Source organism: Rhizobium sophorae, from assembly GCF_013087515.1.
GTDB classification, from domain to species: Bacteria; Pseudomonadota; Alphaproteobacteria; order Rhizobiales; family Rhizobiaceae; genus Rhizobium; species Rhizobium sophorae.
On the sequence record NZ_JABFCN010000030.1, the window covers coordinates 285149 to 341899 of the forward strand.

Consider the following 56751-nt stretch of genomic DNA (forward strand, 5'->3'; position numbering starts at 1 on the left):
TTCATAGGCGAAGGCGTAACCACCGAGCGACATGACGCCTGCGACACTGCCGCCCAGAACCTTGAAAAATCCACGGCGCGTGATCACTCAGTTGTCCTCCTGGAACAGCCGGAACTGCGCAGCCTCCATATCCTTGGGCGGTTGCATTCCCAGATGTTTCCACGCGATTGCGGTCAGAACACGGCCGCGTGGCGTGCGCTGAATGAAACCCTGCTGGATCATGTAGGGTTCGATAATGTCCTCGATCGCGTCGCGCGGCTCGGAAAGGCCGGCGGCAATGGTTTCGATGCCGACCGGGCCGCCGCCGAAATTGACGGCGATCATGTTGAGGTAACGTTTGTCGAGCTGGTCGAAGCCGACATTGTCGACCAGCAGCCGGGTCAGCGCCTCGTCGGCGATCTCGCGGGTGACAGCTTCCGCCCTTGCCACCTCGGCGAAGTCGCGCACGCGCCGAAGCAGCCGGCCGGCGATCCGTGGAGTGCCACGGGCGCGTCTTGCGATCTCGCGGGCGCCCTCCTCGGTGATCGGCAGGTTCATCAGCCGCGCGCCACGACGCACGATCAGTTCCAGCTCCTCGACGGTGTAGAAGCTCAGGCGCACAGGAATGCCAAAGCGGTCGCGCAGCGGCGTCGTCAACAGACCGAGGCGGGTGGTGGCCGCCACCAGCGTGAATTTCGACAGGTCGATCTTCACCGAGCGAGCGGCAGGGCCCTCGCCGATGATGAGGTCGAGCTGGAAATCTTCCATGGCCGGATAGAGGATTTCCTCGACGGCGGGATTGAGCCGATGGATTTCGTCGATGAAGAGCACGTCGCGCTCCTCGAGATTGGTGAGCAGAGCAGCGAGATCGCCGGCCTTGGCGATCACAGGGCCCGACGTCGAGCGAAAGTTGACGCCGAGTTCTTTGGCCATGATCTGCGCCAGCGTCGTCTTGCCGAGGCCGGGCGGCCCGACGAAGAGCACATGGTCCAGCGCTTCGCCGCGGTTTTTCGCCGCCTCGATGAAGACCTTGAGATTGGCGCGCGCCTCCGCCTGGCCGGTGAACTCGTCCAGCGATTGCGGGCGCAGCGTGATATCAAGGTCTTCGCCCCGCTTTTCCGGCGATATCAGGCGGGCGGGTTCGCTCATGTCAAAAGTTCCATTCCAGGTATGGTTTTTGCGGTTTGGTCATCGAATGTGCTGGTTGTCACGCAACCCGCATCACGATTACGAAGAGCGATGAAGACATCTGCAAATTCTGCATTCGTCCGCACCATGATTGCGAGCGTCTCCTCGACTATTCTTTCATCTTCGAGGATCAGGTCGGCCGAGTCCAACAAGTCTGAAATCGCCTCCATGATCTGTTCTCTTTTCAGCTTGATCCGTTGTCTCAAGAACCACACGCATTCCATCAGCGTGATGCAATTTATATAGCCCGGTGCCGTCTCGGAAAGGCTGGCAAAAAGCGTCGTGACCTTCTCCGTCTGGACAGCATCGTCCTTCAGAAAGAAGCGCAGTAAGATATTGGTGTCGAGACCAATCATCTTGCTCTATTCACATGATCGGCGATGGCTTCGCCAATTGCCTCGTCCATTTCCCTCAAAGTGGTCGTCGGTCGATTCGGATCGTGAAACTTGCCTGCGAGGTCGATGGCGCGTTTGTTCTTGGCTTTCATGATGATTTCGCCATCGCGGTTGATGTAGCGGATCCTGTCGCCGGACTTCAGATTCAGCAATTCACGAACTTCCGCCGGAATTGTTGTCTGGCCCTTCGATGTCATCGTACCGTAGTAGATATTCATGCGGATCTCCTTACCAATCAAGTTTCGTAAGGAATTGCGATATATTCAAGGAGATCACCGCGCGCCCAGTTCCTTCAATCCCAGCCTGATCAGCTTGGCGCTGTCGGCGCCATCGCCCGCCGTCTTCATTGCCGCGGCAATCGCGTTCGCCGCCTGGTCGCGGGAATAGCCGAGGTTGGTCAGCGCAGATACTGCATCGGCGACGGGTGCTGCGGCGACACCTTCGCCGAGTTCCTGCTTGAGAGCAATATTGATCGCTTCGCCGGCAAAGGCCGGCGCCCGGTTCTTGAGCTCGGTGACAAGACGCATCGCCACTTTGGGACCGACGCCCGGCGCACGCGAGACGGCGGCGCGGTCCTGCAGGGCGATCGCATTGGCAAGTTCGCCTGGCGTCAGCGTTGAGAGCACGGCGAGCGCCACCTTGGCGCCGACGCCCTGAACGCTCTGGAGCAGGTTGAACCATTCCCGCTCCAGAGCGGTCATGAAACCGAAGAGCCTCAGCTGATCCTCGCGCACATAGGTTTCGATGAACAGCACGCAGGCCTCACCGGCCGAGCCGAGCTTTGACAGGGTGCGGGCCGAGCAATGGGCGACGTAGCAGACGCCGTGCACATCGACGAGCACATAGTCTTCGCCGATCTCGTCTATGGTGCCTTTCAGCTTGCCGATCATGGGTCGCGGTCTCTCAGCAGATGGAAACAAGTCAGGTATAGATTAACCGGCCAGCGCCTGTCGCATCCGGTTGCTGCCGCGATTATGCGCATGGCAGATGGCGATCGCCAAGGCGTCGGCGGCGTCGTTGCCCTTGAATTCGACCTTCGGCATCAGGATCTTCAACATCATGTGGATCTGCTGCTTTTCGCCGTGGCCGACGCCGATGACGGCCTTCTTCACGGCGTTCGGGGCATATTCGGAGACCGGCAGGCCGGCGCGCGCCGGCACCAGCATGGCAATGCCGCGGGCCTGGCCAAGCTTCAGGGTCGCCACCGCATCCTTGTTGACGAAGGTCTGTTCGACGGCGGCTTCATCCGGCTTATAGCTGTGGACGATCTCCGCCAGGCCGTCGTGCAATTGGCAAAGGCGGGAGGCAAGGTCCATGTCGCCATCGGAAGTCACGGTTCCAGACGCGACAAACCGCAGGGAATTACCCAGCGTGTCGATGATTCCCCAGCCGGTGCGGCGAAGTCCGGGATCAATACCGACGATGCGAATCGTATTTTGCATGGTTCAACCTATAGCGATCGCGAAATAAGTGCCATCGATATGTGAACAAAACAAAAACACTCCCGGATTTAAGCCCCGCCATTTACCGCGAATTAAAACAGATGCCTGAATTCTAGTCGTCAATACGAAAGGGGCTTCTTTTCGCGAAGATTAAGCCTCCGATGTTCTGTTTACAGGGTCGGTCGATCAGGCATGCGCTGCATGCCCGGCTGGCAAGCGCGTTCAGAAGGGGTTCGTCGTACATGGCACAGAGATTTCAATCCCTGTCCTTCAAGGTCATCGTCACATTCATTTTGCTGACCGTACTGTCGATCGCGGTCATCGACGTGCTGGCCTATTTCGCCAGCAGCCGCATCTCCGACGAGCAGGCGCTGAAGGCCAAGGAAAGCGTGTTGATCTTCCGCGGCGACATGCTGCAGGACCAGCTGGCGCAGCTTGAAAACCAGGCCAACTCGATTGCGCGCATCGAGGCGCTGCAAATGTCGATCACCAGCCTGAAGAGCGGCTGGAAGACCATCGAGAAGACCTCGGGGAATGCCCGCGCCGAGCTGAAGAAGGTGTTCATATCGGACAATCCCAATCCGGCCGACCAGCGTGAGAAGCTCATGAAGCCGGAAGGGCCGAGCGGCTTTTATTATTCGAACCATGAGAAGACGCAGGGCGAAGTCGCCCGCGACCTCGAGGATACCGCCTTCAGCGACCTGCTGATCGCCGATCTCGAGGGCACGGTCCTCTATTCCTATAAGAAGGAGGACGACTTCGCCGAGAACCTGAAGTCGGACGCCTGGAAGGCAACCGGCGCCGGCATCGCTTTCGCCAAGGCGATCGAGAATACTGCCAAGGCGACGGATGACGCCGCGCCGACGAGTTTTTCCGGCCTTCGCGTCGATGCCGGCAGCGGCAAATCGGCGATCTTCTATGCCGTGCCGATCATCAAGCTCGGAGCAGCCAAGGGCATCATTCTTTTCAAGGTGCGCGACGACATCGTCACCGGAATCCTCGCCAAGGGCATCGTCCCGGGCAGCACGGCTCGGGCGGCGATCGTCTCCGGCGATGGTTCCGCGGTCGGTCTCGACGCGAACGGCAGGCTCGCGACGCTCGATGCGACACCCTTCACCTTCATCAAGGATGCGCTTGCCAGTTCGGCGATGACGGTTGCTGGTTTTGACCGGGCGGACGGAGCGGCTCGTGCCTATGTTCGTGGCATCGACTATCGCGGCGACCGCTTCCTGGTGGTCGAGAGTGTGCTTCTGAGCGAGCTCAATGCCGGCTCGATCGAGATCGCCACCCTGCTGACGATGATCGGCATCGGCGTGCTCGTGGTCATGGCGATCGCGACCGGGCTCGTCACCAATTTGCTGTTTTCGCCGCTTGCGCGGCTTGCCGGCGTCACCCGCGATGTCGCCGACGGCAAGCTCGACAGCGAGATCGGCAGCCTGAACCGCAAGGACGAGATCGGCACGATGGCCAACGCGCTCGACCGCTTCCGTCACTCGCTGATCGAAAGCCGCGAGCTCGAAGCCGCCAGTGAAGAGACGCGCCTACAGGCCGAGCACGACCGCCAGCAGAACCTGGCCGAGCGTGAAGCCGAGGCGAAAACGCTGCAGCAGGTGGTCGAGGCGATTGACGAGGGCCTGCATCATCTGGCGAGCGGCGATCTTGCTTATCAGATCGATACCCGTTTCCCGAACGAGCTTGAAAGCCTGCGCGTCAATTTCAACGAGGCGCTGGCGACGCTCAGCGAAACCATGACGGCAATCGGCGGCAACTCGATGGCGGTGCGCGCCGGCTCCGAGGAGATGCGCACGGGCGCCGACGAACTTGCCGGTCGCACCGAGCGCCAGGCCGGCTCGATCACCGAGACGGCGAATGCGATCAGCGCCATCACACAGTCGGTCCGCCGGCAGATCGAGCGAGCCGAGCAGGCCGAGCGCATTGCCCGCGACGCCAAGAAGGAGACGACCGGCTCAGGCCAGATCATGCGCGAGACGATTGCGGCGATGGAGGCAATTCAGGCCTCTTCGCGCCAGATCAACACGATCATTTCAGTCATCGACGACATCGCCTTCCAAACCAACCTTCTGGCGCTCAATGCCGGCGTCGAGGCGGCGCGCGCCGGTGAATCCGGCAAGGGCTTCGCCGTCGTTGCCATGGAAGTGCGCGAGTTGGCCCAGCGTTCGTCGAGTGCGGCCAAGGAGATTTCCAGCCTGCTGCAGAAATCGACGCATGAGGTTGAAAGCGGCGTTACGCTTGTGGAAAAAGCGGGCGTCGCCCTGACGGGCATCGGCGCCCATGTCGAGGCGATCAACGGGCAGATCAACGAGATGATGAGTGCGACCCGCGAGGAGGCCAATACGCTGCGCGAGATCAATAGCGCCGTTGCCGAACTCGACGCGATGACGCAGCAGAACGCCTCGATGGTCGAGGAGACAACGGCGGCGATCCACCGGCTGGCGACAGAAGCCTTGGAAATGGACCGCCAGCTCGGCAATTTCACGCTTCCTCACGGCCACCACCAGCCGAGCGCCGAGGTGCATGTGCTGCGCCGTCATCGGTAAACGATCGCTTCTGACCTTGCACAAGGGTCGCGCTCGCGCGGCCTTTTTTGTTTGTGCGCATGGTTTGGAATGGTGCGGGCGCGAACCTACATAGACGGCATCGTTCAACTGCCCGGCAGGTTTCCCATGGTTCCCTTCTCCATACTCGACCTTTCCCCCGTTGCCGAAGGCAGCACCGTGCGCCAGTCCCTCGAAAGTTCGGCGCGGATGGCTGTGAAGGCCGAGGAATTCGGTTACAAGCGCTTCTGGCTTGCCGAACATCACGGCATGCCGGGGATCGCCAGTGCTGCCACTGCCGTCGTCATCGGCCATGTCGGGGCTGCGACAAAGCGCATCCGCATCGGCTCCGGCGGCATCATGCTGCCCAATCATTCACCGCTGGTCATCGCCGAGCAGTTCGGCACGCTGGAGGCGCTCTTCCCCGGCCGCATCGATCTCGGCCTCGGGCGCGCACCGGGAACGGACATGCGCACGGCACAAGCGCTGCGGCGCAATCTCGAGGCCGGCGCAAACAGCTTCCCCAGCGACGTGGTGGAACTGCAGCAACTCCTGGGCACACCGGTCGAGAACCAGGCAATTCTTGCCGTGCCGGGCAACAGTTCGCACATCCCGATCTGGCTGCTTGGCTCCAGCCTCTACAGTGCCCAGCTCGCCGGCATGCTCGGCCTTCCCTATGCCTTCGCCTCGCATTTCGCGCCCGACATGCTGCTCGATGCGATCGCGATCTACCGCGACCGCTTCCAGCCTTCGGCGACGCTGGACAAGCCCTACGTGATGGTCGGCGTCATGGGCGCGGTAGCGGCGACTGACGAGGAGGCGCGGTACCGTTTCACCTCCGCTGAGCAGCAGTTCGTCAATCTGCGCCGCAATGTCCGCGGCCCGTTCCCGCGTCCAGTGGCTGACATGGACGCTTTCTGGTCGCCGATGGAAAAGATGAATGTCGAACACACGCTGCGTTATGCTGTAGTGGGATCACCGAAGACGGCGGAGGCGAAACTGACGGGGTTTCTACAGGAAACGCAGGCCGACGAGGTGATCATCTCGATGCCGATCCACGACATCGAGGCGCGGCTGACATCGGTGGAACTATTTGCAGGGCTGGGGAGCTTTATGCGAGCCGCCGCCTAGTCTAGGATTTACACAGGGATCTTCCCGGCAAGAAAAAACCCGGCGTTGCAGCCGGGTTTTTATTTGACACCTGCCTGGGGAGATCAGGCCGAGAGCTTCGCCAGGACTTCTTCCGAGACTTCGAAGTTGGAATAGACGTTCTGCACGTCGTCATCGTCTTCCAGGCTGTCGATAAGTTTCAGCAGCGACTGGGCTTTTTCCTCGTCTACCGGCACGTTGTTCTGGGCGCGCCAGACGGCCTTGACGGTTTCGGCTTCGCCGAGGCTCGATTCCAGCGCTTTTGCCACTTCGCCGAGGGCTTCGAAGGCGCAGGTGATGTAGTGGCCGTCTTCGTCGGTCTCGACGTCATCGGCGCCGGCTTCGATCGCGGCTTCCATCACCTTGTCGGCATCGCCGACGGAAAGCTTGTAGGTGATTTCGCCGACATGGTCGAAGGAGAAGGAGACGGAGCCGGTTTCGCCGAGAGCGCCGCCGGCCTTGGTGAAGCTCGAGCGGACGTTGGAGGCGGTGCGGTTGCGGTTGTCGGTCAGCGCCTCGACGATGATCGCCGTGCCGCCGGGGCCATAACCTTCATAGCGGACTTCATCATAATTTTCGCCATCGGCGCCGGCTGCCTTCTTGATGGCGCGGTCGATATTGTCCTTCGGCATAGACTGAGCCTTGGCGTTCTGGATCGCCAGGCGAAGACGGGCGTTCATCGTCGGGTCGGGCAGGCCGGCCTTGGCGGCAACGGTGATTTCGCGCGCAAGCTTGGAGAACATTTTCGACCGCACGGCATCCTGACGGCCTTTGCGGTGCATGATGTTTTTAAACTGTGAATGGCCAGCCATGGCACCCCTGTTCACGTCTCATTATTCGGAATGGGCCGCCTTATAAGAGCGAAACGGCACCCGTTCAAGGAAAAAGCAGTTCGGAACAAAGGCGAGGGGATGACGTTTCAACCGAACTCCATCCAACGGAAAGGAACGGTCATGGCAAGTCTCAGCGAGGCGCAGGAACATCCAGCACGTCAGCTCTGGGATCAGGTCAACGGCGTTCATGCCGGCATGCTCGGAATTTCCGGACTCGACATGCACATGCAGCCGATGGCGCCCCATGCCGATCCCACCACCAACACCATCTGGTTTTACACCAAGACCGACGCCGACATCGTGCGCGCCATCAAGCCCGGTAGCCGCGCGCATTTCTGCGTGATCGGCAAGGATCACGACTATCACGCCTGCCTCGCCGGTGTGATCGAGGTGCATCCTGACCCCTCCAAGATCGAGGAATATTGGAGCTCGATCGTCGCGGCCTGGTATGACGGCGGCAAGAAGGACCCCAAGCTCACCATGCTGTCCCTCCATGTCGACGATGCCGAGATCTGGGTTTCCACAGGCAACAAGTTGAAATTCGGCTGGGAGATCGCCAAAGCCAATCTCGACGACGACAAGATGCCGGATGTCGGCATCAAGCGCCATCTTCAGTTCGCCTGATGCGGGAGCAATCCAAAGTGCTACAGCGTCCTTTACCCGTCTGAAAAGACGCGCGGCGCTGTAGAGGGAAAACCGCGGGCCTTACTGCGCACCCTTCAAGACATAGATCAGTGGCTTTTTCGGCAGCGTGCGCATCGAGACGGTGATACTGTCATCGGGCGCATTGGCGACGTCGAAATCCTTGCCGAACATCGAAACGAAGGCTTCGACCGGCGGGCCGCGCCGGTGCATCGGCAGGATCAACGACGAGCGAAGCCGCTTGATGACGCGGCTCATGCTGTCGGCGCCCATGGTCAGTCCGCCATCGACCGGGACCATGACGACGTCGAGGCGGCCGATCTCTGTATAATGGGTATCCGTCAGCTCGTAATGCAGGTGGCCGAGATGGCCGATGCAGAGGCCAGCGATCTCGAAGATGAAGATGGAATTGCCGTTTTCGTGGGAGCCGCCGAGGCCATAGCTGAAGCGGATATCCGTCGTGACGTTGCGGATATAGGCATCGCCGACGACGAGATTGACATTGGCCTTCTCGTCCGGAACATCGCTCCACCCGTGCAGTACGTGCTTGATGCCCGGATCGGGCGCCAAGGTGAAGTGGGTCGAGTGGGCCTTGTTCATGGTCACGACGTCAGGCATCGCCGCCGGCCTGTACCAGCCATTATAGTCTGTCGCGATGACGATTCCGCCCGGGGTCTCGATCGCGAAGGTGGAGTGGCCGAGGAAGGTGAGTTTCACGTCCTCGCCCTCGGAGACGGCAGGCACCAGGGGCGGAGCGCCGGAAAAGCTTGCGAAGGTCACCTTGGGCATGGTTTGCGCGATCGCCTGGCACTGGCTGACCGGTGGCCGCTGCTCTTGCGCTCCGGCAAGTTTCGGCGCGGCGAAGGCCGCAAGGCATGCGATAGCGAGAACAAGATATCGCGGCTTCATGCCACCCCTCCGGCGCTATATCACCTTCAATCCGAGTGGCGGGGAGGATGCGGCATGAGGCCGCAGGGGTCCAGACCGAGGATGCTCACAATTGCGTGTTGGACGGCCGCGCGTCGCCTGTTACCGCCAGAACTCCGGCACCGTTTCGGCCAGCCGCGGCCCGAGCCGGAGCGGCGCGATCTTTTCGGCAAGTCCCGTCGTATCCGAAATCTCCACGCCGACGCCGCAGATCGTCGCGGGGCCGTTCGCTGCCTCCATGCGGCCCTTCGGCATCTTGGAGATGAAGCGGTTGAGCGGCTCCTCCTTGTCCATGCCGAGGGAAGAGTCGTAGTCGCCGCACATGCCGGCATCCGACATATAGGCCGTGCCGCCGTTCAGGATCTGTGCGTCGGCCGTCGGCACATGCGTGTGCGTGCCGACGACGAAACTGGCACGGCCGTCGACGAAATGGCCGAAACACTGCTTCTCGCTGGTCGCCTCCGCATGGAAATCGAAGATGATCGCATCGGCCTGCTCCTTCAGCGGGCAGGCGGCAAGGATGACCTCCGCCGATTTGAAGGGGTCGTCGAGTTCGGGATGCATGAAGACCCGGCCCATGACGTTGGCGACGAGCACGCGCGCACCGTTCCTGGCATAGAAAAGGCCGGAGCCGCGGCCGGGCGTGCCTTGCGGATAGTTGGCCGGCCGCAGGAATTGATCGTGCCGCCCGGCAAAGGCGACGGCTTCCTTCTGATCCCAGACGTGATTGCCCGTCGTTACCACATCGGCGCCGGCATTGATCGTTTCCAGAAAGATGTCCTCGGTGATGCCGAAGCCGCCGGCGGCGTTCTCGCCGTTGACGATGACGAAATCGAGCTTGAGGTCGGAAACCAGGCCGGGGAGGCGGTCCCAGACCGCCGTGCGTCCCGTCTTGCCGACCATGTCACCCAGAAAAAGCAGCCGCATTCCCTATCCAATCCAAGAGGCAAAAAAGCGAAGGCCGCTTTCTGTCAGGATGGCATCCAGGCTTATGTCGTGCGGCTCAGCGGGCACATGTGCCACTTCCTGGCAGTCGAATGCAATGCCGATCAGCTTCGGATGCAGGCCTTTTTGCCTTAGCCGGTTGATGGCGCGGTCGTAGTGGCCGGCGCCGTAGCCGATGCGGTGGCCGCGGGCATCGAAGGCCGAAAGCGGCACCAGCATGATCTCGGGATCAAGAACGGCGGCATCCGCGCTGGGGCCGACCGTGCCGAAACCGGTATCGACGAGGGGCGCACCCTCCGCCAGCTCGCGAAAGACGATGGTCTGCCGATCGAGGATTGCCGGCACGCAGAGCCGCGCACCGCGCACGGCAAAACGCGCCATCAGCGGTCGCAGATCGGCCTCCGAACGGATCGGCAGGAAGCCGGAGACGATCGTATCCAGCGCAAAACCGACAGCCTCGCCGGCATGGTCGGCCATTGCGAGGCTCTTGGAGGCGCGTTTCTCGGCGGGGATGGCGTCTCGCGCGGACAGCCGTTCGTTGCGCAGCTGCGCTTTCAATTCTTTCGCGGTCATTCGATCTGCCGGTTCTGAGAGATTGACCCGAGCATAGACGGCTGGATGTCCGATGCAAATGCCGGATGCGACAGCATCACGCGCGTTTCACGCCTCGCCCGCCGGCAGCAGCGATCGTCAGACGACGATGCTTGTCGGTATTGTCGCCGTGGCGATGGAGAAGCCTGCCATATTGGACCCGGTCTGCCGGTCCTGCTGCCGCAACTCGCGCATCGCCTTTTCGAGCACTTGCTTGAGTTCGCGCACCACCGCCTTGAACTCTTCCATCGTTTCGCGATCATCGGCTGAAATGCCTGAAAATTTCGGGGCATCCTCGGCGACGCTCGCATAGGCGTTGCGGGCGCTGGCGGCGGCGTCCGGTTCATGCGGGCCGGTCTCGCCGGCCGCAGTTTCTCCTGAAGTATCCGTCAGCGCAGCCGCGGCCTCGCTCGTTGCGACGGCCGCAGCGCCCGTGGTTGCATCCACCGGAACAGCCGTTGCCGGGCTGCCGGTCGCGACTGATGATGCGAATTCGGAGGCGGCGGTGCCGACCTTGCGCGCCAGTTCGGCGGCCAGCCGGGCGACCACCTCAGGTGCCATGTTGGAGCAGCGCAGCATCTCCAACTGCTGTTTTGCCTCTTCGAGCTTGCGATGTGCCTTGGCTTTGGCCTCGTCTCCCGAGTTCGCCAAGGTCTGGCGCATCTGCTGCAGCGCCTGGGTGGCGCGCTGCAGCTTCAGCACGCCTTGATCGGTCTCGCCTCCGGCGGCCGGCATGGCTGTCGTCGAAGACGCGCCGCGCAAGATGATGGAGGCAGACGTGGTTGAGACCTGCATGGACTATCCCCCGACTTTTAGTTCGGGCCTCCGATTGCAATTCGGGCGCATTCTGCAACGTCAGACTTGCGTGGACCTGTGTCTTTGGGATTCGGGAAGCGCAGCGGCCAGCCGCTGCATCGTCTCCTCAAACAGACGCGCTCCGCCGGGTGCCCAGCCGAGCGCGCGGATTTTCGCAATGTTCATGAGATTGAGTGCTGCGCTATCAGCAGGGGCCGGCAGCGCGTGCCGACAGCCCGTCTCGCGGCGGATGGATGAAAGGATATCGCGCGTGTCGACTGACATGTCCGAGACGTTGAAGACCTCGCCGGAGATGCGGGTGCTTTCCGTCTCCAGCATGAGCCTCACCGCCCGACCGAGGTCGCGGCCGTGAACTTCCGTTCCCAGGCGGGCAGCAACCGGCCGGCCGGCGAGGTAATCGGCGATGAGGCCGTCCCATTTGTTCGGCGACAGATCGCCATAGACGCCGGTCGCCCTCAGGCTTACGCCAGCAAAGCCCGGCGTGGAGAGGTGGGTAAGCGCGCGTTCGGCATCGAGCTTGACCTGGCCGTAGAGTGTTTCGGGCTTGGCCAGCATCGTCTCCGTCAGTTCGGTTGCCCCGGGATGTTCGCCGTAGGCGGCGCGGCTGGAGAGGAAGACGCAGCGGCGCGTACCGGCTCGTTTGGCGGCTTCGAAAAGCCGGACGGTGCCGTCGAGGTTCAACTTGTGGAAGGTCTTCGGATCATCGCCCTCGCCGCCGCGATATTTGCCCGGGACATGGCTGAAGGCGGCGTGGACGAAGAAATAGGCGTCATCGAAGACATCGATCTGATCCTTGTCGGGATCGAGCGAAAGCGCCGCGAACTCGACCGGGCGGGAGAAGAGGCGGGGCAGCGGCGCTCGGCGCCCGCCGACGATCACCTGATATCCGGCGGCCAGCAGTTCCTCGACGACATACCGGCCGACGAGACCCGTTCCACCCGATACCAGTACCTTCATGCTGTCCCTTCCGGATTGTTCAGCGCCGCGATTTCAGGCACATCGCCGCCATGGTGGAAACGGTGCCATAGATCGATCAAAGGTTGTAATCGCGCTGCCTTGGGATGGTCCTTTTCCCACGGTTTTTCATACTGGTAATGCAGGATCGAAATGCTCTTCCAGTCCCAAAGGTCCGGCATGGTGAACCATACATATTGCAGCATGTTGAAATAAACCGGCAGGCCGTGCCAATCCGGGAAGAACGTCTCGAGAAAGGTCTGATCGGTGCGGCGCCAGAACGTGTCCGGCCTGTCGAGCCTTTCGAGCATGTGCCGGAACGTGTCATGCGAGGGCGTGGCGACGAAGACGCCGGAATTCATGCGCCGGAAGTCGGCGAGGCTTTCGTAGACATTCGGGGCAGCGGAAAATTCCGGATAGCGGAAGAGCCTGTCGACGTTTTTCAACACGAGGGCGTCGGCATCGATGAAGACGCAGCGCTGGTATTCGACGAGCTGCCAGAGCTTGAGCTTACAGAAATTGTCGAGCGGCGAATGGAAATCCGGCTTGCGGCCCTTGGTGAAAGGGGCTGTCGAATGGAGCTGACCGCGGGCGTGGCGCTCGTTGAAGGCCGGAGACAGCGGCAGGTGCTCGACCTCGATCAGGCGGCAGTCGAGCGCTTCGAGTGGTGAGAGGGCGGCTTTGTCGACGCCGCCGGTGTGGAGAATGACGATGTCGGCCCGGGTGCCGGTTCGGCGTAGGGAGCGGGCAAGCGCGGTCGCGCCCATGGCGTAATCGGCATTGGTGACGAGTGTGACGTAGGCGAAGACGGACGAGCGGTTCATCGGACTCCGCTGCCCCGATATGCTCCCTCATTCCTGTGCTTGTCACAGGAATCCAGCCAGGGCGCGTCGGCGCCGTGAATGACTCTCGTTCTCATGGGTAAGATTCTCCCGCGCCCAGGGACTTGGGCCCATTGGATTCCTGTGCCAGGCACAGGAATGAGGGAGTTCCAGTTGTGCCTTCCAATACGAATTCACTCTTGTTCATGAAACCGACTTCAGCCGCTTGCCTTCGGGATCGTGATTGATCGTCGCGGCGATGTCTTTGGTCCAGGCGGAGACGGCCGGTACGCGCGAGCGGTCGACGCGATAGGCGAATTTCTTCGCGACGTCGACGATCTCGCCGAGCAGGCCGGCTTCCAGCGTAATCGGTTCGAGGCCGAGATTGCGGAACTTTTCGTTTCGGACGATCAGATCGTTTTCAGCGGCTTCCTTGCGCGGGTTCGGCAGCCAGGCAATCTTGGCGCCGCTCATCCTGGCGATCATCTCGGCAAGGTCGCGCACCCGGTGGGTTTCGGTCATCTGGTTGAAGATCTCGACGCGGGCGCCGCGAGCCGGCGGATTTTTCAGCGCCAGCTCGATGCAGCGGACCGAGTCCTGGATATGGATGAAGGCGCGGGTCTGGCCGCCGGTGCCGTGCACCGTCAGCGGATAGCCGATCGCCGCCTGGATGAGGAAGCGGTTCAGCACCGTGCCATAATCGCCGTCATAGTCGAAACGATTGATCAGCTGCGCGTGGCGGCGTGTCTGCTCGGTATGCGTGCCCCAGACGATGCCCTGGTGCAGATCGGTGATCCTCAGGCCGTCATTCTTCGCGTAGAACTGGAAGAGAAGCTGATCCAGGCACTTGGTCATGTGATAGATCGAGCCGGGATTGGAGGGATAGAGGATCTCCTGGCTCACTGTCTCGCCGCCTGCGGTTTCGATGCCGACCGGCAGGTAGCCTTCTGGGATCGCCGCGCCGACCGTCGAATAGCCGTAGACGCCCATGGTGCCGAGATGGATGAGATGGGCATCGAGATTGAGTTCCGTCAGCGCGTTCAGCAGGTTGTGCGTGGCGCTGACATTGTTGTTGACGGTGTAGTTCTTGTGGCGGTCGCTCTTCATCGAATAGGGCGCGGCCCGCTGCTCGGCGAAATGGATGACGGCATCCGGGCGGTGTTCGGAAAGCCAGTTCTTCAGGAGTTCGTAATCCTTGGCGAGATCGATCAGATTGAAGTGGATGCGCCGTCCGGTTTCGGCATGCCAGATGCGGGTGCGCTCCTGGATCGAATCCATTGGGGTCAGCGACTGAACGCCAAGTTCGGTGTCGATCCACCGGCGCGAGAGATTGTCGAGGATATGGATGTCGTGCCCGGCATCGGAGAGATGCAGCGACGTTGGCCAACCAATGAAACCGTCTCCGCCCATAACCGCAATCTTCATCGCATCGTCTCCTGATTGGTCGCTCATTATCGGGAATAGTTAGGAATTGTGACAATCATTCAATGCCTGCCGACCGGGCATTCAATGCTTGCCTGTCTGGAAGCGTTGCGCCAAACAGGGCACCTGAGTTTGGAGAAAATTATGACGCAACGCCCTTTTTCCATTTCGGGAGAGCTGACGGAGGCCGGACACCGCCTCGTCCAGCGGGTCTATTATGAAGATACGGACTTTTCCGGCCTGGTCTATCACGCCCGCTACCTGCATTTCCTGGAGCGCGGCCGCACCGATTATCTGCGCTGCCTCGGTGTCGAGCAGCGCGAGCTCGTCAGTGCCGACGAGGAGGGGCTGGTTTTCGTCGTCCACCGCATGGAGATCGACTTCAAGAGCCCGGCGCGCATGGACGATGTGCTGACGATCCTGACGCATACAGAAAAAGCCGGCGGTGCCAAGATGGTGCTCAATCAGCAGATTCGCTCGGGCGAGACGCTGCTGATTGCCGCCAAGGTGATTATCGCCGTCATCAACGCCCGGGGGCGGCCGAGGCGGCTGCCGGAAACGCTGGCGGCGAAATTCCTGGAAGGCAGCCAGCCATTGTAGTCAGAAGCGCTTGAAATTCAGCCCTTGTCATAACTTGAGTTTTATGTGAAGGAATTCCCGCGCCGCAGGATGAGCGCTCTTTCGGCAGCCGGACCTTGCTCCGGTCAAGTAATCCATGGAACGAAATCTTCCAAACACAGGCTTACTGTCACAGTCCGGCACTAACGATCTATTAACCATAATAGTGTCTTACTGGGAAAGTCGGAGTTTGTGCGGTGCACGCCTTCCTTTGACCAAATTTGACGGCAAGAAGGCGGAAGATGAGCTTGGAAGTTTGACCAGGGCTTTGGGCGGCGGCCGCCGGACACTTCTTGCGAGATCAGTTTGTGCCGCCCGGTCCAGCACCGGGCGTTTGGATTCGGGGATTTTGGACCAATGGAACAAGTAGGATTGGCAGCAGCAACGACGGACGTCAGCCTCTGGTCGCTTTTCATGCAGGCCGGCATCGTCGTCAAGCTCGTCATGCTCGGGCTCATCGCGGCCTCGGTGTGGACGTGGGCGATCGTCATCGACAAATACCTGGCCTATGGCCGAGCGCGGCGCCAGTTCGACAAGTTCGAACAGGTGTTCTGGTCGGGCCAGTCGCTGGAAGAACTCTACCGCTCGCTGTCGGAGCGCAACAATACCGGGCTCGCGGCAATCTTCGTGGCCGCCATGCGCGAGTGGAAGAAATCCTTCGAACGCGGCGCCCGCTCACCGATCGGCCTGCAGATGCGTATCGACCGGGCGATGGACGTGACGCTCGCCCGTGAGACCGAATTTCTCGGCGCCCGCCTTGGATCGCTGGCGACCATCGGCTCGGCCGGTCCGTTCATCGGTCTCTTCGGCACGGTCGTCGGCATCATGACTTCGTTCCAGGCGATCGCCGGTTCGAAGTCGACCAACCTTGCGGTCGTCGCGCCCGGTATCGCCGAAGCGCTGCTTGCCACCGCGATCGGTCTCGTCGCGGCTATCCCCGCAGTTATCGCCTACAACAAGTTCTCTGCCGATGCCGGCAAGCTCTCGGGCCGCATGGAAGGTTTCGCGGATGAATTCTCCGCCATACTTTCGCGCCAGATCGACGAGAAACTGCAGCCGCGCGCTGCCGCTCAGTAACCAACGAGGTATTCTGACATGGGTATGACTGTTGGAGGCAATGGCGGCGGGGGCGGCGGACGCCGCCGTCGCGGTGGTCGGAACAGGGCCGTGATTTCCGAAATCAACGTGACGCCGCTGGTCGACGTCATGCTGGTGCTTTTGATCATCTTTATGGTCGCGGCACCGATGATGACTGTCGGCGTGCCGATCGACCTGCCGGAAACGCAGGCCAAGGCGCTCAATTCCGAGACGCAGCCGATCACCATCTCCGTCAAGAACGACGGTGAGGTGTTCCTGCAGGAAACGCCGATCCCGGCCGCGGAGATCGCCGCCAAGCTCGAGGCGATCGCCACCACCGGCTATAACGAACGCATCTTCGTGCGCGGCGACGCGACAGCGCCCTACGGCGTCATCGCCGATGTCATGGCCCGTATTCAGGGCGCGGGCTTCAAGAATATCGGCCTCGTGACGCAGCAGAAGAAGGACCAATAGCGCTCAAAATGAAGGCCAGTGTCATCACATCTGCTGTTTTGCACGGCCTGGTGCTTACCTGGGCGATGGTGTCGCTCGGCGCCCCGGAATCCTTCAAGGTGGAGGATTTCGAGGCGATGCCGGTCGATCTGGTGCCGGTGGAATCCATTACCCAGATGCAGCAAGGCGACAAGAAGGCTCCGAAGAAGGAGACTTCCGCGCCCGTGCCGACGACGCGGCCGCCGATCGCGCAACCGGCCGAGAACGCCGGCGACAACAATGTCGACCTGAAGACGCCGCCGGTGCCGAACGCCAAGCCCAGCAATAGCGAGGCTGCCGCGGCGAATTCGAGCGAAAAGCCGATGCCGAAGACCGATCCCGTCCCGAATGATGTCAAGGACATCGTCAAGGAGGAAACGGAAATCGAGCAGCCGAAGGAGGTCGCCTCCATTCCGCCGCCGAAGCCGGTCGAAGTGACGCCGCCGAAGCCGGAGGAAAAACCGCCGGAAGAGCAGGCCAAGCCTGAGGAACCGCCGAAGCCGGATGCGGAAGCATTGCCGGACAATGTGCCGACGCCCGTCGCCAAGCCGCAGGTGAAGCCGCCGGAACCACAGAAGCCCGCCGAAAAGCCGCCGGAAAAGACAGCCGAGAAGCCGACCGAAAAGAAGAAGGCCGATCAGAAGCAGGAGACGGCGAAGTCTGCCTCATCGATGAAGAGCGATTTCAATGCCGATGAGGTTGCGGCGTTGCTGAACAAGACCGATCCTTCAGCAGGCGGTGCTAAGCGCTCGACGCAGGAGGCATCGCTCGGAGCGAGGAAGAGCAATGGCGGCTCCAAGCTTTCGATGAGCGAGATGGATGCGTTGAAAAGCGCCATCGCCGGCAACTGGTCTGTTATTCCCGGCATGGAAGGCGTGAGCGATGTTCGCATCAAGGTGCATATGAATCTCGATCAGGACGGCAATATCGTCGGCGAACCGGAAGTCGAGGCGGTTGGTGGCGATAACGAATCTACTCGTCGGGCGCTCGCCGGCGGCGCTTATCGCGCCATCATGAAATCGGCTCCTTTCTCGTCGCTTCCAAAAGACAAATACGATGCCTGGAGCGAAGTCGTCGTCAACTTCGATCCAAGCGATCTGGGAATTTAAATGCTGAAGAGCCTGTCTTATTTCGCGAAGTCTTTCGGGATACGCGCGGTGCTGGTGGGGATCGCGATTGGCTTGGCGTTGCCGCTCGAAGCAAATGCGGAGACGGTTGATCGGGGAAATGGCGGTAAGGAAGCATCCGCTGTCAGTTCGGCTACCGCTGTCGCGATGCGAGATGCAATCCAGAGGCAGTTCAATATCGATACCAGTCTGAAAGACATCGGCAACGTGCGTATGACGATTCACGTAAAGCTTGATAGAGATGGCCAGATCGTAGGCGTTCCTGACGTGGAGGCCAGTGGTGGTCGTGAGAGCACGCGAAAAAGCATTACCAATGCCGGCGTTCGCGCAGTTCGTCGCGCAGCTCCTTTTACGATGCTTCCAAAAGATAAATACGATGCCTGGAAGGAAGTTATTTTGAACTTCGACACCAGCGCTCTTACGCAATAAGATGCTGAAAGGCTTGTTTGATATGGTCAAGTGTTCCCTCATCCGCGCGCTCGTCGTCGCCGTCGGCATGGCTGCCGCCGCTCTTGTTGCATCGCCTGCGAACGCACTCGTGGAGATCAACATCAACAAAGGTAACGTTCAGCCACTGCCGATTGCGGTAACTGACTTCCTGCAGGGCGATATGGGCGCGCAGGTCTCGCAAGTGATTGCCGCGGACTTGCAGCGTTCCGGATTGTTTGCGCCCATTAACAAGTCCGCTTTCATCGAGAAGATTTCCAACCCGGACGCTTCGCCGCGATTCGAGGACTGGAAGGTTATTAACGCACAGGCGTTGGTCACCGGCCGGGTTACCAAGGAAGCGGATGGCCGCCTTCGCGCCGAATTCCGCCTATGGGATACTTTTGCCGGACAGCAGATGACCGGTCAGCAGTTCTATACGCAGCCGGAGAACTGGCGCCGTGTGGCTCACATCATCGCCGATGCGATCTACAAGCAGATCACCGGCGAAGAAGGTTATTTCGACACCCGCGTCGTCTTCGTCTCCGAATCCGGCACCAAGCAGCAGCGCAAGCGGCAGCTTGCGATCATGGATCAGGATGGCTTCAACGTGCGGATGCTGACCGATGGCAGCGATCTCGTGCTGACGCCGCGCTTCTCGCCGAGCCGGCAGGAAGTCACTTACATGTCCTTTGCCAACCAGCAGCCGCGGGTCTATCTGCTGCAGCTCGAAACCGGGCAGCGCGAGGTCGTCGGCAACTTCCCCGGCATGACCTTCTCGCCGCGCTTTTCGCCGGACGGTCAGAAGGTGATTATGAGCTTGCAGCAGGAAGGCAATTCCAACATCTATACGATGGACCTGCGCTCGCGCACGACGACGCGGTTGACCTCGACGGCGGCGATCGATACCTCGCCCTCCTATTCGCCTGATGGTGCGCGTGTCAGCTTCGAAAGCGACCGCGGCGGAAAGCCACAGATTTATGTGATGAATGCCGATGGCTCGGGCCAGACCCGTATTTCCTTCGGCGACGGCTCCTATTCAACGCCGGTCTGGTCGCCGCGCGGCGATCTCATCGCCTTCACCAAGCAGGCCGGCGGCAAGTTCTCGATCGGCGTGATGAAGCCAGATGGTTCCGGCGAGCGCATCCTGACGACCGGCTTCCACAATGAAGGCCCGACCTGGGCGCCGAACGGCCGCGTCCTGATGTTCTTCCGCCAGGCGGCAGGATCGGGCGGTCCGCAGCTCTATTCGATCGATCTGACCGGGTACAACGAGCAGCTAGTGAAGACACCGACCTACGGTTCGGACCCGGCCTGGTCGCCGCTTCTGGAGTAGCGGGTGCCACAATGCCTTCATGTCGTCCCAAAGTCATGAAAACCGGGCGACTGCGGGACAAATCAGTAAATTGTTAACCATAGTCATTGAGGGGCGGTTAACCGAGTGCGGTTACTGTCCGGAAACCCTGAAATCGCAAGGAGACCCGGCCATGAGCCGAATTCACACCCCGGCAATGAGCCGCATGAAGAATTTCGCCCGCAACCCCGTCATGATCGCGCTTATCGCCGGTCTCGCCCTCGCGAGCTGCGCCAAGAAGAACGTACCGAACAGCGCCGGCGATCTCGGCCTTGGCGCCGGTGCTGGCGCGGCAACGCCGGGCTCGGCCCAGGACTTCACGGTCAATGTCGGCGATCGCATCTTCTTCGACACCGACTCCTCGTCGATCCGTGCCGATGCTTCGCAGACGCTCGACCGTCAGGCGCAGTGGCTCGCCCGTTACCCGAACTACCAGATCACCGTCGAAGGCCATGCCGACGAACGCGGCACGCGCGAATATAACCTCGCGCTCGGCGCCCGCCGTGCTGCTGCCGCCAAGGACTATCTCGCTTCGCGCGGCGTCCCGGCGCAGCGCCTGAAGACGATCTCCTACGGCAAGGAACGTCCGGTCGCCGTCTGTGACGATATTTCCTGCTGGTCGCAGAATCGTCGCGCGGTCACGGTTCTCGGCGGCGCCGGCATGTAATTGCCGAGCAGCAATTCGCTTTTCGAAAGGCGGTCCCATCAGGGGCCGCCTTTTCTTTTTGACCACACTTTGGCCAGACTCCGTTGCTTTTTGAAAGCAATTGGAAAAGTCTCCTGTTCGTGCCATCGAGGTGCGAAGAATCACTGGGACAGGACGATACATATGAAAAAACTTGTCGTGGCAGGCATGCTGTGCCTCGCGGCTGTGACTGGAAGCGAACGGGCGGCCTATTCAGCCTCGTTCTTCGGGCTACATCTCGGCGGTCGATCCGCGGAAAACCAGGCGGCTCCGCCCGTCGTCAAGGTGCAGAGCGGCGACGCGGAGGTCCGCGTGCAGCAGCTCGAAGAGCAGCTGCGGCAGTTGAACGGCCGAATCGAAGAGATGAGCTTTCAGCTTCTGCAGATGCAGGAGACGATCCGCAAGCAGCAGGAAGACAATGAATTCCGCTTCCAGCAGTTGGAAAAGACGGGTGCTGGCGGTGGCGCCAAAGCCCCTGTCAAGAAGAGCGAGACCGATGCCGCTCCGGCAGCCTCCGGCGGCGACGACATTGCCAAGGTGATCCAAGCACCGCAGGGAGCCGAAACGGCTCCCTCCACCAGCGTGCCGGAGAATAGCGGTCTCGGCCAACCACCGAAGGAACTCGGCTCGATCGATTTCGATCAGAACGGCAACCCGATCGGCGGAAGCGTCGACGAAAATGCCACCATCGGTTCCGGTCCGATTCCCGATGCCAATAGCAAAACACCGCAGCAGACCGCATCGCTCGGCAGCGAGGCAGACCAGTACAAGGCCGCGTATGGCCACGTATTGTCCGGCGACTACAGCACGGCCGAACAGGAATTCACGCAGTACATCACCCGCTACCCGAGCAGCGCGCGGGCGGCGGACGCCAATTTCTGGCTCGGCGAAGCGCTCTATTCGCAGGGCAAATACAACGAGGCGGCCAAGACCTTCCTCAATGCGCATCAGAAATACGGCACATCGGAAAAGGCGCCGGAAATGCTGCTGAAGCTCGGCATGTCGCTTGCGGCCCTCGACAATAACGAGACCGCCTGTGCGACGCTGCGCGAAGTGTCGAAGCGTTATCCGAAGGCTTCGCGTGCCGTCATAAGCAAGGTTGCGAGCGAACAGAAGCGCCTCTCCTGCTAAGGTCTTCCGGAATGTCTCCGGAAGCCGCATCGCCTCAACTGGCGATCCTCCAGTTTCTCACGTCGCTTCAAAGCCCCGCACGCATTCTCGTCGCGATCTCGGGTGGCAGCGATTCGACCGGCCTGCTTCTTCTCCTCGATGAAGCCGTGAAGGCCGCCCCCCATCTCAAGATTTTCCTTTGCGCTGCGACCGTCGATCATGCGTTGCGCGCGAGCTCCACAGACGAGGCGCGTGAAGTCGCAACCCTCTGTGCATCGCTTGGCATTCCCCACACCACCATGATCTGGCAGGGTGACAAGCCGAAGACCGGAATCATGGCTGCGGCCCGAGAGGCGCGTTATGGCTTGCTTGCGACTGCCGCCAATGACTTCAAAGCCGATCTCATCGTCACGGGGCATACGTTCGACGACCAGCGCGAAACACTGCAGATGCGTGGGATGCGAACAGAGCAGGTTTCGACCGGTATTGGAGATGCAGTGCTCTTCGACCGGCGTTTCTGGATTTTACGGCCGCTTCTTTTTTCCACCCGGGCAGATATCCGCGCGTTCCTGGAAGAGCAGGGCGTGCCGTGGATCGACGATCCCAGCAACGAGGATACCAAGTACGAGCGCGTGCGGACGCGCCGGCAGCTTTCGGCCGATGCAGGCATGGAGAAGGATATTGGCGCGGCCTGGGAGGAGCGGCTGGGCCTGTCGTCCAGAGGAGCCGAATGGTTGGATCGTCATTTCCGGCTTCACGGCGGCCTGCTCGGGCAGGTGATGCCTGACGGGTTGCGGCAGGATCGCCTCGTCCTCGATTATGTGCTCGCTCGTCTGGCAGCCGTTTTCGGTGGACAGCCGTTTGTGCCGGGCAGGGCGCGGATGGAGCGGGTTCTCACATTTGCCACCGGCAGCGGGCTTGGACGAATGACCGCCGGCAGGGTGGTGTTTGATCTCAGGCGTGACGGGCTTTATCTGGCGCGCGAGAGCCGGGGGATATTGCCCCTGGTTCTGCGGCCGGGAGAGGCTGGGGTTTGGGATGGAAGGTTTTATGCGTGCAATGGTTTGTCCACATCGATAGTGGTCGAGGCCGCCACTCTATACGCCCCCTCATTCCTGTCCTCGGACTTGATCCGAGGGATGTCACAGGAATCCAGTGCGCCCAAGTCCTTGGGCGCACAAGACACTTCGCGCCTTATTGAGTCAATCACCGCGGAGAAGCGCGATGGCTGGATTCCTGTGACGAGCACAGGAATGAGGGAGCGTATTCAGCAGCTTCCCAAGGGCGCATGGAGGCGCGCTATCGCTTCGGCGCCGGCGCTATCGGCCGAAGGGGCCTCTTTATCAGAGGAATCCGCCCGCATGGTCGAACTAACACCCTATTTCGCACCCTTCGACCGCTTTTTGACACGATTTGACGTCATCTTTGCCAATAGACTTTCGGCGGTTTTCGCGACGGCGCCCTATGCGAGGCTGCCTTTAAGAAGTATTGACGGAAAAACCACCTGACTTAGGGGATCGCCTTGGCAATCGCACGGCGCAACCCTATGTTAGAAACGAATAAGGCGGTCGCCATGAGGCGGCTGTTCCATGCTGGGGAGTTCAATGAACCCTAACTTACGTAATTTCGCCTTGTGGGCGATCATAGCGCTTCTGCTGATCGCCCTTTTCAGTATGTTTCAGACGGCGCCGGCACAGACGGGCTCCCGCGAAATCCCTTATTCGCAGTTTCTGCGTGAGGTCGATGCGGGCCGTGTGAAGGACGTCGTGGTCACGGGCAACCGTCTCTCCGGAAGCTATGTTGAAAATGGCACCACCTTCCAGACCTATTCACCGGTGATCGACGACAGTCTGCTCGATCGCCTGCAGTCGAAGAATGTCCTGGTTTCCGCCCGTCCTGAAACGGACGGCTCTTCGGGTTTCCTCAGCTATCTCGGCACGCTTTTGCCGATGCTTCTGATTCTCGGCGTTTGGCTGTTCTTCATGCGGCAGATGCAGGGCGGTTCGCGCGGGGCCATGGGCTTCGGCAAGTCCAAGGCCAAGCTGCTCACCGAAGCGCATGGCCGCGTGACCTTTGAAGACGTCGCCGGTGTCGACGAGGCCAAGCAGGATCTCGAGGAAATCGTCGAATTCCTGCGTGATCCGCAGAAGTTCCAGCGCCTCGGCGGCAAGATCCCGCGCGGCGTGCTGCTCGTCGGTCCTCCAGGCACCGGCAAGACGCTGCTCGCCCGCTCGGTTGCCGGCGAAGCCAATGTGCCCTTCTTCACCATTTCAGGTTCCGACTTCGTCGAAATGTTCGTCGGCGTCGGTGCAAGCCGTGTGCGCGATATGTTCGAGCAGGCGAAGAAGAATGCGCCCTGCATCATCTTCATCGACGAAATCGATGCCGTCGGCCGCCATCGCGGCGCCGGTCTCGGCGGCGGTAATGACGAACGCGAGCAGACGCTGAACCAGCTGCTGGTCGAAATGGACGGCTTCGAGGCGAATGAAGGCGTGATCCTGATTGCCGCTACCAACCGTCCCGACGTTCTTGACCCGGCGCTGCTGCGTCCCGGCCGTTTCGACCGTCAGGTCGTGGTGCCGAACCCCGACATCGTCGGCCGCGAGCGTATCCTCAAGGTGCATGCGCGCAACGTTCCGCTGGCGCCGAATGTCGATCTCAAGATCCTCGCCCGCGGTACGCCCGGTTTCTCCGGCGCCGACCTGATGAACCTCGTCAACGAAGCCGCCCTCATGGCCGCCCGCCGCAACAAGCGCGTCGTCACCATGCAGGAATTCGAGGACGCCAAGGATAAGATCATGATGGGCGCCGAGCGCCGTTCCTCGGCGATGACCGAGGCGGAAAAGAAGCTCACCGCTTACCATGAGGCCGGACACGCCATCACCGCGCTCAATGTCGCCGTCGCTGATCCGCTGCACAAGGCGACGATCATTCCGCGCGGCCGTGCGCTCGGCATGGTCATGCAGCTTCCCGAGGGCGACCGCTACTCGATGAGCTACAAGTGGATGGTTTCGCGCCTCTGCATCATGATGGGCGGCCGTGTTGCCGAAGAGCTCACCTTCGGCAAGGAGAACATCACTTCGGGTGCTTCCTCCGACATCGAGCAGGCGACCAAGCTTGCCCGCGCCATGGTCACGCAGTGGGGCTTCTCCGATCAGCTCGGTCAGGTCGCCTATGGCGAGAACCAGCAGGAAGTCTTCCTCGGCCACTCGGTTTCGCAGTCGAAGAATGTTTCGGAAGCAACCGCGCAGAAGATCGACAATGAAGTGCGCCGCCTGATCGACGAAGCCTATACCCAGGCCCGCACGATCCTGACGGAAAAGCACGACGAATTCGTCGCCCTTGCCGAAGGTCTGCTCGAATACGAGACGCTGACCGGCGAAGAGATCAAGGCGCTGATCCGCGGCGAAAAGCCTTCCCGCGATCTCGGCGATGATTCGCCGCCGAGCCGCGGCTCGGCTGTACCGAAGGCCGGCGCACGGCCTGCCACCAAGGGCGACGAGCCCGAAGGCGGCCTCGAACCGCAGCCGCATTGAACAACGGCACTTCCTTGACCAAGGCCGGATTTCCGAAGTGGGAGATCCGGCCTTTTCTATTGGTAACGGGATATAATCATTTTTCTTGCTAATTTACGTGCCGTTCGCCGCATTTTGTGGCATTCCGCTGAATTGAGGCAAGCATGAATCACGCTGTTGGATTGACGACAATCCACCGAAGCCGGATTCGCTTGGAACGGTGCGCTGCCTTGAATGGCGCGCGGAAAGCGCAGGAGTGCAGATGAAAAGACGCTATTTCGGTACCGACGGCATTCGCGGCCAATCCAACGTCTTCCCGATGACGCCGGATCTCGCCATGCGGGTCGGCATTGCCGCCGGTACGATCTTCCGCCGCGGCAATCACCGCCACCGCGTCGTCATCGGCAAGGATACGCGCCTTTCCGGCTATATGCTGGAGAACGCCATGGTCGCGGGCTTCACGGCCGCGGGCCTCGACGCCTTTATTCTCGGCCCGATCCCGACACCTGCTGTCGCCATGCTGACGCGCTCGCTGCGCGCCGATATTGGCGTGATGATCTCTGCGTCGCACAATCCTTACGAGGATAACGGCATCAAGCTTTTCGGCCCCGACGGTTACAAGCTTTCAGACGACATTGAGGCCGAGATCGAGGATCTGCTCGAAAAGGACCTGAATGCGCAGCTCGCCAAATCCGACGATATCGGCCGCGCCAAGCGCGTCGACGGCGTGCATGACCGTTATATCGAACATGCCAAGCGCACCCTGCCGCGCGATGTGACGCTGCAGGGTCTTAGGATCGCGATCGACTGCGCCAATGGAGCCGCCTACAAGGTGGCACCCGCCGTGCTCTGGGAGCTCGGCGCCGATGTCGTCACCATCGGCAATGAGCCGAACGGCACCAACATCAATCTCAATTGCGGCTCCACCAGTCCCGTCGCACTGCAGAAGAAGGTCGACGAGGTGCGCGCCGATATCGGCATCGCGCTCGACGGCGATGCGGACCGCGTCATCATCGTCGACGAGAACGGCTCGATCGTCGATGGCGACCAGCTGATGGCCGTCATTGCCGAGAGCTGGGCCGAGAGCCAGCAGCTGCGCGGCAATGGTATCGTTGCGACCGTCATGTCCAATCTCGGCCTCGAGCGGTTCCTCGAGGACAAGGGCCTCGGCCTTGCCCGGACGAAGGTCGGTGACCGTTATGTCGTCGAGCATATGCGCCAGCACAATTACAATGTCGGCGGCGAGCAGTCCGGCCACATCGTGCTTTCGGATTACGGCACGACCGGCGACGGTCTCGTCGCGGCGCTGCAGATCCTGGCCGCGGTCAAGCGTACCGGAAGGACTGTCAGCGAGGTCTGCCGCCGCTTCGAGCCGGTGCCGCAGCTCCTGCGCAATGTCCGCATCAGCGGCGGCAAGCCGCTCGAGGATATGCAGGTACAGAAGGCGATCGCCGACGCCGAAGCCGAGCTTGCCAGGAACGGCCGCCTCGTCATCCGCCCCTCAGGCACCGAGCCGCTGATCCGCGTTATGGCCGAGGGTGACGACCGCGCCCAGATCGAACGCATCGTCAACGAGCTGATCGGCACGATCTCGAACGTCCGGACCGCCGCCTGATTTTTTCGGGACGAAATGTCAAAAGCCGGTACGCAAGTGCCGGCTTTTTCGTCATTGGCGCCTTCGGTTCGAAGATCCACGCCGGATGGACGACCACATATCAGTGACTTGCCAGCTTGGCTTCCGGTAGGGCGTCGCCAGCCGCACCATGTCGGGCGCGGTGAGCACCGACACGGCGCCCACGGAAATTTGCCGATGCCTTTGGTGACAGCGCTGTCAACCTCCACACGCGGATGTTACACGGCGGCGTTTGCATTCAAAGGAAATATCATGAAAAAATTGGTGCGCCTGCTGCTGACGATCGCGCTCGCATTCGTCGTCTTCACCGGTTTCCGCTGGTATCGCTACATTTCCAACACCGACAGCCCCTATGATGAAATCGGCATCACGTTCAACAATGCCATGCCAGGCCCGATCAATGCCTGGGGCTGTGCCAAGCTCAAAACGACCTTTGGCAGCTCCTTGCCTCCGTACGGCTGCGCCGCCGAAAACGCGACGCAATGGAAGTGACGGGAGGATTTGTCGATTGGAGCAGCCGATGTACCTGACGGCGGAGGAAGCCGACCCAGCGAGTTGACGGGGCGGGGTTCATGGCGCGGCAGCTGGCGGTCTTCGGTGAGTCCGGCGGCTGCCAACCTCAGCCTAGCTCCACCATATCGAGGAATTTACCGCCAATCTCTCTCTTAACGTTTCTTCCTATTTATAGTTAAGCAGCTTTTAACGTTTCCAATTCATTATCCATACGAAGCGTACCAGATTGGCGGCGATTGAGCCAGCCGACGTAACGGGATTTTGGAGTGGGATCCATGAAAAGAAGCTTGTCCGGCGTTTTCGCCGCATTGTTGATCGCGACAAACGCTTATTCCGCGGATTTCGCTCCTGCCGAGCCTATTCCTGAGCAGCCGCCTGAAGTGACGGTCACCGAAGCCACCGGCTGGTATCTGCGCGGCGACGTCGGTTATGCCTTCACCGATTTGCGCGGCGCGCGCTACTTCCAGGGCAGTAACGCCACGGAAGTCAATTTCGACGACGCCGACCTCGACGACGCATGGACGATCGGCGGCGGTGTCGGCTATCAGATCAACAGCTATCTGCGCACCGATCTGACCTTCGACTATCTCACCCAGGCGGATTTCAAGGGCTCGACGGTTGGGCAGTGCGGCTTTCCGCTGGTGGACTGCACCTCGAGCGACCGCTCTTCGCTGACAGCCTATACGCTGCTCGCCAACGCCTATGTCGATCTCGGCACCTACGGCTACGTCACCCCTTATGTCGGCGCTGGTATCGGTGGTTCCTACGTGAAGTGGAAGAACCTGCGCAACGTTGCCTGCGCCGATGACGGCAGCTTCTGCGACGACCAGGTCACCCATGGCGGCAAGGGCAACTGGCGCTTCACCTACGCGCTCATGGCCGGCGCCTCGATCGACGTGACCTGCAACGTCAAGGCTGACGTCGGTTACCGTTACCTGCATATCGACGGCGGCAACATGTTCGGTTATGCCGAAAACGGCGGCCCGGGCCGCGACAAGGGCCTCAGCGTCCACGAAGCCCGCGTCGGCGCCCGTTATCTCTTTGGCGGTTGCGCCCAGGCCAGCTACGAACCGCCGCCGGAAATCCCGCTGCAGCAGCCGGTCTACAAGTAAGCCAGATCCCCCTGACACCAGAAGCCGCCCCAACCGGGCGGCTTTTCGTATTGCGGCCCTACCGCCCTGCGTCAAAATATGTCCCGACCGCGACACTTCGATCTTGACTATGACGCGCCGGATCCATACACACGGCGGCGGGACACCCTTCCCCAACGAAGGGCTTTCTATCTGAGAGGATAGCATCATGGCGAAGACCGCAAAGCCGGACATCCGTCCGCACAATACCCATTTTTCTTCTGGCCCCTGCTCGAAGCGTCCCGGTTGGTCGCTCGAAGTCCTTTCCGACGCGGCCCTTGGCCGTTCGCACCGCGCGAAGGTCGGCAAGGCCAAGCTTAAGCAGGCCATCGACCTTACCCGTGAAATTCTCGAAGTGCCGGCGGATTACCGCATCGGTATCGTTCCGGCGTCCGACACCGGCGCCGTCGAAATGGCGCTCTGGTCGCTGCTCGGCGAACGCGGCGTCGATATGCTCGCCTGGGAAAGCTTCGGCGCCGGCTGGGTCACCGATGTCGTCAAGCAGCTGAAGCTCAAGGATGTGCGCAAGCTCGAAGCCGGTTACGGCGAGCTTCCCGATCTCTCCGCCGTCGATTTCGACCGCGACGTCGTCTTCACCTGGAACGGCACCACCTCGGGCGTGCGCGTGCCGAACGCCGATTTCATCCCTGATAACCGCAAGGGCCTGACGATCTGCGACGCCACCTCGGCGGCTTTCGCGCAGGCACTCGATTTCGCCAAGCTCGACGTCGTCACCTTCTCGTGGCAGAAGGTTCTGGGCGGCGAGGGTGCCCACGGTGTCATCATTCTTTCGCCGCGCGCCGTCGAGCGTCTGGTCACCTATACGCCGGCCTGGCCGTTGCCGAAGATCTTCCGCATGACCTCGGGCGGCAAGCTGACGGAAGGTATCTTCCAGGGCGAGACGATCAACACACCGTCGATGCTCTGCGTCGAGGACTATATCGATGCGCTTGTCTGGGCCAAGGGCCTCGGTGGCCTCAAGGGGCTGATCGCGCGTGCCGACGCCAATGCCAAGGTCATCCACGACTTCGTCGCGGCTAACGACTGGATCGCCAATCTCGCCGTCAAGGCGGAAACGGCCTCCAACACCTCCGTCTGCCTGAAGATCGTCGACAAGGACATTGCAGCCCTTGACGACGACGGCCAGGCGAATTTCGCCAAGGGTCTGGTCGGCCTCTTGGAAAAAGAAGGCGTCGCCTATGACGTCGGCCACTACCGCGACGCGCCGTCCGGCCTGCGTATCTGGGCCGGCGCCACGATCGAGGCATCCGACATGCGCAAGCTGATGCCTTGGCTTTCCTGGGCTTTCGAAACGCAGAAGGCGCAGATTGCTCAGGCGGCAGCCTGAGGTGATCGCCTCCGGCTCCGCCATCGGGCGGAGCCCATTCCTGATTCATTCATCGCTGAACACTTTTTGAAGGAGGCCACAATGGCACCTCGCGTTCTCGTATCCGACGAATTGTCGGAAACCGCCGTCCAGATTTTTCGCGACCGCGGCGTCGAAGTCGATTTCGAACCGCAGCTCGGCAAGGATAAAGACCGTCTGCTCGAAGTCATCGGCAAGTATGATGGCCTGGCCATCCGCTCCGCCACCAAGGTGACGGAAAAGATCATTGAGGGGGCGACGAACCTCAAGGTCGTCGGCCGGGCCGGCATCGGTGTCGACAACGTCGATATTCCGGCCGCCTCGCGCCGCGGCATCATCGTGATGAACACGCCCTTCGGCAACTCGATCACGACGGCCGAACATGCGATCGCGCTGATGTTCGCCGTTGCCCGCCAGCTTCCGGCAGCCGATACCTCGACGCAGGCCGGCAAGTGGGAAAAGTCGAAATTCATGGGCGTCGAGATCACCGGCAAGACGCTCGGCGTCATCGGCGCCGGCAATATCGGCTCGATTGTCTGCGCCCGGGCCATCGGCCTGAAGATGCATGTCGTCGCCTACGATCCGTTCCTCTCCAAGGAGCGCGCCGAAGAGATGGGCGTCACCAAGGTCGAGCTGGAAGAGCTTTTCGCCCGGGCCGATTTCATCACGCTGCATGTGCCGATGACCGACAAGACGCGCGGCATCCTCAACAAGGAAGCACTGGCAAAGACCAAGCCGGGTGTTCGCATCATCAACTGCGCCCGCGGCGGCCTGGTCGATGAGGCAGCGCTTGCGGAGGCCATCAAGTCGGGCCATGTCGCGGGTGCCGCCTTCGACGTGTTCGAGGTTGAGCCCGCCAAGGCGAGCCCGCTCTTCGGCTTGCCGAACGTCGTCTGCACGCCGCATCTCGGCGCCTCGACGACCGAGGCTCAGGAAAACGTCGCTTTGCAGGTGGCTGAACAGATGGCGGATTACCTCGTCAATGGTGCGGTCTCCAACGCCATCAACATGCCGTCGATCACGGCTGAGGAAGCGCCGATCCTGAAGCCCTTCATCCGCCTTGCCGATGTCCTCGGCGCCTTCGTCGGCCAGGTCACCGAAGAGCCGATCAAGGAAATTGAAATCCTCTATGACGGCATCACTGCCAACATGAACACGCGGGCACTGACGAGTGCTGTGCTCGCCGGCCTCATCCGCCCGCAGGTCGCCGACGTCAACATGGTTTCAGCGCCGATCATGATCAAGGAAAAGGGCATCGTGCTCTCCGAGGTCAAGCGCGACAAAACCGGTGTCTTCGACGGCTATATCAAGCTGACGGTGACGACGGAAAGCATGACGCGCTCGGTCGCCGGCACGGTGTTTTCGGACGGCAAGCCGCGCTTCATCCAGATCAAGGGGATCAACCTCGATGCCGATGTCGGCTCGCACATGATCTATATCACCAATACCGACGTCCCCGGTATGATCGGCTTCATCGGCACGACGCTTGGTGCTGCCGGCGTCAACATCGCCAACTTCCAGCTCGGCCGTGACAAGCAGGGCGGCGACGCCATCGCACTGCTCTATGTCGACGGCAAGGTTGATGACGCCGTGCTTGCTGAGTTGACCGCCCACCAGGCGGTTCGCCAGGCAAAGCCGCTGACCTTCAATATCGACTAAGTTTTTACTCCCGAGGACATGAGAAACCCGGCGCTGGAAACGGCGCCGGGTTTTTTCGTGTCAGGAACCGATGAATCTTAAAGCGCGTCGCGCTTTAAGTCGTTATTTGATGCATGTCGTGGCCCCAAAACCGCTGCACACTTTTGGGCGACATGCATTAGTGGTGCCGGCGTTTTCGGCGGAGGATTTTGCCGAAACGGGCGGCATCGTCTTCAGCCTTGGTGCGGTGAAGGAAAGCGAGCCTGCTGCCGTCGAGACCCTGGAAGAATTCGTCCCAGGATATCTCTTCCTGCGTTTCAGAGGAAAAATCGACGCGGACGGTTTCGCTGTCCGGCGCGTTCTTGATGCGGGCGGGATGGCCGCCGCGCGCCTCGATCCAATGTCTGATCCTGCTGTAATCCGTCGTCGTGCCGAACCTGCCCATGAAGCCCTCCTCAACAATTCGAATGCGACATCGATCACCCGCAACGCACGATCGACGGGATTGTTCCAGGACGCCCAGATTATTTTATCGAGGGCGAGATCGTGACAGCAGACCGCCGCTTTGCACATTCTGAAGGCGGAAGCCTAAAGTTTAACCTTAATTATGATTCTGATTTTATTTAACTTTTCTCGCTATACCCTGACATCGGCATCAACCGCACGCGAATTTCCATGGCCCCCTTGCAGAAGACCGAGCAGACCGAAGCATTAAACGACGACTTCCGGTCATTGTTTGCAACACATCCGTCGCCGATGTGGGTCTATGACCCAGTATCGCTGCATTTTCTCATCGTCAACGAGGCGGCGGTAGCACTTTACGGCTATGGCGCGGACGAATATCGGCGCATGACCGTTCTGGATATCCGTCCCGAGCATGAGCGGGAGCGGATGATCGACGCCGTCAGCGGCCGTACCGACATGGAAAAGGCAGAACGCTGGGTTCACCTCAAGGCGAGCGGCGAGACTTTCGAAGTGCTGACCTATGGCCGAGAAGTGCGTTTCGAGGGCCGGGCCGCCATCCTGGCGATCGTGCAGGACCGCAGCGAGGTCAATGCCGCAAAACGCCAGATCAGCGATACACGCTCGCTTCTCGACAGCATCGTCGACAACCTGCCGGTCGGCGTCTTCGTCAAGGACATGGAAGCGGACGGGCTTTACGTTCTCTTCAACGAGGCCTGCGGCGACATTGTCGGCATGAAGGCGCAGGATGTCGTCGGCCGAACCGACCGGGCGCTGTTTCCAGCTGGCCAAACAGACGCCTTCCGCGAGCAGGATCGCCGGGCCTTCGAAGCCAATGCGACGATCAGCTTCGAGGAGACGATGCTGCGCGCCGATGGGGCGCCGCGCCTCTTGCGCACCGTCAAGCGCGCCCTGCCGACGCCCGGGGGTCATGCGCCGCGTTATCTGCTCGGCATCTCGCAGGACGTGACGGAGGAGCGCGCCGTCGAGGCAAAGCTTGCCCATCTCGCCATGCATGATTCGCTCACCGGCCTGCCGAACCGGGCGGCATTTTCCAAACATATCGGCCAGCGGGCGGTCGAGGCGACCGCCGACAGCCCGATCGCGCTGCTCTATGTCGACGTCGATCATTTCAAGCATATCAACGACAGCAAGGGACATGCCGCCGGCGACGCGCTGCTTTGCCAGGTGTCGGAGCGGCTGTTGCAGCTGGCGGAGGAGGGCGATCTCGTCGCCCGTCTCGGCGGCGACGAATTCGCCGTCGTGCTGGAACTCGACGAGCCGGAGCGGGCCGGCCGTTTTGCGCAACGGCTGCTCAAGGGGCTGAGCCGTGCCTTCGATCTCGACGGCGCCCGGGAGCATGTCACCTGCAGCATCGGCATCGCCTTGGCGCCCGACCATGCCGGTGACGCGGATGTGCTGATGCGGCACGCGGATCTGGCCCTCTATGCCGCCAAGGAGAACGGGCGCTCGACCTATCGTTTCTACGAGACGGAGATGCGGCTTGCCGCTGAACGCCGGCACGTGATGACCGCCGAGCTGTGGGAAGCGCTGGAGAAGCGCCAGTTCGAGCTGCATTACCAGCCGATCGTGCAGCTCGACAATGACGGCATCGGTGGCTTCGAGGCGCTGATTCGCTGGCGCCATCCCAAGCGCGGACTGGTGGCGCCGATGGAATTCATTCCGCTCGCCGAGGAAACCGGCCTTATCGTGCCGATCGGCGACTGGGTGATCCGGGAAGCCTGCCGCGCGGCCGCCGGCTGGCCCGCCCATCTGAGGATCGCCGTCAATCTCTCCGTCAGCCAGTTTCGGCATGCGAGTCTGCTTTCGACCGTGGTCGCGGCGCTCGACGAGACGGGCCTCAATGCCGACCGGCTTGAAATCGAAATCACCGAATCCGTATTCCTGACCGATGCCGACCAAAGCCTGCCGCGGCTGCGCGCGTTGAAGGAACTCGGCCTCCGTATCGCCATCGACGATTTCGGCACCGGCTATTCGTCGCTGAGCTATCTCAGGTCCTTCCCCTTCGACAAGATCAAGCTCGACCGCAGCTTCGTCTCGGGTATCGAGACGGATGCCGGCAATCTCGCCATCGTGCGTGCCGTCGTCGGCATCGGCTCCGGCTTCAACGCGACGACGCTGGCCGAAGGGATCGAGACGGAAGAGCAGTTGCAGAAGCTGCGCGCGGAAGGCTTCAGCGAAGTGCAGGGCTATCTGCTCGGCCGGCCGATGCCACAGCACGAGGCGGAGGCGTTGATCCACGGTTGCGCGCTGAAGGCCGTTTCGTCTCGCAGATAGAAGCGCTTGCGCGGCAGCTGGGATCGGCCGTTCGGCAGAGGCGTGCCGCCCGATGCCATCAAGCATTCGTCATTTTGAGAACGGCGGCAGAAGCGGCATAATTGTCGCGGGCTGGAAAGGAGGATGTCTATGAAACGCTATTCATTCTCGATGATCGGACTGGCGCTCGTAACCGCCATCATCGCCAATCCGGGCATCGCATTCGCCTGCAACAAGCTGATCGGCACTTGAGCCGCACCCCCGCTTCCAAGGCGCGGCTTCGGCTGCGCCTTTCTTTGTGCGGGAATGAGAAACATCGGGTGCCGAAGACCGCCCCTTGCGTCCAGGGACAATCCTTTCTATATCGGTGCCTCATCGAGAGACGGCGGCCGATCCCGCCGGAGATCAGCAATCCGCCGCAACTGCAGCGCAAGGGCGGATCGTGACCCAAGCAGAATTGGCATCATCGTTGAACACACTGGATTTTGATAAGAAGCCGGAAGAGACCCGTGTCGTCGTCGCCATGTCGGGCGGCGTCGATTCATCCGTCGTCGCCGGCCTTCTCAAACAGCAGGGTTACGATGTGCTCGGCATCACGCTGCAGCTTTACGATCATGGCGCCGCCGTTCACCGCGCCGGCTCCTGCTGCGCCGGCCAGGATATCGACGATGCGCGCCGCGTCTGCGAAACGCTCGGCATTCCGCATTACGTGCTCGATTACGAAAAGCGCTTCCGCGAGACGGTGATCAACCCCTTCGCGGAAAGTTATGTGGCGGGCGAAACACCGATCCCTTGCGTTTCCTGTAACCAGACCGTCAAATTCGCCGATCTTCTGGCCACCGCCAAAGAGCTCGGCGCCGATGCGCTGGCGACCGGCCACTATATCCGCTCGGGACGGAATCCTTCGCCGGACAATCCCGGCCGCCGCGCGCTTTTCCGCCCGGCCGATGCCGACCGCGACCAGAGCTATTTCCTCTTCGCCACGACGCAGGAACAGATCGATTATCTCCGCTTTCCCTTGGGCGGCCTGCCGAAGGCCGAGACCCGCAGGCTCGCCGAAGAGATGGGCCTCGTCGTCGCCAAGAAGGCCGACAGCCAGGACATCTGCTTCGTGCCGCAGGGCAAATATTCCGACGTCATCACCAAGCTGAAGCCGAATGCGGCGCTCGCCGGCGAGATCGTCCATCTCGATGGCCGCGTGCTCGGTACCCATGAAGGCATCCTGCACTTCACGGTCGGCCAGCGCCGCGGCATCGGCATCGCCACCGGCGAGCCGCTCTACGTCGTCTTTCTCGACGCCCGCTCGCGCCGCGTCATCGTCGGGCCGAAGGAAGCGCTGGAAACACACCGCGTCTACCTGCGCGACGTCAACTGGCTGGGCGACGAGACGCTTGAGGAAGCCGCCGCTGGCAAGGGCTTTGCCTGCCACGCCAAGGTCCGCTCGACACGGGCGCCGGCACCGGCCGTGTTGCATGTCGATGCGACGGGCACCTATGTCGACCTGACGGTCGGCGAGGCGGGCATCGCGCCCGGCCAGGCCTGCGCGCTTTATTCGGCGCCCGGCGACAACGCCCGCGTCTTCGGCGGCGGTTTCATCGAACGCTCCGAACGAGAACCTTCGGCGGAAGCCTGCCTGAAGGCCCTTTTGGCCAGCCCCGTCGCCGCCTGAAATCGATCGGAAACAGGAGGCGGTAAAGCCCACCCTTTTTCTCGATCATGCGCTTGACACAAAGCCGAAGCGCACCTTATAAGCCGCTCATCCCACGAACCGGCATCGCTTCGCGAGCGGGTATCGTTGACCAGTGGCGGAGTAGCTCAGTAGGTCAGAGCAGAGGAATCATAATCCTTGTGTCGGGGGTTCAAATCCCTCCTCCGCTACCATCTCCTCATTGCAGAATTAGCGATTTTCTGCGGCTCGATTTTGAGCCGGCTGGCGGCCTTGGCAGCACATTGGGCGCATCGCCAAACGTGGCGGCGAGGGGAAAAACCAGTCCGAACCTCTTCTGCAGGGTTTTCGCGAACGGTGAGGACCGGCCTATCTGTAGAGCGTCAGAAGCAATAGAGGCACCTTCGTCGCCCAAAAGTGGGACGCGACAGCGATAATAATAGCCCATACGGCAAGCGAGAACATGAGCGCCGCTAACCTGATCCCGACTGGCTGCATCATTTCCTTCATCCCAGCATAACTGTGCCTCCTCGCACGATCCTATGCTAGCAAAACGCAACTCGGTCAGCTATCGCAAGATATTGGTATCAGAGCCACAGCAGAGAGCGCTTGGCGAAGATGCAAAGATTTCGGCGATACGACGCCCTGTCTCCCATCCGTCAAACGATGAAATGAAAGTTGTCGTATTGCGCGCCGTAATAATCCGGGCCGCTCGTCTCGGTGATGACGGGTTCGGTGTCGAGCACGAGATAGTCGATTTCGCCGTAGGCGCTGAGATCGATTACTTGCGGGTCATGAATGCTGTCGGCGGTGACGTTGACCGTGACCAAGAATACGGTATCGCCGTCCAGCTTACCTTCGATCGTCAGAACGTTGTCATAGTCCGACGTGCCGTTTGCGACACTGAATTGCTCGATCTGAAAGTTGCCGCCATCGGCGGCTTGGATGGGTGTCCAGAACACGCCTCCTCCCAGATAGTGGTTGCCATCCGCCTCCTCCCGGACAGTCGCGTCGTCACCATCGTACCAAGCGCCCCAATCGAAGCCTTTGTAGCCCGTCGGGAAGTCGTGGTTGCCGACATCTTCGAAATTCACGAAGACGTCGCCGCGCTCCGGCAGGTCGACCGCGATATTGAGCAAGCCGAAATCGGTGGCGCCTTTGCCATCGGAGATCTTGAAATTGAACTGGTCGACGAGTTGGTCTCCCGGGCCGAGCGCTGATACCACCGGGTTGGTGTGATCGAGCTCATAGGTGTAGTTGCCGTTGGAATAGACGGTCAGAGTGCCGTATTTTCCCTCGACTGTGGTGGTCGTGGCAGGCCCGTTCGGATCGGCCGGCTGCGGAATTCGCTGACCATTGACGAAGTTGAGTCGCACCTGATCTCCGTCGGCATCCACCGAACTGGTATTGTCCAGAATGTTGCCGTCGATCGGGTTGTCGATGTTGAAAATCGGCTGGTATACATCACCTGCGACCGGCTTGTGGTTTGCCATTTCTACCTCCCGTGTGATTTTCTGTTCGACTATGCAACCCTATCGGGTATCTGGCAACCGAAATTGAGGGAGCGTCAGAGCAATTCCGTCCGTCAACGCCACACATTCCGGTCGATTACAGCTCAGCTATTCCAGTAAAGGGAGCGGCATAAACGTCGATGCCGTTTATGAATCAGGATTTTACGTCTTGTCTTACGTTGCTGCCGCTTCATCGATCATGGTGTTTCTCGCCTTTTCAGGCGATCCATCAATTCGGCCAGCGGAAACCTTCAGGCAGGTTAATAATGGCAGGTCAATGATGTCGCGATCATGACGATATACTGCATGAATTGCTCGGCGTGCCAAGAGCACTGGAAGGCGGAATGGCGCCCGTCGGCAGAGCCCAAGCTTCTGCCGACCATCAATCAATGCAGGCCGCCGACGCCGAGCAGGCTCTCGACAGCCTCGCGATCCCTGGTGAGATCTTCCGGCGTTCCGGTCCAGGCCAGCCTGCCGCGTTCGAGAATAACGACCTGATCGGCGAAATCGAGCGCGCTCTGGATGCGCTGCTCGACCAGCAGGATGGTCATGTCTCCCGTCTTGGCGAGGTCGGTGAAGGCCGCCATAAGTTCCTCGCAGATAACGGGCGCGAGGCCCTCCAGCGGTTCGTCGAGCAGCAGGACGGAGGGGCGGCCGAGAATGGTGCGGGCCGTGGAGAGCATCTGCTGCTCGCCGCCGGAAAGCTGGCTGCCGAGGTTGCGGCGGCGCTCCTTCAAGCGCGGGAACATCGCGTAGGCTTCCTCTAGCGCCGTTTTCGGTCGCGCCTTCAAGCCGACGAAGAGGTTTTCTTCGACCGTCAGCGTCGGGAAGACGCAGCGTGCCTGCGGCACATATCCGAGGCCTTTGTGCGCGCGTGCGGCACTCGGTGCCGTCGTGACATCCGAATCGCCAAGGCGGATGCTGCCCTCGTATCGCCTGGTCTGCCCGGCAAGCGTTGCCAAGAGCGTGGTCTTGCCCATGCCGTTGCGGCCGAGCACGGCAAGCCGGGCACCTGCCGGCACGGAGAAGGAAATACCTTCGAGCACTTTTGTCGGCCCATATCCGGCCGACAGATTTTCGATCTCAAGCGATAGGGCTGGCATTGGCATAGCTCCCGAGATAGGCCTCGCGCACACGCGCATCCCTGGTGACGCCTTCCGGCAGGCCGTCGAAGATGATCGCGCCGGCGGCAAGCACGATGACGCGTCTGGCAAAACGGAAGACGAGATCCATGTCGTGTTCGATCATCAGCACGGCGAGATCGGCAGGCAGATCGGCCAGCGCCTGTTCGATGCGGCCGGTATCGCTCTGCGGCACGCCGGCTGCCGGCTCGTCGAGCAGCAGCACTTTCGGCTTCAATGCCAGCGCCACGGCGATCTCGAGAAGCCGCTGCTGGCCATAGGCGATCTCGCTGACCTTGCGATGCATCAGGAAAGCCAGTCCGAGTTTTCCAAGGAGATCATCGACCTCGGCCATAACATCGGGCATACGCAGGAAATTGCCGAACATGTGCCCGGTCTTTCCGTCGCGCTGAAGGACGGCAAGCCCCACATGCTCGGCCGGGGTCATCTCCTGAAAGAGCCGCGTCACCTGAAAGGAGCGGACAAGTCCGCGTCTCACCCTGCCGATCGCATCGACCTTCGTCACGACCTCGCCGCCGAGGCGAACCTCGCCGGAATCAGGCGATAGATTGCCGGTCACGAGGTTGACGAAGGTGGTCTTGCCGGCGCCGTTCGGGCCGATCAGCGCGATGCGATCGCCAGGTGCCATCGTGAGCGAGACATTATTGGTCACGGCGAGTCCGCCGAAGGCCTTCCTGAGATTGGCGACTTCGAAGACCGGGGTCATGAGCGCTGCTCCCTGCGGCGGCTAACGAAGGCTGCGGCCGTGCCATAGAGACCTTTCGGCGCGAAGAGCACGACGGCGATCAGCAGCGCGCCGACCATGGTCAGCCAATGGAAGGGATTGGCGGCGGAGACATAGTCCTCGAAGAGCATGAAGATGACAGTGCCGGAAAGTGCCCCGAAGAGAGAACCGGTGCCGCCGAGCACCAGCATGACAAGCGCTTCTGCCGACTGCGTGAAAGACAGGCTGTCGAGGCCGACGACCTGTGTCGAAATCGCGTTCAAGGCGCCGCCGACACCGGCAACGGCGCCGGAGATTGCGTACATCCTGATCAGAGCTGCCTTCGGCGAAGCGCCCATGGCGCGGATGCGCAGCGGGTCCTGCTTGATGGCGCGGCACAGCATGCCGAAGGGCGAGCGAACCAGGAACCGTAGCAGCACGAAGACGATCAGCAGCAGCGCCATTCCGAAGAAGAAGGCGGTGTGACCGTAGAGATCGAACTCGAAGAGGCCGAAGACCGGGTCCGGCGCAATGCCGGAAAGTCCGTCGCTGCCGCCTGTCCAGGACGAGGCCTTGTTGGCGAATTCATGGAAGAGGTTGATCAGCGCAATCGACAGCACCAGCTGCGGCAGCCCATGCGCACGCAGGATGATGGCGCCGCAGAGCAGCCCGGCAAGCGCGCCGCCGACAATGCCGGCCAGCATCATCAGCAGCGGGTCATTGATGCCGTAGTGCGCCGACAGGATCCCGGCGGCATAGGCGCCGGAGCCGAAAAGTGCAGCATGGCCGAGCGTTGCGACGCCACAATAGCCGGTCACGAGATCGAGCGACAGGACGAGCAGGGCGATCGTGATCACCCGGGTCAGAAGGGCGAGATTATCGGGGAAGGCGAAATAGCCGATGGCGGCAACGGCTATGATGACGGCTATTCCGGCGAGATCGCGGCCGATAAATCCGCGACGATGCTGTGGACCTTCGTTTTCGTTGTTCATCACAAGCGCCATCTTATTTCGCCCTACCGGCAAGGCCGCGCGGGAAGACGCAGATGATTGCGATCACGGCGAGATAGAAGAAGAATTCGCCGAATTCCGGCATCAGATACCGCCCTGTCGTATCGATCGCGCCCAGCAGCAGACAGGCGATCAGCGCACCTGGAATGGAACCCGCGCCGCCTACGGAGACGACGACCAGGAAGGTGACCATGTAGCGTAGCGCATAATAGGGTTCGACCGGCAGGAGTTCGGCGCCGACTACGCCACCGAAGGCGGCAAGGCCGACGGCAACGGCAAAGCTCACCGCATAGATGATCTCTGTGCGCACACCGAGTGCGGCAGCCATCGCGGCATCATCCACGGAGGCACGCAGCTTGACGCCGAAGCTCGTCCTGTCGATCGCGAACCAGAGGGCGAGCGCCACGGCGAGACCGCAGAGGATGACGAAAAGCCGGTGAACGGGAATGGTGCGGAAGCCGAGATCGGCTGATCCCTGCAGCGCACCGGCAAGCGGGATGGTCTTCAGCGTCGGCCCCATGACATAATTGGCGATGCCGATGACGCAGAAGGTGATGCCGATCGTCATCAACACCTGGGTCAGTTCCGGCGCACCATAGATCCGGCGGTAGAGAAAACGCTCGATCGGAATGGCGACGATGATGGTGATGACAACGGCGGCTATGACCGCCGCGGAATAACCAAGGCCGAGGTCGCGGGCGACATAGGAGGCGATATAGCCGCCGATCATCGCGAAGGCGCCGTGAGCGAGGTTGACGACACGCATCAACCCCATGGTCACGGAAAGGCCAATCGAGATCACGAAGAGCACCATGCCATAGGCAAAGGCGTCGACGGCTATGCTGAAGACTGTCTGCATGGAATACCTTGCTTCCAAGCGACGGGCTCGGCCTGATCGCAGGCCAAGCCCGTCGGATGTCTTGACGATCTAGGTTACTTGACCGCGGCCAGGCCCGGATCGCCCTGCTTCTCGAAGGTCTGGACCTCCTTGTTGATGTAGGTCCCGTCATCGGCTTTGGTGACTTCGCGCAGATAGATGTTCTGCGTGATGTGACGGCTTTCCGAATCGATCGAAACGGGGCCGCGCGGGCTCGTCCAGGCAAGGCCCTTGACCGCATCGACGGCCTTTTCAGCGTCCTGTTTGCCCCCCGTCGCCTCGATCATCTTGTAGATGACATACATGCCGTCATAGGCGCTGACTGAGGGGAAGGAGAGTTCGGCCTTGTTGCCGATCGCCTTGGTGGCCGCCTCGACGAAAGCCTTGTTCTCCGGAGAATCGTGCGACACGGCGTAGTGGAAGGTCGTCTGGATGCCGAGTGCCGCATCGCCGAGCGCCGGCAGATCGGATTCCTGGGTCAGGTCACCCGGCGCGAAGAACTTGATGCCGGCCGCCTTCAGGCCATTGTCGTTGTAAGCCTTGACGAAGCCGAGCGTCGTCGGACCTGACGGCAGGAAGGCAAACACGCCCTCAGCGCCGGAATCCTTGATGCGCTGCATGATCGGGCTGAAATCGTTGGTCGCAAGCGGCATGCGGATCGCCTCGACCACCTGGCCGCCGGCCTTTTCGAAGCCGGCCTTGAAAGCGTTCTCGGCGTCGATGCCGGGGCCGTAATCACTGACGACGGAAATCACCTTCTTGACGCCGGCGTCGAAGGCGACCTTGGCGATCGGTGTCGAGGTCTGCCAGGTGGTGAACGAGGTGCGAACGACGAGCGGGCTCTTGGTCACGATCGCCGAGGTGGCGGCGTTCATGATGACCATCGGCACGTTGCCCTGCTTCAGGATCGGCGTTACTGCCATGGCATCGGGGGTGAAGTAGAAGCCGGCCAGATATTGGACCTTCTCCTTGACGATCAGTTCCTGCGCCAGCGCCTTGGATTGGGCGGGATCGGCTTGCGGCACGTCGCGATAGACGATCTCGACCGTATCGTTGCCGATCTTGTTGCCGTTGACCGCCATATAGGCGTCGATGCCGGCCTTGAAGTTCTTGCCTTGGAGCGCGAACGGGCCGGAGAACGGTCCGATAACCCCGACTTTGATGGTGTCGGCATAGGCGCTCGTGCCCATGACGACTGCCGCAATGGCGGCCAGAAATAGTTTATTCATTCTCTCTCTCCCTTTTTGGCGCACTCCAGCGCCGTATTCGCTAGCCGCTAGAAATTTAGCGCTAACCTGTCATGCGAAATGGTGATGTAAAATGAAATAAATACCGTAATCCATAACTGTACAATTATGATTGTGTGCCGAGGAGCGGAACTATCGGCCGCCGGTTCTACGGCCGAATTCTGGTCCATGGCCCACCTCAGACACTCCTGTCAGAATGGCAGTCCCACATAGTTCTCCGCAAGCGCCGTCGAGGCGGCGCGGGAATGGGTGAGATAGTCGAGCTCCGCCTCCTGGATCTTCTGGTCAAAATCCCCGGTATCTGGAAAACGATGCATCATCGTCGTCATCCACCAGGAAAACCGCACGGCTTTCCACACGCGTGCGAGCGCCTTCTGCGAATAGGCGTCGACGCCACTATTCGAGCCTTCGCGGTAATGCTCGATCAGCCCGGAGAAAAGGTAGTGGACGTCGCTGGCGGCAAGGTTCAATCCCTTGGCGCCGGTCGGCGGGACGATATGGGCGGCGTCGCCGACCAGGAAAAGCCGGCCGAAACGCATCGGTTCAGCGACGAAGGAGCGCAGCGGCGCGATCGATTTTTCGAAGGATGGCGCGGTCGCCAATGCTTCGGCATGATGCGTCGGCAGACGCCGTCTCAACTCGTCCCAGAAGCGACCGTCGCTCCAGTCCTCGATCTTCTCGTCGAGCGCACATTGGATGTAGTAGCGGCTGCGGGTGGCCGAGCGCATCGAACAGAGCGCAAAGCCCCTTGGATGGTTGGCGTAGATCAGCTCATGGCTGACAGGCGCCACGTCGGCAAGCACTCCCAGCCAGCCGAAGGGATAGACCTTCTCGAAACTCCTGATCGCCCGTTCCGGGACGGCCTTGCGGCTGGCGCCGTGAAACCCGTCGCAGCCGGCGATGAAATCGCAATCGATGCGCTTGGCAACACCGTCTTTCACATAGGTGACGAAGGGAGAATGGCCTTCGAAATCATGCGGCGCGACATCGACGGCATCGTAAATCGACAGGGAGCCGCTTTCTTCGCGCCGCTCCATGAGGTCACGGGTCACTTCGGTCTGTCCATAAACCGTCACGCGCCTGCCGCCGGTCAAGTCGTGGAGGTCGATGCGATGGTCGCGTCCGTCGAAGGCCAAAGAGAAACCGTCATGCGGCAGGCCTTCGACGTGCAGCCGCGTCCCGGCTTTTGCCTGATCCAGCAGCCCGACGGTGCCTTCCTCCAGAACGCCAGCGCGAACCCGGCCGAGAATGTAATTCTTGTTCACACGATCGAGAATGACATTGTCGATACCGGCTTCGGTCAGGAGCTGGCCGAGCAGCAGGCCGGATGGTCCCGAACCAATGATGGCGACCTGCGTTCGCAACTGCTTCCTCCCTGCATTTTTGCGTTTTGCCAGATTCTGCCGTGTCGTCCCTGCCGCAGCAATGGACATTCCGGCCGAAAAATTGCACTAATTGAACATTGGTACGGGAGGAGCCTTATGAGCAGACATATCCCTACCTACGAACTCTACGGTGAGAATACCGGGCGAAAGCCCGATTTTTGGTTGCATTGCGAAACAATTCGCTCCCGTAGCAGCTTGCATCAATGGGAGATTCGCCTGCACCGTCACGAGAGTTTCTTTCAGATATTGTACATCGAAGGCGGTTCGGGCGATGCGATCTTCGGCGAAAAAAGCCACGCCATCCGTCCGCCGGCCATCATCACTGTGCCGCCCGGTCTCAATCACGGCTTTCGTTTTTCACGCGATATCGATGGCTTGGTGATCACCCTATTGAGATCCCATCTCAGCCATCCGCCCGGCGACCGAAGCCACCTCGGCGAATGGTTTGCTACGCCGCATCTGACGCCGCTCGATCCCGATCATGCCGAGGCAGCCTATGTCATGCAGACGTTGAAGCGGCTGGGCGACGAATTCGAAAACCGCCGCAGCGGCCGCAACGAGGCCTTGGCCGCCTATGTCGCCCTGGCGCTGCGGCTGACGGCGAGGATTTCCGATGAAGGGAATACGCATGAACTTCCGGCAAACGAGAACGAGCGGCGGATGGAAATGCTGAGCGAGCTCATCCAGCAACATTTCCGATCACACAAGCCCGCGTCCTTCTACGCCAGGGAGCTTGGGGTTTCGCCGACGCATCTCACCCGCATCGTCCGGTCGATGACCGGCAACACTCCCCACGAACTGATCGCCGGCAAACTCGTCGAAGAGGCGAAACGCCAGCTGATTTTTACGCTGGGCAGCGTGCAGGAGATTGGGTTTCGGCTCGGCTTTGCCGATCCCGCCTATTTCTCGCGCTTCTTTTTTAAATATACGGGAGAAACACCGCGGGTCTGGCGCATGAAGGAAAAAGTCCGGCTCGAACGTGCATAGGGTTCCGGCATTCCGGGTGCTACGCGTTCGCGGGCAGGCATCCGCGAGGGACGCCCGGTGGGGATCGCCTTACCAGGCTTCGACGCCGTCTTCCGTGTTACGGGCGCGTTCGCCGGCGCGGGTCTCGTATGCGTCTCGTTGCTCAGCTGAATTGACGGCATCGTCTGAGCCATCGTGCTGGGCTTCGGGCGTCATGTAGAGGGCGAGCGCCTTTTCCAGCCGGGCGGCGGTAAGCGTGGCAGCGAAACTTTTCATGTCGTTTCCTCGGTCGACGGCCTTGAAGCTTGCCCGAGACACATAGCCTACGATGCGGTCTTCCAGGAACAGTGCGCCGATGGTTTTCACCAACTTTAGACTTTGCTTGACGATCGCTTCTGCCGGATGATCTCCGCCGACCAGTTCCGTGCGATTCCGTTTGGTTTTCGCTTCACGCCGCTGGCCACGTCCAGTCTCGCACCTCCGGCATATCCTCGCCATATTCACGGACATAGTCGTGATGCTCGGCAAGCTTGCCGCGGAAGGCGGCGAGCGCTTCGCCTGCTTTTTCCTTCAGGCCCGGCACACGCTCGATCGCTTCGATGGCGAGGTGGAAGCGGTCGAGTTCGTTGAGGACGGTCATGTCGAAGGGTGTGGTCGTCGTGCCTTCCTCGATGAAGCCGCGGACGTGGAAGTTGCGGTGGTTGGTGCGTTTATAGGTCAGGCGGTGGATGAGATAGGGATAGCCGTGATAGGCGAAAATGACAGGCTTATCGGCTGTGAAGATCGCATCGAATGCCTCGTCGGTCAGGCCGTGCGGATGCTGATCCCTGGATTGCAGTGCCAGGAGATCGACGACGTTGACGGTGCGGATCTTCAGTTCGGGAATGGCACGGCGCAGCAGGTCGACGGCGGCGAGCGTCTCCATGGTCGGCACGTCGCCGGCGCAGGCCATGACGAGATCGGGCAGGATCGTGTCGTCCTCGTTGCTCGCCCAGTGCCAGATGCCGATGCCGGCCTCGCAATGTTTCACCGCCTCGTCCATCGACAGCCATTGCGGCTCCGGCTGCTTGCCGGCGACGATGACATTGATGCGGTCGTAGGTGCGCAGGCAATGGTCGCCGACCCAGAGCAGGGTGTTGGCATCCGGCGGCAGGTAGATGCGGACGATATCGGCCTTCTTATTGGCGACGAGGTCGACGAAACCGGGATCCTGGTGGCTGAAGCCATTGTGGTCCTGACGCCAGACGTGGGAGGTCAGCAGGTAATTCAACGACGAGATCGGCTTTCTCCACTCGAGTTCCCGCGTCACCTTCAGCCACTTGGCGTGCTGGTTGAACATGGAATCGATGATGTGGATGAAGGCCTCGTAGCAGGAGAACAGGCCGTGCCGGCCAGTCAGCAGGTAGCCTTCCAGCCAGCCCTGGCAGAGATGTTCGCTCAGCACCTCCATGACACGGCCATCCCGGGACAAGTGGACGTCGTAGGGTTCGATACCCTCCATCCAGACACGGTCGGTGACTTCGAAGACGCTGCCGAGGCGGTTCGATTCCGTCTCGTCGGGGCCGAAGATACGGAAGTTGGCGGCATCGGCGTTGCGCTTCATCGTGTCGCGCAGGTAATGGCCGAGGATTTCCGTCGATTGCACCATGGCGCTGCCGCGCTTGCCGATATCGAACGCATAGTCGCGGATATCGGGAACATCGAGCTCCTTGCGCAGCAAGCCGCCATTGGCATGCGGATTGGCGCCCATGCGGCGCTCGCCGACAGGGGCTAGCGCCCGCAGCTCGGGTTTCAGCCGGCCGTCGCTGCCGAACAGGTCCTCCGGATCATAGCCGTGCATCCAGTCCTCGAGGATCTTGCGATGCCCTTCGTTCTCGCGGCAATTGGAGACCGGCACCTGATGGGCGCGCCAGAAGCCTTCGACCTTCTTGCCGTCAACTTCCTTCGGTCCTGTCCAGCCCTTCGGGCTGCGCAGCACGATCATCGGCCAGCGCGGGCAGATACCGGGCGCCTTGCCATTGCGGGCTTCCTCCTGGATTTCGCGAATGCGGTCGAAGACCCTGTCGAAGGTTGCGGCCATCTGCTGGTGCATGTCGCGCGGCTCGTGACCCTCGACGAAGAAGGGCTCGTAGCCGTAGCCTTCAAAGAGGCTCTGCAAATCCTCGTGACTGGCGCGGCCAAGAATGGTCGGATTGGCGATCTTGTAGCCGTTCAGATGCAGGATCGGCAGCACGGCACCGTCGCGGGCGGGATTGAGGAATTTGTTGGAATGCCAGCTCGCAGCCAGTGGCCCGGTTTCGGCTTCGCCGTCGCCGATGACGCAGGCGACGATCAGATCGGGATTGTCGAAGGCGGCGCCATAGGCATGGACGAGGGCGTAACCGAGTTCGCCGCCCTCGTGGATCGAGCCCGGCGTTTCGGGTGCCGCATGGCTCGGAATGCCGCCGGGGAAAGAGAATTGCCGAAAGAGCTTGCGCATGCCTTCGGCATCCTCGGAGATGTCGGGATAGATCTCGCTGTAGATGCCTTCGAGATAGGTGTTGGCTACCATGCCCGGCCCGCCATGGCCGGGACCGCACATATAGATGATATCGAGGTCGCGAGCGCGGATGAGACGGTTCAGATGCGCATAGATGAAGTTGAGGCCGGGTGTCGTGCCCCAATGGCCGAGCAGGCGGGGCTTGATGTGCTCTGGTTTCAGCGGCTCGCGCAGCAGCGGATTGGCCAGCAGATAGATCTGGCCGATGGAGAGATAATTGGCGGCGCGCCAATAGCGGTCGATCAGGGTGAGTTCGGCATCGCTAAGGGCGGCGGTCGAGACATGCTTTTCCATGGGTTTCTCCCGTTCGAAGACGTCTTCAACGTCAATTCTACCGGCCGATGCCGGCAAGCTGTTGATCTGGATCAGTGGTCGCGAAGAATGGACAGCGCCTCCTCGGCGATGATCTGCTCCTCATCGGTGGCGATGACATGGGCGGCGATGCGGCTTTCCCGTGTGCTGATAGTGAAATCATTGGCGGCATTGGCCTTTTCGTCGATCGAGAGGCCAAGCCAGGACAGCCGCTTGGCGACGCTAGCGCGGATCTCCGGCTGATGTTCGCCGATGCCGGCGGTGAAGACGATGGCGTCAAGGCCACCAAGCGTCGCCGCCATGCGACCGATTTCGCCGGCAATGCGCAGCGTGAAGAGGTCGATCGCCTGGCGCGCCTGCGGCCGGCCGTCCTTCAACAGCTCGCGCGTATCGGCGCTGATGCCGGAGACACCGAGCAGGCCGGAGCGGTGATAGAGCAGGTCTTCGATCTCCTCGAAGGACTGTTTCCTCTGACCGGCCAGATGCAGAATGACGCCGGGATCGAGCCAGCCCGGGCGCGTCGCCATCGGGATGCCGTCGAGCGTCGAAAAGCCCATGCTGCAATCGCGGCTGACGCCGTCATCCAGCGCACAGAGGCTGGCGCCGCTGCCGAGATGGGCGACAACCACCTTTGTCGCACGCGGCGCCTTGCGGCGAAGCTCTCCGGCGATGAATTTATAGGAGAGGCCGTGGAAGCCGTAGCGCTTGATGCCCTCGTCATGCAGCGCGCGCGGAATGGCGAAGCGGCGAACGAGATCGTCCTGCGTGGCGTGAAAAGCCGTGTCGAAGGAGGCCGTCTGGGCAAGATGCGGTTTCAGATGCCGGAGGGCGCGGATGAAACGCAGCGCCTGCGGCTGGTGCAGGGGCGCAAGCGGGGTCAGCGCATCGACGATATCGATTGCGGCGGCGTCGAGGCCGATCGCCCTGGTGAAGCGGTCGCCGCCATGGACGACACGGTGGCCGGCAGCACGCGTCGCTGTCATGTCGAAGTGATCGGCGAGACGCGCAAAAGTCTCATCGATGACGCCGTGCAGGTCTTCCGTCACCTCGGCCTTCAACGGCATCTCGACTATCTGCAGCCCTTTCGTCAGGCCGAGCGACAGCGGTTCGGCGCGGAAATCGATCACGCCCTTGCCGATGCGTCGTGCCTCGGCGCCGTCTATCGCGAAGATGCCGATCTTGACGGTCGAGGAGCCGGTGTTGAAGGTCAGCAGCAGGTCGGTCGATGACATGTCTTCAGAGACTCCGCGCAGTCGTCACGATGGCCGAACTTAGCGCCGAAACTCCAGCTGGAAAGGCATCATTCGGCGGCCAGCTTCGTTTGGCCGATCGCCACGCCTGCCGGCCTCGACCACGCACGGGCATTGGCGGGACAATGACGGCAGGAGCTCCGGCCTGCAATGGCCGACCCCGTGCGCAACATGCTCACGGTGCGTGGCGGCTGACCGGGACGCAAAGGCTTCGGGCAGTTTTGCTGAATAAGCTACGGTCAGGCCGTTGACGCCAGATTGGCGTTGCGATCGCGGATGAAGATGCTCGCCTCGGCGGCGGGCATCGCCTTGCCGAAAAGATAGCCTTGGCCGATGTCGCAGCCGAGCTGCAGCAGGAAGGCAAGCTGGCCATGCTCCTCGATGCCTTCGGCCGTCGTCTTGATATTGAGGCTTCTGCCGAGGCCGAGCATGGCGCGGACGATTTTTTCCTGACGTTCGTCGTCGCGATAGGTGGCGATGAAGCTTTTGTCGATCTTCATCTTGTCGAAGCGGTAGCGGGCGAGCTGGGCGAGGCTCGAATAGCCTGTGCCGAAATCATCGAGCGCGATCTGGATGCCGGCAGCGTGCAGCTCGTCGAGAATGAGCGCGGCGATGGCGGGATCCTGGATCAGCGCGTTTTCGGTGATCTCCACTTCCAGGCGTTGCGGCGGTAGCCGGCTTGCCGAAAGAACCTTGAGAATGCGCGACGTCAACAATTTGTCTTCCATCTGCACCGGCGAGACGTTGAAGGACAACATCACATGCTCCGGCCAAGCGAGGGCGTCAGAGCAGGCCTGGGCAAGAAGATCCTCGAACAATGCGGTGATCATGCCGTTTTCCTCGGCGATGCCGATGAAGACTGGCGGCGGGATGTTGGCGCCGTCGTCGCCGATCCAGCGCGCTAAGGCCTCGAAGCCACAGAGCTGGCCGGTCTTCAGATCGATCAGCGGCTGATAGAAGGGTTTGATCGCCTTGTTGGAGATTGCGGCGCGGAGCCTGGTTTCCAGGGAGGCGCGTTCCGTTACCTTGTTCTGCATCGAGGCTTCGAAAACGAAATAGTGGTTGGGTCCACGTGATTTCGCCTCGTACATGGCGAGGTCGGCCCGGTGGGCGGCATCTTCCAGCGGCTCGGCTCCCTCGACCCAGCGGTCATAGCCGACGCTGGCGCCGACTTCGACGGCAAAGCCATCGATATGGATCGGTCGGGTGACGGCCTGGATCAGCAGCTTGGCAAAACGCTCCTCGCGCTGCGCCGTCAGGGCGAAGGCGACGATGATGAATTCGTCGCCGCCGAAGCGATAGACGCAGTCGGCATTGCCGAGCGCGCAGATGCGTCTGGCAACCTCGATCAACAAGATGTCGCCGCCCTTGTGGCCGACAAGATCATTGACCTTCTTGAAGCCGTCGAGGTCGACGCAGAAGATGGTGACGTTGCTGTCCCACTCCTCGATCTCGGCCTCTTCGTCCTTGACCGGCCGTGAGAGGATCTTGCGCTCGAAGGCGTAGCGGTTCGGCAGCTTGGTCAGATGGTCGTGGGTTGCGGTCCAATCGGCCTTTGCCTGGGCGGCGGCGCGCAGTTCCGTTTCCTTGCGCAGGTCGGCGATACGCAGCACCGAATAGACGAAGCTCATGGCGCCGGCGATGCCGAGCCCCAGAACGAGCTTGTCGGCCCCGTACTCGCCGAAACCGGTCATGAAGGAGACCAGGCTGTCGTCGAGCTGCAGCAGCGTGCCGACGAGCCAGAGGGTTACCCCAAATCCGACGATCGACACGCATTGCCTTCCGGCCCTGCTTTGGAAAAACACCGGCATTATGCCTTCTCCATCTCCCACCTTCGCGGAGATATCACGAAAGTCTGAAATGTTTGTTGAAACCAGAAGGCGAATTATCGGAGGCGGCAGCCTGTTGCTGTGCCGCTGAGAGACCTGACGGGGCTTGTGAGGAACCAGGGCGTCGTTGTAGCGCGATCCCGGTTCGGAAGACCAACAGATGCGGGAAAGAACGAAGGCGAGCGTGCCAGTGCATCGCTCGCCCTTTCTCGTGCTTCAGGCGGTGACGATCAGCAGCGGAATGCTGACGATGAGACCGACCAGAACCGTGACTGTGGCGACACGCATGAAACGCAGGCGTCGCGTGCGCTCGCCACTCCAATCATATGTCATTCTTCCATCTCCTTGGGACAAGGAAGTAGTCCCCGCAAAGCCGGGTTCAACAGAGATGACGCGATTTGCTTGTGCAAAGCTGGATAAGATCAGCAGTCTCTAATGCTGGAAGCGCAAAGACCAGCGCTGTCCGTTGCTGGTCATGCGGATAAGGGAAAGCGGCTCGACGTCGCTCAGCCAGAAGGAGGAGAGCGGCGCCTGCAGCACATGCAAGATCGATGCCCGGATGACGGCCGCATGGCTGATTGCAATGATGTGGCCGCCGAGGACGGTCTGGCCATCCATCCAGCCGGCGATGCGCGTGCGCAGATCAAGAAGGCTCTCGCCGCCATGCGGGGCCGCTTCCGGATCGATCATCCAGCCCATGAGGTTCTCCGGCTCTTCGACCTCTATCGCCGCGATCGACCTGCCGGCCCAGCGGCCATAGTCGCAGTCACTAAGTGCGCGGTCTATCCGGGCTTCGAGGCGGAGCGCGTCAGCAGTCTGACGGGCACGCAAGGCGGGGCTCGTGGCAATACGGTCGGCGCGGGGCAGCACAGCCATCCTGCCCGCTTCCTCCACAGCCTTTTCCTCAAGCGGTTCGTCAAGCGGAAACCGGGCCTTGCGGTTTGCCGCCGTCGCGCCATGGCAGATCCAGGTGAGGCGCGTGTTCACGGTCGTTCTTGTCTCCCGGAATGCGGCGACAGCGTCCTTCGCCGGCTTGTGAAGTTTCGTTGACAGTCTCTTCGGCGTGCAGATATAACCGTGCTGTTGCGGGTTTGGAAGCCGGTGTAAGTCCGGCGCGGTCGCGCCACTGTGACCAGCGTGTCGAAAGCTCTTCGCGCTGGAAGTCAGACCCTACTGCACAAGCACTCTTTCGACTGAACGCGTCATTCCCGGAGGAATACATGTCTGACACCACTTTCGCGCCCGTTGCGGTACCGGCGCCGATCCCTGTAGGCGAGATCCTGCCCTGGGCGATCTTCGGCGGCCTGCTGATGCTGATCGTCCTCTATTTCGTCGGCACCGAGGAAGGCGCGATGGCGCTGTTCAACGGCATGTATGTGCACGAATTCGTGCATGACGGCCGCCATCTCCTCGGCTTTCCCTGCCACTAAAGCGCTTCGCGATCGGAGTTCCTGACATGGTTGGAAACCTTCTGCTTCGCGGCATGCTCGCGGGCCTGATTGCCGGCATCCTCGTTTTCGCTTTCGCCCATACCTTCGGCGAGCCGCTGGTCGATGCGGCGATCGCCTTCGAGGAGGCAAACGCCCAGGCGGCCGGCGAGGCTGCCGAACCTGAAATCGTCAGCCGCGCCACGCAGGCCGGTCTCGGCCTTTTCACCGGCGTCATGGCCTATAGCGTCGCCGTCGGCGGGCTCTTCGCGCTCGCTTTCGCCTTCGTGCATGGTCGCTTCAGCCGCCTTTCGGCGCGCGGCACCTCGGCCGTCATCGCCATTGCCGCCTTCGTGGCGGTCGTGCTTGTTCCCAGCATCAAATATCCCGCGACTCCGCCGGCGGTCGGCAATCCCGACACGATCGGCGTCAGGACCGAGCTGTTCTTCCTGATGATCGTCGTTTCGCTTGCCGCACTCATTGCCGCGGTGGCGCTGTCAAGTCGTCTCTCTCAGCGCTTCGGTCCCTGGAACGGCGCGACCATCGCCGGCATCGCCTATCTCGTCTTCATCGGCCTTGTGCTCTATCTGCTGCCGCCGATCAACGAGGTGCCGGAGAACTTTTCGGCGATGGTGCTCTGGGGCTTCCGCACGACCTCGCTTGGCATGCATGCGATCCTCTGGGCAACGCTCGGCCTCGCCTTCGGCGCGCTGGCGGAAAAGCGGCTTGCCGTTAAGGGCGGGCAACGCGGCCGGCCGGCAACGGCATTTCACTGAACGCATCGAAGGGCACCGCTTTGCCGGCGCCCTGAATTTTTCGGGCGATTATGAAAAACGACAGAGCCAGACCACTGCTGCTGACGGCGTCTTCTGCCGCCGCGTTTTTTTGTGTGGTCGCTGGAAGCGCTTTTGCTCATAGCCGTGGGGACGGCGGCAGCCATGCCGGGCTGAATATCCCGCAAATTTCCCATGGCGAGATGGCTGTCATATCTGACTATCGCGGTCGGATCATCGATCTTGCATCCCGCGCCGTCGAGACGAACGAGCCGTTCCGGCGCGTGCTGAACTATGCCGAGATCCAATATTCCTACTGTCTGTGGGGCCGGATGCCGGGCAGCGTGATGGATGAGGAAAGCCCGTTCAACGAATGCGCGCATGCCTATCTCGCCGCGGCCAAGGCGGTCTTGCTTTCGATGCGCGAGATGCCACGGGAGAGGGCCGCGGCGGATGAAATCATTTCCGCGGTCGATGCCGATATGGTGCGGCGCGGTCTTGCGCTCATCACCTGCCGATTCAGCGGCGAGGCCTTCAACTCTGCTGATATCGTCAAGCCGCGCTGGAGCGGGATCCCATTCCATGCCGCCAGCATGGCGTCGCTGACCGGACTAGCCTCCTTGTTCGTCCTTGGCGTGTTTGCGCTTCGCCGCTTCTCGCAGCCGAAAGCTCAATCGTCGGAATAGCGCTGCTCGCGCCACGGATCGCCATAGATGTGGTAGCCGTTCTTTTCCCAGAAGCCGGCCTGGTCGGCAGGCATCAGCTCGATGCGGCGCAGCCATTTGGCGCTTTTCCAGAAATAGAGATGCGGTACGACGAGGCGCATCGGGCCGCCGTGCTCCGCCGTCAGCGGCAGGCCTTCCCAGGCGGTGGCGAGGATTGCATCCTCGGCGGCGAAATCGGCGAGCGGCAGGTTCGTGGTATAGCCGTCGTAGCTCGTCAGCATGACGTAAGCTGCTTCCGGCTTCGGCATGGCGAGGTCGAGTAGATCGCGCGTCGAAACGCCCTTCCATTTGTTGTCGTACCGCGACCAGGTGGTGACGCAGTGGATATCGCTGACCCTTGTGCTCTGTTCGATCGCCTGGAAGTCGGCCCAGGTGAGGGTGAGCGTCGTTTCGACGAGGCCGCGCAGCTCGAGCCGCCAGGTCTCGGTCGAGATGACAGGCTGCTGGCCGAGATCGAGTACCGGCCAATTCTTGACAAGGTGCTGGCCGGGCGGCAGGCGCTCGGCTTCGGGACGGCTGATACGGCCGGTCAGGAACTTGCCCTCGGCCGCCCAGCGGCGTTTGGATGTGGTGAGTTTGCTGTCGGCGGGAGTCTGGTCGTCGCTCATGAGTGGGTCTCCTTGCGATGCAGCAATAGGACATCTGCCCCTGCCGGGTGTCAAGTTTCGGCTGCCCCTTGGAAATCGCGGCCGGCCTCATTAGACTTGGCGCTGTCGGGTATGCCTCGCTGGGGAGCGGAGGCAGAAAGGGGAGGAGCCGGATCTGTCTTCGAGATATCGTGTGATAGCGGCGTTGCTCGTCGTGCCACTCATCATTTTCGCCTTCTTCACCCATGGAAGCGCGATTGCAACGCGCGCCTATATGGAGGAAGCCTCGGCGCAGGCAGGCACGGCGCTGCGCCTTGCCGTTTCGGCACTCAGCGGCCATCTCAACCGCTACGAGGCGCTGCCGGCGCTGATCGCCGATCATGACGACATCAAGGAACTGGTGAGCGCGCCTGAAGATGAGACGCTGCGCGGTGCGGCCAATCTCTATCTCAAGGAGATCAACGGGCTGCTGAAATCCTCCGACATCTATGTGGTCAAGCCGGATGGAGAGACGATTGCGGCAAGCAATTACGATGGGCCTGCAAGCTTCGTCGGACAGAATTTCAGCTACAGGCCTTATTTCCAGGATGCGATCGAAGGCCGGCAGGCGCGGTTTTACGCGCTCGGCACCACCTCGCTGAAGCGCGGCTATTATTTTGCCGCACCGATCCGGACCGGCGCGGATATTCGCGGCGTCATCGTCTTCAAGGTCGATATCGACATGATCGAATCCTCCTGGGGTGGCGGCGAATACAAGATTTTCGTCTCCGATCCGGAAGGCATCATCTTCATGTCCGGTAGCCCGGAATGGCTCTATGGCGCGATCCTGCCGCTGACGGCCGACCGCGTCGCCCGCACCGAGGCGTCGCGACGTTATGCCAATGCCAGGCTGGCGGCGCTGCCGGTGACGCGTCACCAGTTCGAGCAGCATGAGCTGATGACGCTGGCCGGCGAGCGCGGTTCGAGTGAATATCTGGTGCTCTCGCACTACATGCCGGCCGAGGACTGGACGGTGAACGTGCTGATGGAAACGAGTTCCATCCGTGCCCAGGCGCGCACGGCGCTTGCGGCAGTCTTTCTCTTCCTCTGCATCGCCGGGCTCGCGGTCGCGGTTCTGCGCCAGAGGCGGGCGCGGCTTGCCGAGCGTATGGAGATGCAAGCCGAAGCCCGCAACGAGCTGGAGCGGCGCGTCGAGGAGCGCACGGCCGATCTTGCCCGCGTCAACAGCCGCATAGAAGAAGAAATCGCCGAAAGGCGGCTAACCGAGCAACAGCTTAGACAAACACAGGCCGATCTGATCCAGGCGGGCAAGCTTGCCGGGCTGGGGCAGATGTCGGCTGCCCTTTCGCACGAGTTCAACCAGCCGCTCGCCGCCGCCAAGACCTATACCGACAGCGCCTCCGTTCTCATCGACCGTGGGCGGACGGAGGAGGCGCGGGACAATATCCGGCGTATCGGCGGGCTGATCGACCGCATGGCCGCGATCAGCCGGCACCTGCGCAACTTCGCCCGCAAACCGAACGAGAAGCTCGGGTCGGTTTCCCTCGACGAGGCGATGCATGATACGCTTGAGATCATCGCCTGGCGGCTGAAAGCGGCGGATGCCGAACTCCTACTCGATCTCGGGCCGTGTCCTCCGGTTGTGCGCGCCGGTTCGGTGCGTCTGCAGCAGGTGCTGGTGAATGTGATTTCCAACGCGGCCGATGCGGTGGAAGGTCTGGATGACAGACGCATCGAGGTTTGCGCCTTGGAGGACACCGGCAAGGTGGTGCTGACGATACGTGATCACGGGCCGGGCGTGCCGGCGGCGATCGCCCAGCGTATCTTCGATCCCTTCTTCACGACGAAGGGCGTCGGCAAGGGGCTCGGTCTCGGACTTTCGATCTCATACAACATCATCAAGGATTTCGGCGGCAGCTTGACTGCGGCCAATCATCCCGACGGAGGTGCTGTCTTCCGCATCGAGCTGCAATCGGCGGCGGGGCTGATGCCGGAGGCGGCGGAATGAACGATGCGAAGATCCTGCTGGTCGACGACGAGGAGGAATTGCGTCGCTCGACGGCGCAGGCGTTGGAGCTCTCCGGCTTCAGCGTCGAGACCTTTTCGAACGGCGACCACGTGCTGGAGTTGATCGGCTACAGTTTTCCCGGTGTCGTGGTCAGCGATATCCGCATGCCGGGCATGGACGGCATGACGCTGATGCAGAAGATCCGCGAGCTCGACCCCGAGGTGCCGGTCATTCTCGTCACCGGCCACGGCGATGTGCAGCTTGCGGTGAAGGCGATGCGCGAAGGCGCCTATGATTTCATCGAGAAGCCGTTCACGCCCGAGATGCTTGCCGGCGTCATCCGCCGGGCGATGGAGCGGCGCGGCCTCGTGCTCGAAAACCGGCTGCTGAAAGCGGTCGCCGGCAAACGCGACGATATCGAGGCACGGTTGCCGGGGCGCACGCAGGTGATGGTGGATCTGCGTTACCGCATCCGGGCGATCGGGGCGAGCGATGCCGATACGCTGATCGTCGGCGAGACCGGGGCCGGCAAGGAGGTGGTGGCGCGGGCACTCCACGACATCAGTGCCCGAGCGAGCCGGCCGTTCATCGCGATCAATTGTGCCGCACTGCCGGCGAACCTGATCGAGAGCGAGCTTTTCGGCCATGAGGTGGGGGCCTTTCCGGGCGCGGTGAGGCCGCGTTATGGAAAATTCGAACACGGGCGCGGCGG

The 56751-nt window shown here is 61.3% G+C and carries 53 protein-coding genes, 1 tRNA gene and 1 pseudogene (2 of these 55 only partly in view); 27 read left to right on the top strand and 28 right to left on the bottom strand.

Annotated elements, in window-relative coordinates; genetic code table 11:
- The 6 genes in view from G9X64_RS18670 to ruvC are tightly spaced (at most 54 nt apart) and all read right to left on the bottom strand, a layout consistent with a single transcriptional unit that may run on beyond the window.
- Nucleotides 1-87: the 5' end (the start) of a metallophosphoesterase gene (locus G9X64_RS18670; RefSeq protein ID WP_168308481.1), read on the bottom strand. It extends 816 nt beyond the left edge of the window; only the first 87 of its 903 coding nucleotides appear in the window; its start codon is at nucleotides 85-87; its stop codon lies beyond the left edge, outside the window.
- The gene (gene ruvB / locus G9X64_RS18675; RefSeq protein ID WP_003552548.1) at nucleotides 88-1128 is read right to left on the bottom strand and encodes a Holliday junction branch migration DNA helicase RuvB; all 1041 of its coding nucleotides are present in this window, start codon (nucleotides 1126-1128) and stop codon (nucleotides 88-90) included. It lies immediately after the preceding gene.
- Nucleotides 1125-1523, bottom strand: a complete 399-nt coding sequence (locus G9X64_RS18680; RefSeq protein ID WP_168308480.1) for a type II toxin-antitoxin system VapC family toxin — start codon at nucleotides 1521-1523, stop codon at nucleotides 1125-1127. The genes ruvB and G9X64_RS18680 overlap by 4 nt, the downstream gene beginning before the upstream one ends.
- Nucleotides 1520-1780, bottom strand: coding sequence for an AbrB/MazE/SpoVT family DNA-binding domain-containing protein (locus G9X64_RS18685; protein WP_168308479.1), 261 nt, complete (start codon nucleotides 1778-1780; stop codon nucleotides 1520-1522). Before G9X64_RS18685 ends, G9X64_RS18680 begins: the two co-directional genes overlap by 4 nt.
- A 54-nt stretch (nucleotides 1781-1834) precedes the next feature.
- Nucleotides 1835-2452 carry a Holliday junction branch migration protein RuvA gene (ruvA, locus tag G9X64_RS18690; RefSeq protein ID WP_168308478.1) on the bottom strand — a complete coding sequence of 206 codons (618 nt, stop codon included), beginning with the start codon at nucleotides 2450-2452 and terminating at the stop codon, nucleotides 1835-1837.
- 42 nt (nucleotides 2453-2494) lie between these two features.
- A complete protein-coding gene (gene ruvC, locus G9X64_RS18695; RefSeq protein ID WP_129419534.1) occupies nucleotides 2495-3004 on the bottom strand; it encodes a crossover junction endodeoxyribonuclease RuvC in 510 nt (169 codons plus the stop codon).
- Between the two features lie 242 nt (nucleotides 3005-3246).
- On the opposite strand from ruvC, the gene G9X64_RS18700 reads away from it, so the two are divergent.
- The gene (locus tag G9X64_RS18700) at nucleotides 3247-5562 is read left to right on the top strand and encodes a methyl-accepting chemotaxis protein (protein ID WP_171377158.1); all 2316 of its coding nucleotides are present in this window, start codon (nucleotides 3247-3249) and stop codon (nucleotides 5560-5562) included.
- A 126-nt stretch (nucleotides 5563-5688) separates the two neighbouring features.
- The gene (locus G9X64_RS18705) at nucleotides 5689-6690 is read left to right on the top strand and encodes an LLM class flavin-dependent oxidoreductase (protein WP_168315341.1); all 1002 of its coding nucleotides are present in this window, start codon (nucleotides 5689-5691) and stop codon (nucleotides 6688-6690) included.
- Nucleotides 6691-6773: 83 nt separating this feature from the next.
- On the opposite strand, the gene G9X64_RS18710 is transcribed toward G9X64_RS18705, so the two are convergent.
- Nucleotides 6774-7520, bottom strand: a complete 747-nt coding sequence (locus tag G9X64_RS18710; protein WP_065281176.1) for a YebC/PmpR family DNA-binding transcriptional regulator — start codon at nucleotides 7518-7520, stop codon at nucleotides 6774-6776.
- A gap of 141 nt (nucleotides 7521-7661) precedes the next feature.
- Here G9X64_RS18710 and G9X64_RS18715 point away from each other — a divergent pair, with 141 nt between their 5' ends.
- The gene (locus tag G9X64_RS18715) at nucleotides 7662-8165 is read left to right on the top strand and encodes a pyridoxamine 5'-phosphate oxidase family protein (protein WP_029871965.1); all 504 of its coding nucleotides are present in this window, start codon (nucleotides 7662-7664) and stop codon (nucleotides 8163-8165) included.
- Nucleotides 8166-8246: 81 nt separating this feature from the next.
- Here G9X64_RS18715 and G9X64_RS18720 read toward each other — a convergent pair whose 3' ends face one another.
- The 7 genes from G9X64_RS18720 to G9X64_RS18750 all read right to left on the bottom strand — a co-directional run bounded on the left by G9X64_RS18720 (nucleotide 8247) and on the right by G9X64_RS18750 (nucleotide 14662).
- A complete protein-coding gene (locus G9X64_RS18720; protein WP_168308475.1) occupies nucleotides 8247-9092 on the bottom strand; it encodes an MBL fold metallo-hydrolase in 846 nt (281 codons plus the stop codon).
- 120 nt (nucleotides 9093-9212) lie between these two features.
- Nucleotides 9213-10037: a TIGR00282 family metallophosphoesterase gene (locus G9X64_RS18725; protein WP_003552528.1), complete on the bottom strand. Its 825-nt coding sequence runs from the start codon at nucleotides 10035-10037 to the stop codon at nucleotides 9213-9215.
- Between the two features lie 3 nt (nucleotides 10038-10040).
- Nucleotides 10041-10628: a 5-formyltetrahydrofolate cyclo-ligase gene (locus tag G9X64_RS18730; protein ID WP_171377159.1), complete on the bottom strand. Its 588-nt coding sequence runs from the start codon at nucleotides 10626-10628 to the stop codon at nucleotides 10041-10043.
- A gap of 117 nt (nucleotides 10629-10745) precedes the next feature.
- The gene (locus tag G9X64_RS18735; RefSeq protein WP_171377160.1) at nucleotides 10746-11441 is read right to left on the bottom strand and encodes a hypothetical protein; all 696 of its coding nucleotides are present in this window, start codon (nucleotides 11439-11441) and stop codon (nucleotides 10746-10748) included.
- Nucleotides 11442-11501: 60 nt separating this feature from the next.
- A complete protein-coding gene (locus G9X64_RS18740) occupies nucleotides 11502-12419 on the bottom strand; it encodes an NAD-dependent epimerase/dehydratase family protein (RefSeq protein ID WP_171377161.1) in 918 nt (305 codons plus the stop codon).
- Entirely contained in the window at nucleotides 12416-13240 is an 825-nt protein-coding gene (locus G9X64_RS18745; protein ID WP_171377162.1) for a glycosyltransferase, read from the bottom strand. Before G9X64_RS18745 ends, G9X64_RS18740 begins: the two co-directional genes overlap by 4 nt.
- Before the next feature lie 201 nt (nucleotides 13241-13441).
- On the bottom strand, nucleotides 13442-14662 hold the full coding sequence (locus G9X64_RS18750; protein ID WP_168308470.1) for an NAD-dependent epimerase/dehydratase family protein: 1221 nt from the start codon (nucleotides 14660-14662) through the stop codon (nucleotides 13442-13444).
- 141 nt (nucleotides 14663-14803) lie between these two features.
- On the opposite strand from G9X64_RS18750, the gene ybgC reads away from it, so the two are divergent.
- From ybgC to serA, 15 genes are all read left to right on the top strand, one after another.
- Nucleotides 14804-15259 carry a tol-pal system-associated acyl-CoA thioesterase gene (gene ybgC, locus G9X64_RS18755; RefSeq protein WP_168308469.1) on the top strand — a complete coding sequence of 152 codons (456 nt, stop codon included), beginning with the start codon at nucleotides 14804-14806 and terminating at the stop codon, nucleotides 15257-15259.
- Nucleotides 15260-15634: 375 nt separating this feature from the next.
- Entirely contained in the window at nucleotides 15635-16354 is a 720-nt protein-coding gene (gene tolQ, locus G9X64_RS18760; RefSeq protein ID WP_003542733.1) for a protein TolQ, read from the top strand.
- Between the two features lie 18 nt (nucleotides 16355-16372).
- Entirely contained in the window at nucleotides 16373-16828 is a 456-nt protein-coding gene (gene tolR, locus G9X64_RS18765; protein ID WP_171377163.1) for a protein TolR, read from the top strand.
- Nucleotides 16829-16836: 8 nt separating this feature from the next.
- Nucleotides 16837-17955, top strand: coding sequence for a cell envelope integrity protein TolA (gene tolA, locus G9X64_RS18770; RefSeq protein ID WP_171377164.1), 1119 nt, complete (start codon nucleotides 16837-16839; stop codon nucleotides 17953-17955).
- Nucleotides 17956-18402 carry a cell envelope integrity protein TolA gene (gene tolA, locus G9X64_RS18775; RefSeq protein WP_171377165.1) on the top strand — a complete coding sequence of 149 codons (447 nt, stop codon included), beginning with the start codon at nucleotides 17956-17958 and terminating at the stop codon, nucleotides 18400-18402.
- A gap of 22 nt (nucleotides 18403-18424) precedes the next feature.
- Nucleotides 18425-19735, top strand: a complete 1311-nt coding sequence (gene tolB, locus G9X64_RS18780) for a Tol-Pal system beta propeller repeat protein TolB (protein ID WP_171377166.1) — start codon at nucleotides 18425-18427, stop codon at nucleotides 19733-19735.
- 151 nt (nucleotides 19736-19886) lie between these two features.
- Nucleotides 19887-20420, top strand: a complete 534-nt coding sequence (pal, locus tag G9X64_RS18785) for a peptidoglycan-associated lipoprotein Pal (protein WP_171377167.1) — start codon at nucleotides 19887-19889, stop codon at nucleotides 20418-20420.
- A gap of 162 nt (nucleotides 20421-20582) precedes the next feature.
- Nucleotides 20583-21569 (top strand): tol-pal system protein YbgF, encoded by a 987-nt coding sequence (gene ybgF, locus G9X64_RS18790; RefSeq protein WP_064651286.1) that lies wholly within the window; start codon nucleotides 20583-20585, stop codon nucleotides 21567-21569.
- Between the two features lie 11 nt (nucleotides 21570-21580).
- A complete protein-coding gene (gene tilS, locus G9X64_RS18795) occupies nucleotides 21581-23056 on the top strand; it encodes a tRNA lysidine(34) synthetase TilS (RefSeq protein WP_171377168.1) in 1476 nt (491 codons plus the stop codon).
- A gap of 96 nt (nucleotides 23057-23152) precedes the next feature.
- Entirely contained in the window at nucleotides 23153-25084 is a 1932-nt protein-coding gene (gene ftsH / locus G9X64_RS18800) for an ATP-dependent zinc metalloprotease FtsH (RefSeq protein ID WP_017989342.1), read from the top strand.
- A 241-nt stretch (nucleotides 25085-25325) separates the two neighbouring features.
- On the top strand, nucleotides 25326-26678 hold the full coding sequence (gene glmM, locus G9X64_RS18805; RefSeq protein WP_168308464.1) for a phosphoglucosamine mutase: 1353 nt from the start codon (nucleotides 25326-25328) through the stop codon (nucleotides 26676-26678).
- 270 nt (nucleotides 26679-26948) lie between these two features.
- A complete protein-coding gene (locus G9X64_RS18810) occupies nucleotides 26949-27188 on the top strand; it encodes a hypothetical protein (protein ID WP_171377169.1) in 240 nt (79 codons plus the stop codon).
- A gap of 296 nt (nucleotides 27189-27484) precedes the next feature.
- Nucleotides 27485-28321, top strand: a complete 837-nt coding sequence (locus G9X64_RS18815; protein ID WP_168315332.1) for an outer membrane protein — start codon at nucleotides 27485-27487, stop codon at nucleotides 28319-28321.
- Between the two features lie 187 nt (nucleotides 28322-28508).
- Nucleotides 28509-29687 (top strand): phosphoserine transaminase, encoded by a 1179-nt coding sequence (locus G9X64_RS18820; RefSeq protein WP_171377170.1) that lies wholly within the window; start codon nucleotides 28509-28511, stop codon nucleotides 29685-29687.
- A gap of 81 nt (nucleotides 29688-29768) precedes the next feature.
- Entirely contained in the window at nucleotides 29769-31364 is a 1596-nt protein-coding gene (gene serA, locus G9X64_RS18825) for a phosphoglycerate dehydrogenase (protein WP_168315331.1), read from the top strand.
- A 157-nt stretch (nucleotides 31365-31521) separates the two neighbouring features.
- Here the strand turns inward: serA and G9X64_RS18830 are convergent, their stop codons facing one another.
- Nucleotides 31522-31788 (bottom strand): hypothetical protein, encoded by a 267-nt coding sequence (locus G9X64_RS18830; protein WP_129419513.1) that lies wholly within the window; start codon nucleotides 31786-31788, stop codon nucleotides 31522-31524.
- Nucleotides 31789-32018: 230 nt separating this feature from the next.
- Here G9X64_RS18830 and G9X64_RS18835 point away from each other — a divergent pair, with 230 nt between their 5' ends.
- From G9X64_RS18835 to G9X64_RS18845, 3 genes are all read left to right on the top strand, one after another.
- The gene (locus tag G9X64_RS18835) at nucleotides 32019-34103 is read left to right on the top strand and encodes a putative bifunctional diguanylate cyclase/phosphodiesterase (RefSeq protein WP_168315330.1); all 2085 of its coding nucleotides are present in this window, start codon (nucleotides 32019-32021) and stop codon (nucleotides 34101-34103) included.
- A 448-nt stretch (nucleotides 34104-34551) separates the two neighbouring features.
- A complete protein-coding gene (gene mnmA, locus G9X64_RS18840; RefSeq protein WP_168308460.1) occupies nucleotides 34552-35751 on the top strand; it encodes a tRNA 2-thiouridine(34) synthase MnmA in 1200 nt (399 codons plus the stop codon).
- A 135-nt stretch (nucleotides 35752-35886) separates the two neighbouring features.
- Nucleotides 35887-35963, top strand: a tRNA-Met gene (locus tag G9X64_RS18845).
- Between the two features lie 444 nt (nucleotides 35964-36407).
- Here G9X64_RS18845 and G9X64_RS18850 read toward each other — a convergent pair.
- From G9X64_RS18850 to pobA, 7 genes are all read right to left on the bottom strand, one after another.
- On the bottom strand, nucleotides 36408-37241 hold the full coding sequence (locus G9X64_RS18850) for a cadherin-like domain-containing protein (RefSeq protein WP_168308459.1): 834 nt from the start codon (nucleotides 37239-37241) through the stop codon (nucleotides 36408-36410).
- A 404-nt stretch (nucleotides 37242-37645) separates the two neighbouring features.
- Nucleotides 37646-38362, bottom strand: coding sequence for an ABC transporter ATP-binding protein (locus G9X64_RS18855; protein WP_171377171.1), 717 nt, complete (start codon nucleotides 38360-38362; stop codon nucleotides 37646-37648).
- Nucleotides 38343-39107: an ABC transporter ATP-binding protein gene (locus G9X64_RS18860; RefSeq protein ID WP_168308457.1), complete on the bottom strand. Its 765-nt coding sequence runs from the start codon at nucleotides 39105-39107 to the stop codon at nucleotides 38343-38345. Before G9X64_RS18860 ends, G9X64_RS18855 begins: the two co-directional genes overlap by 20 nt.
- Nucleotides 39104-40108 (bottom strand): branched-chain amino acid ABC transporter permease, encoded by a 1005-nt coding sequence (locus G9X64_RS18865; RefSeq protein ID WP_171377172.1) that lies wholly within the window; start codon nucleotides 40106-40108, stop codon nucleotides 39104-39106. Before G9X64_RS18865 ends, G9X64_RS18860 begins: the two co-directional genes overlap by 4 nt.
- 1 nt (nucleotide 40109) lies before the next feature.
- Nucleotides 40110-40973, bottom strand: coding sequence for a branched-chain amino acid ABC transporter permease (locus tag G9X64_RS18870; RefSeq protein WP_168315327.1), 864 nt, complete (start codon nucleotides 40971-40973; stop codon nucleotides 40110-40112).
- Nucleotides 40974-41047: 74 nt separating this feature from the next.
- A complete protein-coding gene (locus G9X64_RS18875) occupies nucleotides 41048-42220 on the bottom strand; it encodes an ABC transporter substrate-binding protein (protein WP_171377173.1) in 1173 nt (390 codons plus the stop codon).
- A gap of 209 nt (nucleotides 42221-42429) precedes the next feature.
- Nucleotides 42430-43602 carry a 4-hydroxybenzoate 3-monooxygenase gene (gene pobA / locus G9X64_RS18880; protein WP_171377174.1) on the bottom strand — a complete coding sequence of 391 codons (1173 nt, stop codon included), beginning with the start codon at nucleotides 43600-43602 and terminating at the stop codon, nucleotides 42430-42432.
- Between the two features lie 117 nt (nucleotides 43603-43719).
- Between pobA and G9X64_RS18885 the strand changes: the two genes are divergently transcribed.
- Nucleotides 43720-44610: a helix-turn-helix domain-containing protein gene (locus G9X64_RS18885; RefSeq protein WP_171377175.1), complete on the top strand. Its 891-nt coding sequence runs from the start codon at nucleotides 43720-43722 to the stop codon at nucleotides 44608-44610.
- Between the two features lie 69 nt (nucleotides 44611-44679).
- Here the strand turns inward: G9X64_RS18885 and G9X64_RS18890 are convergent, their stop codons facing one another.
- The 5 genes from G9X64_RS18890 to G9X64_RS18910 all read right to left on the bottom strand — a co-directional run bounded on the left by G9X64_RS18890 (nucleotide 44680) and on the right by G9X64_RS18910 (nucleotide 51506).
- Nucleotides 44680-44958 carry a hypothetical protein gene (locus tag G9X64_RS18890; RefSeq protein WP_168315323.1) on the bottom strand — a complete coding sequence of 93 codons (279 nt, stop codon included), beginning with the start codon at nucleotides 44956-44958 and terminating at the stop codon, nucleotides 44680-44682.
- Nucleotides 44959-45037: 79 nt separating this feature from the next.
- Nucleotides 45038-47422 carry a phosphoketolase family protein gene (locus G9X64_RS18895; protein WP_171377176.1) on the bottom strand — a complete coding sequence of 795 codons (2385 nt, stop codon included), beginning with the start codon at nucleotides 47420-47422 and terminating at the stop codon, nucleotides 45038-45040.
- Between the two features lie 71 nt (nucleotides 47423-47493).
- Complete coding sequence (locus tag G9X64_RS18900) at nucleotides 47494-48672, bottom strand: acetate/propionate family kinase (RefSeq protein WP_168315321.1); 1179 nt, start codon at nucleotides 48670-48672, stop codon at nucleotides 47494-47496.
- A gap of 257 nt (nucleotides 48673-48929) precedes the next feature.
- Nucleotides 48930-50501 carry a putative bifunctional diguanylate cyclase/phosphodiesterase gene (locus G9X64_RS18905; RefSeq protein WP_171377177.1) on the bottom strand — a complete coding sequence of 524 codons (1572 nt, stop codon included), beginning with the start codon at nucleotides 50499-50501 and terminating at the stop codon, nucleotides 48930-48932.
- Nucleotides 50502-50951: 450 nt separating this feature from the next.
- Entirely contained in the window at nucleotides 50952-51506 is a 555-nt protein-coding gene (locus G9X64_RS18910; protein WP_168315319.1) for a histidine phosphatase family protein, read from the bottom strand.
- 233 nt (nucleotides 51507-51739) lie between these two features.
- Between G9X64_RS18910 and G9X64_RS18915 the strand changes: the two genes are divergently transcribed.
- Genes G9X64_RS18915 through G9X64_RS18925 form a run of 3 tightly spaced genes read left to right on the top strand, consistent with a single transcriptional unit; the run spans nucleotide 51740 to nucleotide 53405 of the window.
- A complete protein-coding gene (locus G9X64_RS18915; RefSeq protein ID WP_003542661.1) occupies nucleotides 51740-51949 on the top strand; it encodes a CbtB domain-containing protein in 210 nt (69 codons plus the stop codon).
- A 26-nt stretch (nucleotides 51950-51975) separates the two neighbouring features.
- Nucleotides 51976-52722 carry a CbtA family protein gene (locus G9X64_RS18920; protein ID WP_168308447.1) on the top strand — a complete coding sequence of 249 codons (747 nt, stop codon included), beginning with the start codon at nucleotides 51976-51978 and terminating at the stop codon, nucleotides 52720-52722.
- Nucleotides 52723-52772: 50 nt separating this feature from the next.
- Complete coding sequence (locus G9X64_RS18925) at nucleotides 52773-53405, top strand: hypothetical protein (RefSeq protein ID WP_168308446.1); 633 nt, start codon at nucleotides 52773-52775, stop codon at nucleotides 53403-53405.
- Here G9X64_RS18925 and G9X64_RS18930 read toward each other — a convergent pair.
- Nucleotides 53390-54052, bottom strand: a complete 663-nt coding sequence (locus G9X64_RS18930) for a sulfite oxidase-like oxidoreductase (RefSeq protein WP_168308445.1) — start codon at nucleotides 54050-54052, stop codon at nucleotides 53390-53392. The two genes, G9X64_RS18925 and G9X64_RS18930, sit on opposite strands and share 16 nt — an antisense overlap.
- 111 nt (nucleotides 54053-54163) lie before the next feature.
- Between G9X64_RS18930 and G9X64_RS18935 the strand changes: the two are divergent.
- Together G9X64_RS18935 and G9X64_RS18940 are read left to right on the top strand one after the other, a co-directional pair.
- Nucleotides 54164-56039 (top strand): annotated as a pseudogene (locus G9X64_RS18935) (sensor histidine kinase).
- Nucleotides 56036-56751, top strand: partial view of a sigma-54-dependent transcriptional regulator gene (locus tag G9X64_RS18940; protein ID WP_168308444.1) — the 5' portion only. 619 nt of this gene lie beyond the right edge of the window; only the first 716 of its 1335 coding nucleotides appear in the window; its start codon is at nucleotides 56036-56038; its stop codon lies off the right edge, out of view. The pseudogene G9X64_RS18935 and the gene G9X64_RS18940 overlap by 4 nt, the downstream one beginning before the upstream one ends.

Bases quoted from the DNA above. Each gene is read 5' to 3' on its own strand.
- G9X64_RS18745 (WP_171377162.1), bottom strand. From the start codon at position 13,240: ATGAACCGCTCGTCCGTCTTCGCCTACGTCACACTCGTCACCAATGCC.
- G9X64_RS18710 (WP_065281176.1), bottom strand. From the start codon at position 7,520: ATGGCTGGCCATTCACAGTTTAAAAACATCATGCACCGCAAAGGCCGT.
- G9X64_RS18830 (WP_129419513.1), bottom strand. From the start codon at position 31,788: ATGGGCAGGTTCGGCACGACGACGGATTACAGCAGGATCAGACATTGG.
- G9X64_RS18735 (WP_171377160.1), bottom strand. From the start codon at position 11,441: ATGCAGGTCTCAACCACGTCTGCCTCCATCATCTTGCGCGGCGCGTCT.
- G9X64_RS18835 (WP_168315330.1), top strand. From the start codon at position 32,019: ATGGCCCCCTTGCAGAAGACCGAGCAGACCGAAGCATTAAACGACGAC.
- tolQ (WP_003542733.1), top strand. From the start codon at position 15,635: ATGGAACAAGTAGGATTGGCAGCAGCAACGACGGACGTCAGCCTCTGG.
- G9X64_RS18750 (WP_168308470.1), bottom strand. From the start codon at position 14,662: ATGAAGATTGCGGTTATGGGCGGAGACGGTTTCATTGGTTGGCCAACG.
- ybgC (WP_168308469.1), top strand. From the start codon at position 14,804: ATGACGCAACGCCCTTTTTCCATTTCGGGAGAGCTGACGGAGGCCGGA.
- ruvB (WP_003552548.1), bottom strand. From the start codon at position 1,128: ATGAGCGAACCCGCCCGCCTGATATCGCCGGAAAAGCGGGGCGAAGAC.
- G9X64_RS18705 (WP_168315341.1), top strand. From the start codon at position 5,689: ATGGTTCCCTTCTCCATACTCGACCTTTCCCCCGTTGCCGAAGGCAGC.
- G9X64_RS18930 (WP_168308445.1), bottom strand. From the start codon at position 54,052: ATGAGCGACGACCAGACTCCCGCCGACAGCAAACTCACCACATCCAAA.
- G9X64_RS18870 (WP_168315327.1), bottom strand. From the start codon at position 40,973: ATGCAGACAGTCTTCAGCATAGCCGTCGACGCCTTTGCCTATGGCATG.
- G9X64_RS18740 (WP_171377161.1), bottom strand. From the start codon at position 12,419: ATGAAGGTACTGGTATCGGGTGGAACGGGTCTCGTCGGCCGGTATGTC.
- G9X64_RS18860 (WP_168308457.1), bottom strand. From the start codon at position 39,107: ATGACCCCGGTCTTCGAAGTCGCCAATCTCAGGAAGGCCTTCGGCGGA.
- G9X64_RS18855 (WP_171377171.1), bottom strand. From the start codon at position 38,362: ATGCCAGCCCTATCGCTTGAGATCGAAAATCTGTCGGCCGGATATGGG.
- pal (WP_171377167.1), top strand. From the start codon at position 19,887: ATGAGCCGAATTCACACCCCGGCAATGAGCCGCATGAAGAATTTCGCC.
- G9X64_RS18920 (WP_168308447.1), top strand. From the start codon at position 51,976: ATGGTTGGAAACCTTCTGCTTCGCGGCATGCTCGCGGGCCTGATTGCC.
- ybgF (WP_064651286.1), top strand. From the start codon at position 20,583: ATGAAAAAACTTGTCGTGGCAGGCATGCTGTGCCTCGCGGCTGTGACT.
- tolR (WP_171377163.1), top strand. From the start codon at position 16,373: ATGGGTATGACTGTTGGAGGCAATGGCGGCGGGGGCGGCGGACGCCGC.
- G9X64_RS18815 (WP_168315332.1), top strand. From the start codon at position 27,485: ATGAAAAGAAGCTTGTCCGGCGTTTTCGCCGCATTGTTGATCGCGACA.
- G9X64_RS18700 (WP_171377158.1), top strand. From the start codon at position 3,247: ATGGCACAGAGATTTCAATCCCTGTCCTTCAAGGTCATCGTCACATTC.
- G9X64_RS18820 (WP_171377170.1), top strand. From the start codon at position 28,509: ATGGCGAAGACCGCAAAGCCGGACATCCGTCCGCACAATACCCATTTT.
- tilS (WP_171377168.1), top strand. From the start codon at position 21,581: ATGTCTCCGGAAGCCGCATCGCCTCAACTGGCGATCCTCCAGTTTCTC.
- G9X64_RS18865 (WP_171377172.1), bottom strand. From the start codon at position 40,108: ATGGCGCTTGTGATGAACAACGAAAACGAAGGTCCACAGCATCGTCGC.
- ruvC (WP_129419534.1), bottom strand. From the start codon at position 3,004: ATGCAAAATACGATTCGCATCGTCGGTATTGATCCCGGACTTCGCCGC.
- G9X64_RS18905 (WP_171377177.1), bottom strand. From the start codon at position 50,501: ATGCCGGTGTTTTTCCAAAGCAGGGCCGGAAGGCAATGCGTGTCGATC.
- G9X64_RS18885 (WP_171377175.1), top strand. From the start codon at position 43,720: ATGAGCAGACATATCCCTACCTACGAACTCTACGGTGAGAATACCGGG.
- serA (WP_168315331.1), top strand. From the start codon at position 29,769: ATGGCACCTCGCGTTCTCGTATCCGACGAATTGTCGGAAACCGCCGTC.
- G9X64_RS18810 (WP_171377169.1), top strand. From the start codon at position 26,949: ATGAAAAAATTGGTGCGCCTGCTGCTGACGATCGCGCTCGCATTCGTC.
- G9X64_RS18720 (WP_168308475.1), bottom strand. From the start codon at position 9,092: ATGAAGCCGCGATATCTTGTTCTCGCTATCGCATGCCTTGCGGCCTTC.
- G9X64_RS18875 (WP_171377173.1), bottom strand. From the start codon at position 42,220: ATGAATAAACTATTTCTGGCCGCCATTGCGGCAGTCGTCATGGGCACG.
- tolB (WP_171377166.1), top strand. From the start codon at position 18,425: ATGGTCAAGTGTTCCCTCATCCGCGCGCTCGTCGTCGCCGTCGGCATG.
- G9X64_RS18925 (WP_168308446.1), top strand. From the start codon at position 52,773: ATGAAAAACGACAGAGCCAGACCACTGCTGCTGACGGCGTCTTCTGCC.
- tolA (WP_171377164.1), top strand. From the start codon at position 16,837: ATGAAGGCCAGTGTCATCACATCTGCTGTTTTGCACGGCCTGGTGCTT.
- ruvA (WP_168308478.1), bottom strand. From the start codon at position 2,452: ATGATCGGCAAGCTGAAAGGCACCATAGACGAGATCGGCGAAGACTAT.
- G9X64_RS18730 (WP_171377159.1), bottom strand. From the start codon at position 10,628: ATGACCGCGAAAGAATTGAAAGCGCAGCTGCGCAACGAACGGCTGTCC.
- G9X64_RS18725 (WP_003552528.1), bottom strand. From the start codon at position 10,037: ATGCGGCTGCTTTTTCTGGGTGACATGGTCGGCAAGACGGGACGCACG.
- G9X64_RS18680 (WP_168308480.1), bottom strand. From the start codon at position 1,523: ATGATTGGTCTCGACACCAATATCTTACTGCGCTTCTTTCTGAAGGAC.
- G9X64_RS18685 (WP_168308479.1), bottom strand. From the start codon at position 1,780: ATGAATATCTACTACGGTACGATGACATCGAAGGGCCAGACAACAATT.
- G9X64_RS18715 (WP_029871965.1), top strand. From the start codon at position 7,662: ATGGCAAGTCTCAGCGAGGCGCAGGAACATCCAGCACGTCAGCTCTGG.
- glmM (WP_168308464.1), top strand. From the start codon at position 25,326: ATGAAAAGACGCTATTTCGGTACCGACGGCATTCGCGGCCAATCCAAC.
- G9X64_RS18915 (WP_003542661.1), top strand. From the start codon at position 51,740: ATGTCTGACACCACTTTCGCGCCCGTTGCGGTACCGGCGCCGATCCCT.
- G9X64_RS18900 (WP_168315321.1), bottom strand. From the start codon at position 48,672: ATGTCATCGACCGACCTGCTGCTGACCTTCAACACCGGCTCCTCGACC.
- G9X64_RS18895 (WP_171377176.1), bottom strand. From the start codon at position 47,422: ATGGAAAAGCATGTCTCGACCGCCGCCCTTAGCGATGCCGAACTCACC.
- tolA (WP_171377165.1), top strand. From the start codon at position 17,956: ATGCTGAAGAGCCTGTCTTATTTCGCGAAGTCTTTCGGGATACGCGCG.
- G9X64_RS18850 (WP_168308459.1), bottom strand. From the start codon at position 37,241: ATGGCAAACCACAAGCCGGTCGCAGGTGATGTATACCAGCCGATTTTC.
- ftsH (WP_017989342.1), top strand. From the start codon at position 23,153: ATGAACCCTAACTTACGTAATTTCGCCTTGTGGGCGATCATAGCGCTT.